General features: G+C 69.7%; 56 protein-coding genes (1 of these 56 cut by a window edge). 17 read left to right on the forward strand and 39 right to left on the reverse strand.

Going from position 1 to position 55,546, the window contains the following annotated elements:
* Positions 1-381: isocitrate lyase/phosphoenolpyruvate mutase family protein (locus IF188_RS17705; protein WP_191173133.1), on the reverse strand; the 381-nt coding region annotated here is incomplete at its 3' end.
* Positions 382-566: 185 nt separating this feature from the next.
* Between IF188_RS17705 and IF188_RS17710 the strand changes: the two genes are divergently transcribed.
* Both IF188_RS17710 and IF188_RS17715 read left to right on the forward strand, forming a co-directional pair.
* A complete protein-coding gene (locus IF188_RS17710; RefSeq protein WP_318152931.1) occupies positions 567-1,109 on the forward strand; it encodes a DUF2599 domain-containing protein in 543 nt (180 codons plus the stop codon).
* A gap of 30 nt (positions 1,110-1,139) precedes the next feature.
* On the forward strand, positions 1,140-1,403 hold the full coding sequence (locus IF188_RS17715; RefSeq protein ID WP_191173135.1) for a hypothetical protein: 264 nt from the start codon (positions 1,140-1,142) through the stop codon (positions 1,401-1,403).
* Between the two features lie 133 nt (positions 1,404-1,536).
* Here IF188_RS17715 and IF188_RS17720 read toward each other — a convergent pair whose 3' ends face one another.
* From IF188_RS17720 to IF188_RS17735, 4 genes are all read right to left on the reverse strand, one after another.
* Positions 1,537-2,466: a carbohydrate ABC transporter permease gene (locus tag IF188_RS17720; protein ID WP_191173136.1), complete on the reverse strand. Its 930-nt coding sequence runs from the start codon at positions 2,464-2,466 to the stop codon at positions 1,537-1,539.
* Positions 2,463-3,449 (reverse strand): carbohydrate ABC transporter permease, encoded by a 987-nt coding sequence (locus tag IF188_RS17725; RefSeq protein ID WP_191173137.1) that lies wholly within the window; start codon positions 3,447-3,449, stop codon positions 2,463-2,465. The genes IF188_RS17720 and IF188_RS17725 overlap by 4 nt, the downstream gene beginning before the upstream one ends.
* Positions 3,450-3,517: 68 nt before the next feature.
* The gene (locus tag IF188_RS17730) at positions 3,518-4,888 is read right to left on the reverse strand and encodes an ABC transporter substrate-binding protein (RefSeq protein WP_191173138.1); all 1,371 of its coding nucleotides are present in this window, start codon (positions 4,886-4,888) and stop codon (positions 3,518-3,520) included.
* A gap of 66 nt (positions 4,889-4,954) precedes the next feature.
* Positions 4,955-6,604: a glycoside hydrolase family 13 protein gene (locus IF188_RS17735; protein WP_318152932.1), complete on the reverse strand. Its 1,650-nt coding sequence runs from the start codon at positions 6,602-6,604 to the stop codon at positions 4,955-4,957.
* A gap of 134 nt (positions 6,605-6,738) precedes the next feature.
* Here IF188_RS17735 and IF188_RS17740 point away from each other — a divergent pair, with 134 nt between their 5' ends.
* Positions 6,739-7,566 carry a LacI family DNA-binding transcriptional regulator gene (locus IF188_RS17740; protein WP_191173140.1) on the forward strand — a complete coding sequence of 276 codons (828 nt, stop codon included), beginning with the start codon at positions 6,739-6,741 and terminating at the stop codon, positions 7,564-7,566.
* 29 nt (positions 7,567-7,595) lie between these two features.
* Here IF188_RS17740 and IF188_RS17745 read toward each other — a convergent pair whose 3' ends face one another.
* Positions 7,596-10,517 (reverse strand): glycosyl hydrolase family 28-related protein, encoded by a 2,922-nt coding sequence (locus tag IF188_RS17745; protein WP_191173141.1) that lies wholly within the window; start codon positions 10,515-10,517, stop codon positions 7,596-7,598.
* A gap of 110 nt (positions 10,518-10,627) precedes the next feature.
* Here IF188_RS17745 and IF188_RS17750 point away from each other — a divergent pair, with 110 nt between their 5' ends.
* A complete protein-coding gene (locus tag IF188_RS17750) occupies positions 10,628-11,641 on the forward strand; it encodes a LacI family DNA-binding transcriptional regulator (RefSeq protein ID WP_318152933.1) in 1,014 nt (337 codons plus the stop codon).
* A 6-nt stretch (positions 11,642-11,647) separates the two neighbouring features.
* Here the strand turns inward: IF188_RS17750 and IF188_RS17755 are convergent, their stop codons facing one another.
* Genes IF188_RS17755 through IF188_RS17765 form a run of 3 tightly spaced genes read right to left on the reverse strand, consistent with a single transcriptional unit; the run spans position 11,648 to position 12,655 of the window.
* Positions 11,648-11,974, reverse strand: coding sequence for a DUF1048 domain-containing protein (locus tag IF188_RS17755; RefSeq protein ID WP_191173143.1), 327 nt, complete (start codon positions 11,972-11,974; stop codon positions 11,648-11,650).
* Between the two features lies 1 nt (position 11,975).
* Positions 11,976-12,332: a DUF1048 domain-containing protein gene (locus IF188_RS17760; protein WP_191173144.1), complete on the reverse strand. Its 357-nt coding sequence runs from the start codon at positions 12,330-12,332 to the stop codon at positions 11,976-11,978.
* Positions 12,329-12,655 (reverse strand): PadR family transcriptional regulator, encoded by a 327-nt coding sequence (locus IF188_RS17765; RefSeq protein ID WP_191173145.1) that lies wholly within the window; start codon positions 12,653-12,655, stop codon positions 12,329-12,331. Before IF188_RS17765 ends, IF188_RS17760 begins: the two co-directional genes overlap by 4 nt.
* A 159-nt stretch (positions 12,656-12,814) precedes the next feature.
* Here IF188_RS17765 and IF188_RS17770 point away from each other — a divergent pair, with 159 nt between their 5' ends.
* Positions 12,815-13,933 carry a ring-opening amidohydrolase gene (locus tag IF188_RS17770; RefSeq protein WP_191173146.1) on the forward strand — a complete coding sequence of 373 codons (1,119 nt, stop codon included), beginning with the start codon at positions 12,815-12,817 and terminating at the stop codon, positions 13,931-13,933.
* 69 nt (positions 13,934-14,002) lie between these two features.
* Here IF188_RS17770 and IF188_RS17775 read toward each other — a convergent pair whose 3' ends face one another.
* The 3 genes from IF188_RS17775 to IF188_RS17785 are packed head-to-tail and all read right to left on the reverse strand — an operon-like array spanning position 14,003 to position 16,720.
* Positions 14,003-14,689, reverse strand: coding sequence for a glutamine amidotransferase-related protein (locus IF188_RS17775; RefSeq protein WP_191173147.1), 687 nt, complete (start codon positions 14,687-14,689; stop codon positions 14,003-14,005).
* A gap of 55 nt (positions 14,690-14,744) precedes the next feature.
* Entirely contained in the window at positions 14,745-15,914 is a 1,170-nt protein-coding gene (locus IF188_RS17780; RefSeq protein WP_191173148.1) for a Gfo/Idh/MocA family protein, read from the reverse strand.
* A complete protein-coding gene (locus tag IF188_RS17785) occupies positions 15,911-16,720 on the reverse strand; it encodes a ThuA domain-containing protein (RefSeq protein ID WP_191173149.1) in 810 nt (269 codons plus the stop codon). The genes IF188_RS17780 and IF188_RS17785 overlap by 4 nt, the downstream gene beginning before the upstream one ends.
* Positions 16,721-17,078: 358 nt before the next feature.
* On the opposite strand from IF188_RS17785, the gene IF188_RS17790 reads away from it, so the two are divergent.
* Positions 17,079-17,669 carry a hypothetical protein gene (locus IF188_RS17790; RefSeq protein WP_191173150.1) on the forward strand — a complete coding sequence of 197 codons (591 nt, stop codon included), beginning with the start codon at positions 17,079-17,081 and terminating at the stop codon, positions 17,667-17,669.
* Between the two features lie 61 nt (positions 17,670-17,730).
* Here the strand turns inward: IF188_RS17790 and IF188_RS17795 are convergent, their stop codons facing one another.
* Positions 17,731-18,489, reverse strand: a complete 759-nt coding sequence (locus IF188_RS17795; RefSeq protein WP_191173151.1) for a DUF72 domain-containing protein — start codon at positions 18,487-18,489, stop codon at positions 17,731-17,733.
* Between the two features lie 171 nt (positions 18,490-18,660).
* Between IF188_RS17795 and IF188_RS17800 the strand changes: the two genes are divergently transcribed.
* Complete coding sequence (locus IF188_RS17800; RefSeq protein WP_224752107.1) at positions 18,661-19,098, forward strand: flavodoxin family protein; 438 nt, start codon at positions 18,661-18,663, stop codon at positions 19,096-19,098.
* A gap of 59 nt (positions 19,099-19,157) precedes the next feature.
* Here the strand turns inward: IF188_RS17800 and IF188_RS17805 are convergent, their stop codons facing one another.
* Genes IF188_RS17805 through IF188_RS20630 form a run of 3 tightly spaced genes read right to left on the reverse strand, consistent with a single transcriptional unit; the run spans position 19,158 to position 21,525 of the window.
* Positions 19,158-19,550, reverse strand: a complete 393-nt coding sequence (locus IF188_RS17805; protein ID WP_191173152.1) for a group I truncated hemoglobin — start codon at positions 19,548-19,550, stop codon at positions 19,158-19,160.
* A 49-nt stretch (positions 19,551-19,599) separates the two neighbouring features.
* Complete coding sequence (locus IF188_RS17810; protein ID WP_191173153.1) at positions 19,600-20,307, reverse strand: DivIVA domain-containing protein; 708 nt, start codon at positions 20,305-20,307, stop codon at positions 19,600-19,602.
* 15 nt (positions 20,308-20,322) lie between these two features.
* Positions 20,323-21,525: a globin domain-containing protein gene (locus IF188_RS20630; RefSeq protein WP_191173154.1), complete on the reverse strand. Its 1,203-nt coding sequence runs from the start codon at positions 21,523-21,525 to the stop codon at positions 20,323-20,325.
* 148 nt (positions 21,526-21,673) lie between these two features.
* Between IF188_RS20630 and IF188_RS17820 the strand changes: the two genes are divergently transcribed.
* The 4 genes from IF188_RS17820 to IF188_RS17835 all read left to right on the forward strand — a co-directional run bounded on the left by IF188_RS17820 (position 21,674) and on the right by IF188_RS17835 (position 25,083).
* A complete protein-coding gene (locus IF188_RS17820; protein WP_191173155.1) occupies positions 21,674-22,111 on the forward strand; it encodes a helix-turn-helix domain-containing protein in 438 nt (145 codons plus the stop codon).
* Positions 22,112-22,137: 26 nt separating this feature from the next.
* Positions 22,138-22,602: a hypothetical protein gene (locus IF188_RS17825; RefSeq protein WP_191173156.1), complete on the forward strand. Its 465-nt coding sequence runs from the start codon at positions 22,138-22,140 to the stop codon at positions 22,600-22,602.
* Between the two features lie 247 nt (positions 22,603-22,849).
* Complete coding sequence (locus IF188_RS17830; RefSeq protein WP_191173157.1) at positions 22,850-24,595, forward strand: acyl-CoA dehydrogenase; 1,746 nt, start codon at positions 22,850-22,852, stop codon at positions 24,593-24,595.
* A 44-nt stretch (positions 24,596-24,639) separates the two neighbouring features.
* Positions 24,640-25,083, forward strand: a complete 444-nt coding sequence (locus tag IF188_RS17835; protein WP_191173158.1) for an SRPBCC family protein — start codon at positions 24,640-24,642, stop codon at positions 25,081-25,083.
* A 43-nt stretch (positions 25,084-25,126) separates the two neighbouring features.
* Here IF188_RS17835 and IF188_RS17840 read toward each other — a convergent pair whose 3' ends face one another.
* Positions 25,127-25,939, reverse strand: coding sequence for a phytanoyl-CoA dioxygenase family protein (locus tag IF188_RS17840; RefSeq protein ID WP_191173159.1), 813 nt, complete (start codon positions 25,937-25,939; stop codon positions 25,127-25,129).
* Positions 25,940-25,995: 56 nt separating this feature from the next.
* Here IF188_RS17840 and IF188_RS17845 point away from each other — a divergent pair, with 56 nt between their 5' ends.
* A complete protein-coding gene (locus tag IF188_RS17845) occupies positions 25,996-26,847 on the forward strand; it encodes a helix-turn-helix domain-containing protein (protein WP_191173160.1) in 852 nt (283 codons plus the stop codon).
* 8 nt (positions 26,848-26,855) lie between these two features.
* On the opposite strand, the gene IF188_RS17850 is transcribed toward IF188_RS17845, so the two are convergent.
* The 8 genes from IF188_RS17850 to IF188_RS17885 all read right to left on the reverse strand — a co-directional run bounded on the left by IF188_RS17850 (position 26,856) and on the right by IF188_RS17885 (position 36,476).
* Positions 26,856-28,433 (reverse strand): GMC oxidoreductase, encoded by a 1,578-nt coding sequence (locus IF188_RS17850; protein ID WP_191173161.1) that lies wholly within the window; start codon positions 28,431-28,433, stop codon positions 26,856-26,858.
* A 20-nt stretch (positions 28,434-28,453) separates the two neighbouring features.
* The gene (locus tag IF188_RS17855) at positions 28,454-29,947 is read right to left on the reverse strand and encodes an MFS transporter (protein WP_191173162.1); all 1,494 of its coding nucleotides are present in this window, start codon (positions 29,945-29,947) and stop codon (positions 28,454-28,456) included.
* A gap of 170 nt (positions 29,948-30,117) precedes the next feature.
* Positions 30,118-31,158 carry an amidohydrolase family protein gene (locus IF188_RS17860; protein WP_191173163.1) on the reverse strand — a complete coding sequence of 347 codons (1,041 nt, stop codon included), beginning with the start codon at positions 31,156-31,158 and terminating at the stop codon, positions 30,118-30,120.
* Complete coding sequence (locus IF188_RS17865; protein WP_191173164.1) at positions 31,155-32,303, reverse strand: FAD-dependent oxidoreductase; 1,149 nt, start codon at positions 32,301-32,303, stop codon at positions 31,155-31,157. The genes IF188_RS17860 and IF188_RS17865 overlap by 4 nt, the downstream gene beginning before the upstream one ends.
* 173 nt (positions 32,304-32,476) lie before the next feature.
* Positions 32,477-33,460: a fumarylacetoacetate hydrolase family protein gene (locus tag IF188_RS17870; RefSeq protein WP_191173165.1), complete on the reverse strand. Its 984-nt coding sequence runs from the start codon at positions 33,458-33,460 to the stop codon at positions 32,477-32,479.
* Positions 33,461-33,530: 70 nt separating this feature from the next.
* A complete protein-coding gene (locus IF188_RS17875) occupies positions 33,531-34,550 on the reverse strand; it encodes a VOC family protein (protein WP_191173166.1) in 1,020 nt (339 codons plus the stop codon).
* Between the two features lie 106 nt (positions 34,551-34,656).
* A complete protein-coding gene (locus IF188_RS17880; protein WP_191173167.1) occupies positions 34,657-35,442 on the reverse strand; it encodes a hypothetical protein in 786 nt (261 codons plus the stop codon).
* A complete protein-coding gene (locus tag IF188_RS17885) occupies positions 35,439-36,476 on the reverse strand; it encodes a Gfo/Idh/MocA family protein (RefSeq protein ID WP_191173168.1) in 1,038 nt (345 codons plus the stop codon). Before IF188_RS17885 ends, IF188_RS17880 begins: the two co-directional genes overlap by 4 nt.
* A 109-nt stretch (positions 36,477-36,585) precedes the next feature.
* Here IF188_RS17885 and IF188_RS17890 point away from each other — a divergent pair, with 109 nt between their 5' ends.
* The 4 genes from IF188_RS17890 to IF188_RS17905 all read left to right on the forward strand — a co-directional run bounded on the left by IF188_RS17890 (position 36,586) and on the right by IF188_RS17905 (position 41,409).
* On the forward strand, positions 36,586-37,851 hold the full coding sequence (locus IF188_RS17890) for an ROK family protein (protein ID WP_191173169.1): 1,266 nt from the start codon (positions 36,586-36,588) through the stop codon (positions 37,849-37,851).
* 76 nt (positions 37,852-37,927) lie between these two features.
* Entirely contained in the window at positions 37,928-39,379 is a 1,452-nt protein-coding gene (locus tag IF188_RS17895; protein WP_224752103.1) for a sugar phosphate isomerase/epimerase, read from the forward strand.
* Positions 39,380-39,439: 60 nt separating this feature from the next.
* Positions 39,440-40,411: a sugar phosphate isomerase/epimerase family protein gene (locus tag IF188_RS17900; protein WP_191173170.1), complete on the forward strand. Its 972-nt coding sequence runs from the start codon at positions 39,440-39,442 to the stop codon at positions 40,409-40,411.
* Complete coding sequence (locus tag IF188_RS17905) at positions 40,408-41,409, forward strand: sugar phosphate isomerase/epimerase family protein (RefSeq protein WP_191173171.1); 1,002 nt, start codon at positions 40,408-40,410, stop codon at positions 41,407-41,409. The genes IF188_RS17900 and IF188_RS17905 overlap by 4 nt, the downstream gene beginning before the upstream one ends.
* 69 nt (positions 41,410-41,478) lie before the next feature.
* Here IF188_RS17905 and IF188_RS17910 read toward each other — a convergent pair whose 3' ends face one another.
* The 13 genes from IF188_RS17910 to IF188_RS17970 form a co-directional block, all read right to left on the reverse strand.
* Positions 41,479-42,351, reverse strand: a complete 873-nt coding sequence (locus tag IF188_RS17910; protein WP_191173172.1) for a ThuA domain-containing protein — start codon at positions 42,349-42,351, stop codon at positions 41,479-41,481.
* Positions 42,352-42,421: 70 nt separating this feature from the next.
* Positions 42,422-43,429, reverse strand: coding sequence for a sugar phosphate isomerase/epimerase family protein (locus IF188_RS17915; RefSeq protein ID WP_191173173.1), 1,008 nt, complete (start codon positions 43,427-43,429; stop codon positions 42,422-42,424).
* A gap of 53 nt (positions 43,430-43,482) precedes the next feature.
* Positions 43,483-44,667: a Gfo/Idh/MocA family protein gene (locus IF188_RS17920; RefSeq protein WP_191173174.1), complete on the reverse strand. Its 1,185-nt coding sequence runs from the start codon at positions 44,665-44,667 to the stop codon at positions 43,483-43,485.
* Positions 44,664-45,080 (reverse strand): C-glycoside deglycosidase beta subunit domain-containing protein, encoded by a 417-nt coding sequence (locus IF188_RS17925; RefSeq protein WP_191173175.1) that lies wholly within the window; start codon positions 45,078-45,080, stop codon positions 44,664-44,666. Before IF188_RS17925 ends, IF188_RS17920 begins: the two co-directional genes overlap by 4 nt.
* Before the next feature lie 16 nt (positions 45,081-45,096).
* Complete coding sequence (locus tag IF188_RS17930) at positions 45,097-45,882, reverse strand: nuclear transport factor 2 family protein (protein ID WP_191173176.1); 786 nt, start codon at positions 45,880-45,882, stop codon at positions 45,097-45,099.
* Positions 45,875-46,927 (reverse strand): sugar phosphate isomerase/epimerase family protein, encoded by a 1,053-nt coding sequence (locus IF188_RS17935; protein ID WP_191173177.1) that lies wholly within the window; start codon positions 46,925-46,927, stop codon positions 45,875-45,877. The genes IF188_RS17930 and IF188_RS17935 overlap by 8 nt, the downstream gene beginning before the upstream one ends.
* Positions 46,924-48,030, reverse strand: a complete 1,107-nt coding sequence (locus IF188_RS17940) for a sugar phosphate isomerase/epimerase family protein (RefSeq protein ID WP_191173178.1) — start codon at positions 48,028-48,030, stop codon at positions 46,924-46,926. Before IF188_RS17940 ends, IF188_RS17935 begins: the two co-directional genes overlap by 4 nt.
* Positions 48,027-48,434: a C-glycoside deglycosidase beta subunit domain-containing protein gene (locus tag IF188_RS17945; RefSeq protein ID WP_191173179.1), complete on the reverse strand. Its 408-nt coding sequence runs from the start codon at positions 48,432-48,434 to the stop codon at positions 48,027-48,029. The genes IF188_RS17940 and IF188_RS17945 overlap by 4 nt, the downstream gene beginning before the upstream one ends.
* A 48-nt stretch (positions 48,435-48,482) precedes the next feature.
* Positions 48,483-50,003 (reverse strand): GMC oxidoreductase, encoded by a 1,521-nt coding sequence (locus IF188_RS17950; RefSeq protein WP_191173180.1) that lies wholly within the window; start codon positions 50,001-50,003, stop codon positions 48,483-48,485.
* Entirely contained in the window at positions 50,000-50,794 is a 795-nt protein-coding gene (locus IF188_RS17955) for a TIM barrel protein (protein ID WP_191173181.1), read from the reverse strand. Before IF188_RS17955 ends, IF188_RS17950 begins: the two co-directional genes overlap by 4 nt.
* A 37-nt stretch (positions 50,795-50,831) precedes the next feature.
* Complete coding sequence (locus tag IF188_RS17960; protein ID WP_191173182.1) at positions 50,832-51,668, reverse strand: carbohydrate ABC transporter permease; 837 nt, start codon at positions 51,666-51,668, stop codon at positions 50,832-50,834.
* A 1-nt stretch (position 51,669) separates the two neighbouring features.
* The gene (locus IF188_RS17965) at positions 51,670-52,629 is read right to left on the reverse strand and encodes a carbohydrate ABC transporter permease (protein WP_191173183.1); all 960 of its coding nucleotides are present in this window, start codon (positions 52,627-52,629) and stop codon (positions 51,670-51,672) included.
* A gap of 68 nt (positions 52,630-52,697) precedes the next feature.
* Complete coding sequence (locus IF188_RS17970; RefSeq protein ID WP_191173184.1) at positions 52,698-53,993, reverse strand: extracellular solute-binding protein; 1,296 nt, start codon at positions 53,991-53,993, stop codon at positions 52,698-52,700.
* A gap of 232 nt (positions 53,994-54,225) precedes the next feature.
* On the opposite strand from IF188_RS17970, the gene IF188_RS17975 reads away from it, so the two are divergent.
* Positions 54,226-55,167: a LysR family transcriptional regulator gene (locus tag IF188_RS17975; protein ID WP_191173185.1), complete on the forward strand. Its 942-nt coding sequence runs from the start codon at positions 54,226-54,228 to the stop codon at positions 55,165-55,167.
* 22 nt (positions 55,168-55,189) lie between these two features.
* Here IF188_RS17975 and IF188_RS17980 read toward each other — a convergent pair whose 3' ends face one another.
* Positions 55,190-55,546 carry the final stretch of a C-glycoside deglycosidase beta subunit domain-containing protein gene (locus IF188_RS17980; RefSeq protein WP_191173186.1) on the reverse strand. The gene runs 951 nt beyond the window's last position, so the window shows 357 of its 1,308 coding nt (coding positions 952-1,308); its start codon lies beyond the right edge, outside the window; the stop codon is at positions 55,190-55,192.

Consider the following 55,546-nt stretch of genomic DNA (forward strand, 5'->3'; position numbering starts at 1 on the left):
CTCCACGGCGAGCTCGACTACCGCCCGCCCATCGAGGTCGAGGACGCGTACTACGCTGACCTGGAATCCGCCCAGCCGGTGATCGCCGGACAGGGAACCCGATAGGAACGAAACCCAGGGCGATTCATCGAGATCGGCCGACACCGGCACCTCCACGGCCCCGACGATCTCGGCGACGCGCGCGAACATCGTGTCGCGGCTCAGCGCGCCGCCGTCGGGCACTCCGCACGACCACGCGATGCCGGCGCTGGTCGTGGCGATGGCCGGGAAGCCCACCTGCTCGAGGATGCGGGCGGTTCCGGCATCCCACGCGTTGGGGATGACGAAGCCGGCCCCGGCGTGCAGGGCACGCAGCGCCGCGGCGCGGTCGTTGTCGGTCACGTTCCGGATCGTACGCCGCCCCTCCGACAATCGCCCCCGACGCGGCCGTCAGGTCGACTGGTTTTCTGTCTGATCTGGCCCTTTTCTGTTCATGATGCTTGACCAGGCGGGTAACTCGCCCTACCGTGTCTGCCGGGGGTGAAACCAACAAGGCAACGGCGTAACGCGTTGCACAGGAGATGATGGTGAAGTTACTCAACCTCAAGCGATTGATCGGCGCGACCGTGGCTACCGCGATCAGTGCGAGCTTGTTGGCAGTCGCGAGCCCCCAGATCGCATCGGCTGCTGACGATACTGGCAACTCGGCCTCGACCGTAGCAATCGGGGAACCCGCGACCGTGACCGCCGACCAGCTCCCTCCTAGAGACGATCCCCAGGCAGTTGTTGCCTATCTCGCGGAGCTATCCGCGTTGAGGTCGACCGGAGTAACCGGTGCTGCAGCCAATATCTGCATCAACAGCGTCAGTCTCGAGGCTGTGTCGCTGGGGACGATCGTCCACGTGTACAAGAAGTCCTCGGCATCTGAAGTCATTTGCAACCGAGTGGCACAGTCCGTCTACGACAACGAATACAAGCCGCTCGTGGCAAGTCAGTACGAGGGCAACAAGTACCGGGATCAGCTCGTCTGCCACATCGGCTTTGCGTGGGGTAAGACGCCATGGAACCTCGACTCGTGGCGACCGGACGTCGGCTATCCCGCCACCGTCGCAGCCTCCTGCAACCCCTGACACTGACCGTTGCCAAAGGACGGGAGAGCCATGCGATCCACCAAGAAGCTCTGGACATCAGCGATCGTCGCCCTGATCTGTCTCGGGGGGATGGGAATACTCGCGGCCGTGTTCGGGGACCTCGTGGATGTGTCCGATTCCTCGCGCGGTGACCCCCTCGTGGGCGTCTCACTGCTTGTTGTCGGTGCCATACTCGTGGTCCTTGGTGTCGGAGCGCTGATCGTGTTCTTCACTACGGTGGCGGGGAAACGCGACGAAGTTCCACCGAGTCCAGCCAAACCTCCCACTGCCTGACGATGGGCCACGCCCATCGAGACCGGGGATCCGGTCGTCGAGCCAGGGGACTCCGTCCGAAATGCAGGGCCATGCCCTCGGTCTGAGCCCGAAGCCCCGGTCTCGGCAGAAGCACCGGGGCGCCGGCATCCAGTCAGCCCTTGACGGCGCCGCCCATCCCCGCGCCGTTCAGGAACAGCCGCTGGAAGAGGAGGAACAGCACGATCGGGATGACGGTGGCGATCGCGAGGGCGGCGAGGAACACGTCGAGCTCGATGAACTGCTGCAGCTGCGGCAACCGCACCGACAGCGGCTGGAGGTTCGGATCTTTGAGCACGAGCATCGGCCACAGGAAGTCCTTCCACGCGCCGATGACGGCGAACACCGACACCACGCCGATGATCGGCTTCGACATGGGCAGCACGATCGACCAGAACAGCCGGTACGGTCCGGCGCCGTCCATGCGGGCCGCCTCGAACACCTCGCGCGGGAGCGACTCGAAGAACCGCATGACCAGCAGCACGTTGAACGCGTTCGCACCGGCGGGCAGCCACACCGCCAAGAACGTGTTGATGAGGGATTGGCCGAGCAGAGGCGGCTGCACGATCGTGAGGTACAGCGGGACGAGCAGGACGATGCTCGGCACGAACATCGTCGCGAGCACCAGGGCCACGACGATCCGGCCGTAGCGGGGCCGCAGCACCGACAGCGCGTAGCCGGCGGTGGTCGCCACGAGGACCTGCACGAGCCACACGCCCGCGGCGAGGATGACCGTGTTGAGGAAGTACTTGTCGATCTCGACCCGCGTCCACGCCTCGGCGAGGTTCGCCCAGTCGATCCCGTTCGGCCACAGCGCCAGCGGCTGCCGCAGCGTGTCCTGCGTCGGGGTGACCGCCGATTTCGCGAGCCACAGGATCGGGCCGAGACCGACGAGGATCAGCGAGAGGAGCAGGATCGTGTGCGTGAGGCGCGTGGTGATCCGCACCGGTCGGCGTCGCAGATCGGAGACCGAGAGGATGCCGCGGTCGGCGTCCGCCGCCGGACGCGGGCGCCGTGCGGGACGTGCGCGGTCGATGGCGGTCATGTGGTGCTCCAGCTCTTGGTGATGCGGAAGTAGATGGCCGAGAAGACCGCTAGCACGAGGGCGAGCATGATGCTCAGCGCGGTGGCCGCGCCGTAGTCGCCGCCCATGCTGCTCTGGAACGCGTATCTGTAGATGAGCATGAGCACGGTCGTCGTCGAGTTAGCGGGGCCGCCGCCGGTGAGCAGGAATGGTTCGAGGAACACCTGCGCCGTGCCGATGATCTGCAGGATGAACGTCACCAGCAGCACGCCCCGCAGCTGCGGCATGGTGACATGCCACACCTTGCGCCACACCCCGGCGCCGTCGACCTCGGCGGCGTCGTAGAGTTCGGGCGCCACGCCCACCAGCGCCGCCAGATAGATGATCACGGTGCCGCCGGCGGCGGACCACGTGGCGAAGAGCACGATCGAGGGCATCGCCCAGTCCGGGTCCGAGAGCCACGGCACCGGGCCGAGCCCGACCCAGCCGAGCATCGTGTTGAACACGCCGTTCGGCGAGCCGTCGTAGAAGAACTTCCACAGCAGGGCGGCGACCACGGGCGGGACGACGACGGGCAGGTACGCGAGGGCGCTGAACAGCCCGCGCGCACGCCGCACCTCACTCAGGAGCACGGCCACGAACAGGGGGATCGGGTACCCCAGCAGCAGGGCGAGCACCGCGAAGTACAGCGTGTTGAGCACGGCCGTGCCCAGCAGCGGGTCCTGTAGCACGGTGGCGAAGTTGTCGAGCCCGACCCACTTCGGCGGCGCGACGAGATTCGTCTGCTGGAAGGCCATGACGGCGGCATCCACGATCGGTCGCCAGGAGAACAGCACGAAGCTGAACAGCAGCGGGATCAGGAACACCAGGATGTGGGGTCCGTCTCCGCGGAACCAGGCCATCGGCGCCGGCCGACGACGTGCTGCGCGCTTCTCGGCGAACTCGACTGTCGGAGCCGTCTCGGGTGCGGGCGGCCGCGCCGTGGTGGGGGTGATCTGTGTCATCGGGTTTCCGTTGCTCGGGGGCGTGGGTCCCCGGGGGCGCGCTCGGGTCGCGCCCCCGGGTCCACGGGTTACTTCGCCTTCGCGTACAGCGACTCGGCCTGCACCTGTGCGTCGGCCAGCAGCTGGTCGATGTCGGCGTTCTGGTCGGTCAGCACCGATTGCACGACCGCGTCGAGGAGCGCGTACACGTCCTGCGTCGCGGTGCGGGGCTCGGCGATGAGCGGCTGGTCGCCGCTGTTGTCGGTGTACGGCGCCATCTGGTCGAGCGGGACGTTCACGTACGGCGCGATCCACGACTGGTACTCGGCGAACTGGTCGGCGTTGAAGATCGGCAGTTCGGGTGCGCCCACGGGCTGATCGAGGGATGCCGCCAGCTTCGCAGTCTCGACGGCCACGTCCTCGTCGGTGATCTTGGCGAGGTAGTAGAAGTCGATCCACTTCACCGCGGCCGCCTGTGCCGCATCGTCGGCCTTGGGGCTCACGGCCGCGAGGGTGCCGCCGCCGAGAACGCCCGGGTCATCACCCTGCAGGGGCAGCACGGTGATGCCGTAATCGTCGGGGTTGAGGGCGTTCTGTGTGACGAGGTTGCCGTAGTTGCCGCCGCCCGAGACGTACATGCCGATCCGGCCCGAGGCGAAGTCCTGATTGATGGTGCCCCAGTCGTACAGGAAGTTCGCACCCATCGAGTTGTCGTACCAGCGCAGCTCGTGCAGGTACTGCAGCACCTCGGCCACGGCGGGGTCGGAGTCGATGGTCGGCTCGCTCGAGTCGGCGTTCTCGGTGCGCCCGCCGAAAGCGTTGACGAGCGTCGTGAGGATCCAGCCGCCGGTGTTGCTCGACGTCATCGTCGCGTAGCCCGCCTCGCCGGTGGCATCGGTGATCTTCTTCGCAGTCTCACGGACGCCGTCCCACGTGGTGGGCGGGTCGTCCGGGTCGAGCCCGGCGGCCTCGAACAGCGACCGGTTGTAGTGGAGCGCCTGCCCGTAGGCCGCGATGGGCACGGCCCACTGGCTGCCGTCCTCGGCCTGACCCGCTTGCGCGACGTTCGGGTTGAAGTCGGCGGCGTACGGGAGCTCGGCGACCAGATCGCTGATATCGGCGATCTGCTTGCCGGCGATGAGCCCCCGACCGTCGGTGAACGGGATCGTGAACACGTCGGGGAGGGTGCCGCCCGCGAGGTCGGCCGTGAAGGTGGTTGCCGTCCAGGTGTACTCCTGCGCCTTGACCGCGATGTCGGGGTTGGCCTTCTCGAACGCCTCGACGCGGGCGTCGAAGTTCGCGCGTGCCTCCTTCTCCAACCCCGCGTCGATGGCGACCGTGATGGTCGTCTTTCCGTCGGAGGAGTCGGAGCCGGAGCCGCTCGCGCAGCCGGCGAGCAGGGCGCCTGCCGTGACGAGGGCGAGTCCGGCGAACGTGCCTCGGGTGAGGGATGACCTCATTGTCTGGTCCTTTCGTGCTGTGTCAATTGTCAGCGCCAGGGCGGGCGCTCTCCGCGTGCGCGCGGCTCAGACGACGAGCCATGCGGTGGAGTCTGTGGGCAGCGCGCCGTCGTCGACGGGCGCGCTGGAGAGGAGCACCTCGCGGTGCGGGGGAAGGGCGATGGGTGCACCGAGATTCGTGATCGACACGAGGTGCGTGCCCCGGCGGAACGCGATGACGCCGGGGCCGTGATCCAACCACTCCAGTCCATCTGTGTGGAAGCCAGGCGTTCGCCGCCGGATCGCGAGGGCATTGCGGTAAAGCGAGAGCATCGATCCCGGGTCGGCCAACTGTGCCTCGACCGTGAGCGCGCCCCAACCGGCGGGCTGAGGCATCCAGGTCTCGGCTCCCGGCGCCGTGCCGAATCCGTACGGCGCGGCCGCGCCCGACCACGGCAGCGGCACCCGGCACCCGTCGCGTCCCGGATCGACCCCGCCGGAACGGAAGTGCATCGGGTCCTGCAGAACATGAGGCGGCAGCTCCACCTCGGGCAGACCGAGCTCGTCGCCCTGATAGATGTAGAGCGCGCCGGGCAGGGCGGCCGTGAGCAGAGCCGCGGCACGGGCGCGGCGGGTTCCGAGCGCGAGGTCGGTCGGGGTGCCGAAGCGCTTCCGGTCGAACGCGAAACCGGAGTCTGTGCGGCCGTAGCGGGTCACCGGACGGGTGACGTCGTGGTTCGACAGCACCCATGTCGCTGGTGCGCCGACGGGGGCATGTTCCCGCAGGGTGCGCTCGATGGATCCGCGCAGCTGCGACCCATCCCACGGGCGCGTCATGAAGTCGAAGTTGAAGGCGCTGTGCATCTCATCGGGCCGCAGGTACGCCGCGAAGCGCTGCGGGTCGTCGAGCCAGACCTCGCCGACGAGCACGCGGGGCTCGTCGTACGAGTCGGCGATGGCGCGCCAGGACCGGTAGATGTCGTGGAGGTCGTCGCGGTCCATGTGGGGGTGCTCCCCGGGGGCGGCCTGCACCGGAAGGGGCGGAAGGGCGGCATCCTTCACGAGGAACGCGGCGGAGTCGATCCGGATGCCGGCGACGCCGCGATCGAACCAGAACCGCAGCACGTCCTCGTGCTCGCGGCGGACGTCAGCGGCGTCCCAGTTGAGGTCCGGCTGCTCAGGGCTGAAGAGGTGCAGGTACCACTCGCCGGGTGCGCCATCGGCATCGATGGTGCGGGTCCAGGTGTCACCGCCGAAGCTCGAGACCCAGTCCGTGGGCTGCTGCTCGCCGTGCTCGCCGCGACCAGGCCGGAACCAGAACCGCTCACGCTCCGGGGATCCCGGCGATGCGGCGAGCGCCTGCTGGAACCATGCATGCTGATCCGAGACGTGGTTGGGGACGATGTCGACGATCGTGCGGATCCCGACCTCACGCGCCTCATGGATCAGAGCCTCCGCGTCGGCGAGGCTGCCGAAGGCGGGATCGATCGTGCGGTAGTCGGCCACGTCATAGCCGCCGTCCGCGAGGGGTGAGGCGTACCAGGGCGTGAACCACAGCGCGTCGACGCCGAGGTCTCGCAGGTATCCGAGCCGGCTGCGCACGCCGGCGAGGTCCCCCGTGCCGTCGCCGTCGCCGTCGGCGAAACTGCGGGGATAGATCTGGTAGATCACCGCGTCACGCCACCACGGAGCAGTGAGGACGAGGCGTCCGCCCTCACCTCCGTCGGCTCGCGCCACGGGTGTCTCTTGCAGATCTTGGGGACCCATTCGTCAGTGACCTCTCTGTCGGATGCGCTAGGTTTAGCGGTATATCTCGATGAGACAGTAGATGTCCGTCGGGGTGATGTCAACTCGCACCGAAGGAGGATCGGATGACCGATCCGCGACCGAGCATCGGCCTCATGTTCCCCGACGCGCAGCCCGAGTCACTCGCGCCGTGGGGGCACGACGGCGAGTACCTGGCGGCGCTCGACGGAGAAGCGCGGCGCCGCGGCATGCGGCTCGTGCTGTGCGGCACACGCCGCGCCGCCGACATCCCGCAGATCGCCGACGACCTCGATGGCGTCGTGCTCATGGGGTACCACGACGACGACCTCGAGACGCTCCCACGACTGACCGCGCCCGCGGTCGCGGTCGACGGCTACAGCGATCGGGACGACCTGATGATCGTGCGCTCGGACGACCACGACGGAGGGCGCCGTGCGGGCGCGCTGCTCACGTCGCGCGGGCACCGCGAGCTCGTGCTCGTCGGGCCGGACGCGCACGACAGCGGAGCGATGCGCGCCCGCGCGGCGGGCTTCGAACGCGCGGCCATGGACGGCGGCGCGCGCTCGATCCACCGCCAGGTGACGGCCGGCACGACCCTGCGGGAAGGCACGATGATCGGCAGGATGCTGCGAACCCGCTTCCCCGCCGCCACCGCCGTCTTCGCCACGACAGACACCCTCGCGGCGGGCATCGTCGAGGGGCTCGCACAGTCGGGCGCGCGCGTTCCGGAAGACCTCTCGATCGTCGGCTACGACAACCTGGCGCTGGCCGCACTCGTGACCCCGAAGCTCTCGACGGTGGCGCAGAACGTCGCCCGCAAGGCGCGCCTGACGGTCGACCTGCTCCTCGAGCCGGATCGGCGCACCGGTCCGCTCGTCACCGAGGTGGTGGTGCTCGAACGCGCGACGGTCGGACCGCCGGCATCGCGCTGACGAGAGCGCGATGCCGGCGGCATCCCGGATCAGCCGCCGCAGGCGACCCCGTCGAGCGTGAAGCCGGCCGGGGTGACCAGGCGCGGCCCGTTCACGGTGCCCGACACGACGAGGGTGCGACTGCCGCCCGGCCGCAGTTCGCTCACCTGCGGGTGGACCTCGACACGCGTGCCGGTCTGCACGACCTCCGCACCGGCGACGCTGAGCACGGCCTCACCGCTCGCGGCGTGCCACGCGAGCGAAGACACCGGCAGCACGACGGCGCCCGTGTTGCGCAGCGTCACCGTGGCGACGAACGCGCCGCTCGGGCTCGGGGTCGTCTTGACCGTGACGGCGCACGCCGCCGTCACCGCCGCGAGCAGTCCCGTGTTGCCGCCCTCGTCGATGAACGTGCCCCACAGGTGGTTGCGCCCGTCCGCCGGCTCGGTGACGCCCGAGACGACGACGTCGCGGAAGCGATGGTCGCCGCCGACGCGCGCCGCGACCGCGTACGAGCCCGTGCCCTCGATCGTCACGTCGCTGACGCGCAGGTCGTTGACCCAGTGGCTTCCGCTCACGAGGAGGCCTTCGTACGACGAGTCGACGATGCGGGTGTCCGAGATCACGACGGGTGTGGTGATGTGGCTGGTGTCGGCGAACACCCAGATGCCGCCGAACGACGTGCTCCAGTTCGGCTCCCACCCGCCGCTGCGGAAGATGTCGTTGCCCGACACGACCGTGGTGCCCGAGAACGGCACCGGATTGAACCGCGTGCTGACTGCGATGCCTGCCGGAGCAGTCAGGGTGTCGGCGATCACCGAGTCGGTCACACGGTTCGAGTCGCCGCCGTAGATCGCCGCACCGTTGCCGAGCAGCGGGCTCTGCACCGTCGCGTGGGTGAACACGGCGCGGGTCACCGCACCTCCCGACGACCACATCGCCATGGCGTCGTCCCCGGTGTTGCGCACGCTCGCGTGCGCAACGACCGCGTCGGTCACACCGCCGTGGAGGTGGATGCCGTCGGCGTAGGTATCGCGCACGCGCAGCCCGACCGCGAGGAGGCCGTCCGTGCCGGCATCCACCCACACCCCGGTCTTGGTGTGTGCGATCCAGACGTCCTGAACGAGCGACCCCTGCCCGAAGTCGCCCTCGAGCCCGGAATCGGAACGGGCATCGTCGCGATGGTCGGCGTCACCGTCGATCATGAGATCGGCGACCGTGACACCCGACCCCATCGCGTACAGGCCTCCCCTGCCTTCGCGCCCCTGCAGGACGGAGTACCAGGGTCCCGCACCGCGCACCGAGACGCCGACCAGGCGTACGCGGTCGGTGATGGTGAACCGGCCCTGCGGGATCCACACGCCCGTCGGCTGCTCCTGCGCGGCGGCCACGGCCGCGACGATCGCCGCGGTGTCGTCGGTGCCGTCGTCGGCGGTCGCGCCGAAGTCGCGCACGTCGAGGTATCCGTCTGGCTTCGGCAGCGCCACCGGAGCCGGTCCGGTCTCGATGAGGTCGACCGTGTAGGGCAGATCACCCGACTCGTTCACGAGCCGCAGCTTCGTGCCCGCCGGCACCTGCGGGAACGTGATCCGGCCGTCGTCGAAGTACCGCTGAGGCCCGCCCTGCGAGGGATCGTTGCCGTAGGGATACGCACCGTACACCCAGGAGTGCCGGCTGGTGACGGGCAGGTTGGCGATCTTCTTCGATCCCGCGTACACGGCGAGCATGCCGTCCTGGCCGGTTCCCTCGGCAGTGTCGGGGATCGACACACGGGCTTCGAGCGCACCTGCCGCGGCCGTCAGCGTCCAGGCCACCTCGTCACGCGCGCCGGCGAGGGTGACCGCCTGACGGCCGGATGCCTCTGCCGCCAGGTCGTGGAACGTCCGGCTCTCGGTCAGGATGACCCCGTCCGTGCGTCCGTGCTCGGCCTCGTAGACGGTGGTGCCCAGGTGCGCTCCTCGGCCGGCGGCATCCGTCCCGCGCTCGAGCCGCAGTGCGTCGACCACGACCCCGCCGTCCAGGGCGTCGCCCACGCGGCGGAGTTCGACCGTGCCGAGTCCCTCCCGCAGCGGAGTAGCAAAGGCTATGTCACGCCACGCCGACGAGGGCGGCAGCTCGAGCACACCGCGCGGCATCCCGTCGGTGCCGACGACGAGCCGCACCGACTCCGTCGCGGTGCTGCGGTAGCGCAGCGACACCGCCTGGGCCCGCGAGTCGGCCGCGAACGTCGTGACGACGAGCCGGGCACGCTCGGCAGAGAGGTCGACGCCCGACGGGCCCGCCTGCGTCACCACGGCACCGTTGGCCCGGAACGCATCCTCTGCCTCGGCCACCACTCCGCCGCGTGCGGGTGCGGCCGTCGGGAGCACCGTCGTGACGGCATCCCACCGCGTGTCGGGGCCCGTCCCCGGGATGTCGCCGGGGTCGGTGGCGCCGCCGCCCGGTGTCGACAGGTCGCCGACCGCGGTCAGGGCGATGGCGTCGAGGTTGACGTTGCCGGTGTCCTCGGCGTCGAACCGGAAGGCGATCCGCTGCGGCCCGGCGTCGAGCGTCACCGCCTCCTGGTGGATGAACCACTGACTCCACGATGCGCCGATCGCGGACGGCAGCACGATCTGACGATCCTCGTCGCCGATGACCTGCGAGAGGGTCATGTCGGAGCCCAGGCCGTTGGCGTACCGGAGGTTGAGTCCGTACTCGCCGGGGGCCGGCACGTCGACGTCGAACGTCACCGCGGCGGTGCCCGTGTGGTCGATCACGAAGCCGTCGACGAACCCGGATCCCGAGTAGCCGAGGTGATTCTGGTTGACACCGGCGCCGCCGGCGAGCGCGGCATCCTCGGCTTCATAGACGAGTGGCTCGGCGGCGTAGGCGGCCGGAACGCACGTGGCGCCGACCGCGATCACGACGGCGACGGCCGCGCATGCCGCGGCGATGCGGCCGCGGCGCCGACCAGGCAGGGGAATGGTCATATGTCTCCTTCGACAGTGTGCTCCCGCGATGATTTAGCGGTAAACTCGAGAGACGCTATTGCACACTGAGAGGGCCGTCAAGGGGCCATAGGATGTGCCCGGAGGATCAGGTGACCGTCAAACTCAGCGACATCGCGGCCGAAGCGGGCGTCAGCGTCATGACCGTTTCGAATGTGATGAACGGCAAGCGCGCACGGGTCGGGGCGGCGACGATCGACCGCGTGCGCGAGATCGCCGATCGCATGGGGTACGTCCCCAACATCCCGGCGCGCAGCCTCGCGGCATCCCGTTCTCACATCGTCGCGATGTTCGTCCCTGTCGGCGAGAACAACAGCCTGCTCGTGAGCCCGCACACGGTCGCCGTCATCGGCGGCGTCGAGCAGCAGCTGCGGCACCGCGGGTACCACGTGCTGCTACGCGGCATCGAGCACGAAGGCGACGTGGCGGAGGCGATCCGGGGCTGGTCGCTCGACGGCGCGATCCTCGTGGAGTTCACCGATGCCGAGATCGACCGCATCGCCGCGGACGGCGTCCCGCTCGTCGCGATCGACAGCTACTCGACGAACCCGCGGACGGTCGGCGTGCGCACCGACGACTACCGGGGCGGGCGCCTCGCGGCCGAGCATCTCCTCGCGGCGGGGCATCGGCGGCTGCTGTTCGCCGGTCCCCCGCACGAGGCGACCGGCGTCGTCGCCCAGCGGTGGGACGGCTTCCGCACCGCGTGCGCAGAAGCCGGGATCGCCGGTGAAGACATCGCGGTAGAAGAGGTGCTGACCTCGTTCGAGGACGGCAGAGAGCTGGGACTGCATCTGCGGGCCCGGCATCCCGACGTCACGGCCGTGTTCGCGACAGCCGATGTCCTCGCGGTCGGCCTGATGGCGGGGCTGCACGAATCCGGCGCTGCTGTGCCGGCCGACCTCTCGCTCGTCGGCTTCGACGACCTCGACATCAGCGCCTACACGACGCCCGGCCTGACGACGATCGCTCAGGACATGCCCGCGAAGGTCGCCGAGGCATCCCGCATCATCCTCGAGGAGATCGAGGGCGGCGAGGGTCCACGCGCCCCCGTCTCACTCGGCGTCGCGCTCGTGGAGCGCGGCTCGGTCGCCGCGCCCCGCGAGTGATCGACGCTAGCCGCCGCTGGAGTCCGCGCCGCTGCCGAGCGACGCGCGATACCGGTCGGCATAGGTCGGCGTGTCTGTGATCAGCTCGTCGGCGAAGGCCGCGACGTCGTCGCCGATGAGCGCGCGGACGCCCTTGCCGTCGGCCGCGCCCTGCTCGAAGAAGTCGACTATTCCCGACAGCAGCGTGCCGTCGTCGATGCCCACCGGCCCGACCTTGAAGTAGTACTTCTGGATCTCGTCGTAGACGATGCGATAGTCCGGCGGCAGCGCCTTCACGCGGGCGACATGCGCCCGCCACTGCTTCTTGCCGTCGACGATGTCTCGGATGCCCATGTCACTCTCCCAGCTGCGCGAGCTTGCGCGCCACGTTGCGGTTCAGCTGCCGGCGCCACTTGTCGCGGAAGTCGCCGGAACCCTCTTCACCGGCGAGCGCGGAGGCGAAGGCCGCGACGTCGCCGCCGAGCACGTCCTGGACGCTCAGCCCTTCGGCGGCGGATTCTTCGAGCAGCCCGAGCGCGCCGTCCATGATGGGCGTGAGGTTGCGCCCGGCGAAGTCGCCGTAGGGCATCATCCGCGTGGTGAGCTCGCGCCAGGCTGCACGGTAGTCGTCCGGCAGCGCCTGGGCGCGGGCGTCGAACTCCTTCCACTCGCGGGTCAGGTCGCTTCCGGTGATGGTCTCCCAGAAGTTCATCGTGCACCTTCCTTCAGTGTGTCGATGCGTGCGGACACGTACTCCCATTTCGCCCAGAACCGCGCGAGCTCGTCCCGGCCCGCGTCGTTGAGCGCATAGAACTTGCGGGGTGGACCGACCCCCGACGGGCGCTTGGTCACCTGCACCAGGCCGTTCCGCTCGAGCCGCAGGAGGATCGTGTAGACGGTTCCCTCGATGACATCGGCGAACCCGAGCTCGTTCAGCTGCCGCGTGATGGCGTAGCCGTAGGTCTCTTCGCTGCCGATGATCTGCAGCACGCATCCCTCGAGCGTGCCCTTGAGCATCTCGGTCAGGTCTTCCATCCGATCCCCATCCCCTCAGTACTCGGTATCACCGAGTACCACTATACGGTATCACCGAGTAGTGGGCCCGGCAAGCTCGGAAGAGTGGATGCCGGCGGCCCCGGCCTCGGGCGGGCCCCAGGTGCGATGATCGGGGGATCGAGACGAGAGGGGACGACGATGCCTCCTTCACCGGCCACCGCTGTGGACGCCTTCCGCGTGGTGACACGCACGACCGGCGACGTCTCGGGCCTCGCCTCCCTCGTCGCGGACGGGCGCCTGCACGCCGACGACGTGGTCGCGGTGACCGGCAAGATCGAGGGCTGGGAGCCGGGCGATACGACCCGCGCCGAGTCCGACCGGGCGATGCGGCGCTTTCTGCTGGAGCACGGCACGCGCACCGCCGCGCAGGTCGAACAGGTGCCGATGGCGTTCAGCGCGGGCGTGGGCACGATCCTCACGCCCCACCTCGTCGTGTATACGCGCACGCTCGCCGAGCCTGCGGCCGACGGCGCGCCGCGGCTCGCGATCGGCACCGCGCGGTCCGAGGTCATCCGCCCCGAGTGGGTGGGGACCCCGCGCGTGGTCGAGCTCAACGCGGACGCCGTCCGCGCGGCTGCGGCCGACGCCTGCCTGCGCCCCGAAGACGTCGAGTTCGTCGTCGGCAAGTCGTACTACCCGACGCCGGACGAGATGGCGGCGGCGCGGGCCGCGGGGCTCGCCGCGCCCGACGTCGACGACGAGACGATGTTCCGGCTCGGCTGCGGAAGCGCGGCGCTCGGCGTGGGCGTCGCCGCGGAGGGGATGCGGATGCCGCACGCCGATGAGATCGGACGCCCCGGCACCCTGTGGTCGGGGCGGGCCGCGATGTCGGTCAACCCATGGGAGGGCACCGGCGGTCCCGGTCCGCAGTCGCAGCTCACGGCGCTCGGGAACCTGGCCGGTGCCGGCGGTCGTCTGCGCGTCGGTCACGCGGTGTTCGACGACGTGCTCGACGTCGCTGCTGTCCCCCGCGCGCTCGCCCGCGCCGGCGTCGAGGTCGGGCCCGGGCCACTGACGCCCGAGCTGTCGTCGCGCATCGTCGCCGCGTACATCAAGTTCGACTGGCCGCTCAGCGGCGTCCTCCGCGGCCGCCCGCAGGTCGTCGCCGATCCCGCCTATCGCCGTACCTTCCGCAGCGTCGTCGCCGGCGCGTTCGCCGCAGCACTGCAGGACACCTTGATCTGGGTCTCGGCCGGCGCCGTCCAGCAGGGCCCGCCCGGAGGCGGCACCCTCGCGCTGGTCGTCGACGTGAGCTGAGCCCCCGAGCGGTCACCCCGCTCGGTGAGCGAGCGAGGCCCGAGCGAGACGAAACGTCGCACCCCGCCCTCAGCCGGTCGCCAGGGCCGCCGCGCTGAAGGCCCGGATCAGCGGGTGGATCGGGGCTCCCGCACGCGCACCGATGTGCGGTTGGAACATGCTCGTCACGAAGAATGTCTCGCTCGGGAACTCCAGGACTTCCGCTCCGGCGTCCGCGGCGCGTGCCCCGACCACGACGCCCGCGGACTGAAGGACCGCGATCGCTGCCGCAGTAGGGGCGTAGTTGCAGAAGTGCATCCCGCTGAACGGCTCGGAGCACCACGTACTGAACTGGGTTCCTGCGATGGGGACGACGGTGCGCACCTCCCCGTAGAGGGAGCACGCCAACGACGCCACTGCGTTGTCGTCTGCCTCGCCATCGGACTCGGCATGTGTCGCAGTGACACCGAGGACCTCGCGGAGGTACGAGACGACGGCATACTGCATGCCCCCGCACGTGCCGAGAAACGGGATCTCTTCCTCACGCACGATGCGGAGCGCGTCATAGACAGCATCGTCCGACTGGTACGGCGATCCGGGGGTGAGCCACACCCCGTCGAAATCAGTGACATCGAACGACGAATCGGTCGGCACCCACAACGCTCGCACCCCCAACTCGTCACGAAGCTGCGGCACGAGCGCGTTGAGCTCGCGATGGCTTGTGTGGCCTCGGTCATCACCGAGGAGCGCAATCGTGGGCAAGGGAGCAGAGTGCATGCTCGATGCTAGCCGTCGAGCCCGTCCCGGCCACCGGACGCCGGCTCGGACTGCACTATCCGGTCCTCGACGACAGCGCGTCGCGCACCGAACCCCACCCCGCCATCACGTCGCGGACCTCCAGGTCGCGTTCGGCGTCGAGCGCGGCCGCCAGCGACGCCTCGAGGATCTCGTCGATCGTCACCCGGCGCCCCTCGCGAGCGCTGAGCATCGCGGCCTCGACCATCGCAAGGCTCAGGATGTTCTCGTGCACACGCCCCATCGGCTCGACTCCGGTGCGCAAGGCCGCGGTGAACTCTCGCAGAGATCCCGCGATCCCGTCCCCCGGCGCCGGCGAGACCGGCGCCCCCGAACCCGCCGCAGCGGTGACCGCCGCCTCGCCGACCGGACGGTCGGCCCCGTCGCTGACGGCATCCACGATCGGGGCGTCGTCGCCGTCCCACAGCACGGTGCCGCCCTCGGCCGAGAGCCGCCAGGCGCCGTTCCATGAGGTCTCGGCGCCGGGGCTGCACCAGCTTCCGGCGAAGACGAACCGCGCGCCGCCCTCGAACGCGAACGCGGCAGTGGCCGCGGCGTCGCCGGCGTACCAGCTCCACGCAGGGTTGTACTCGTCGCACAGCACCGACACCGGGTCGGCATCGAGCAGGAACCGCGCCATGTCGAACTGGTGGATCGCCATGTCGAGCAGCAGCGGACTCGCCATCTCGTCGCGGAAGCCGCCGAAGCGCGGCGCCTTGAAGAAGTCGACCGACAGGATGCCGGCACGCCCGAGCCGCCGCGCGGCCGCGCGTGCGGCGTAGAGGTGGTCGTTGTAGCGGCGCGACTGGCTGACCATGAACAGCCGGCCGGTCAGCGTCGCGGCCGCAGCCAGCGACAGCGCCTCGGCGACCGTCGCCGCGGCAGGCTTCTCGCCGAGCACCGGGAGGCCCGCGCGCAGCGCAGCGAGCGTCACCGGGTGGTGTGCTGCGGGAACGGTGACGTCGACGATGGCGTGAGCGCCGGTGCGTCGGGCGAGCTCGACGCCGTCGGTTCCGGTCGGCAACCCGGCCAGGCCGATCTCGCGCGCCGCGTCCTCCGCCACGTGAACGGCGAGGTCCGCGATGCCGGCGAGCTCGATCGCGTCATCGGCGACGATGGTGTGCAGCCAGGCGCGTCCCATGGGACCGGCCCCGACGACGACGACCCTCACGCGTTCGACGTCGTCGGGCAGGAGGGCGAACGTCATGCGTCGGCCGCCTCGGCGGCGGCGCGTGCCTCGGCGATCTCGGGGGCCGCGTGCGCATAATCCGCACCCTGGAAGAACTCGCCCCTCTCGTAGCGCATCAGCGTCGGCAGCCCGCGCTCGGCCCGATCCCTGTGCGCCCACCGCACGCCGTTCGCGATCACGCGCCGGACGTCGCGGTGGTGGTAGACGGGGTACTCCTGGTCGCCGGGGCTGAAGTAGAAGATGCGACCGTGCCCGCGCCGGAACGTGCAGCCCGAGCGGAACACCTCTCCCCCGCTGAACGAGCTGACGAACACGAGCTCGTCGGGCGCGGGGATGTCGAAGAACTCGCCGTACATCTCCTGCTCGGGGATGTCGATCGGATGCGGCACGCCCTGCGCGATCGGATGCGTGGGGTCGACCGTCCACACCAGCTCGCGATCCCGGTCGGACCGCCACCGCAGCGTGCAGCTCGTGCCCATGAGCTTCACGAAGATCTTCGACCAGTGCCCCGAATGCAGCACGATGAGCCCCATGCCCGAGAGCACGTGCCGGTGCACGCGCTCGACGACCTCGTCGCTCACCTCGCCGTGGGCCGCGTGCCCCCACCACGTCAGCACGTCGGTCTCGGCCAGCACCTCCTCGGTGAGCCCGTGCTCGGGCTCGTCGAGCGTCGCCGTGCGCACGACGGCGCCGTCGCCGAGATTCTCACGGATGCCGTCGGCGATCGTGGTGTGCATGCCGTCCGGGTAGATCCGGGCGACGCTCTCGTCGTGCTGCTCGTGGCGGTTCTCGCCCCACACGGTGACTCTGATGGGTCTGGTCATGCGCCGATTCTTCCGCGCTGCTCCGGCGTCATGCGTGAGGCGCGGCGCTATTTCGCGGGCGCGCCGACAAATGGATGCCGGCGGCCTCGGCCGCCGGCATCTCCGGCTGCTTCTACCTGAGGGAACGACTGCTGAACGCGCCAGAACCGAGTGCAGACGAAGCTTCCCTCGCCGCGTCTTCTGCGCTACGTTCAGATCGGGATCTGACCCACAAAAGCGCCAACAACCTGGGGATAGTGTGCATTGGGCGATGGGGGACGCGGATGAGACCCCGCCACCGGGCACCGTCGATGTAACCCGGTGGCTGTGGAAGAGGAGGATGACAACAGCCCACGCCCGACTCGCGATAGTCGGCGTAATGATCGGTGTGGTCGGCGCGGTCGCAACCGTCTGGGCAGCATACGCAGTTGGACTGTACATGCCAGGGCGCATCTTCCGCGGCTGGATCGCAACCGTGGATTACGCCAACGCCCTGTTCATGATCCTTTGGGCATCGACGTTGATCGGCTTCGGCGCCAACGACGGTCGGCGCTATCACATCCGTTTCGGATCACGAATCCGCAGAACGAGCTACTCGGATGCTGTCGTCATCGCCTTGTTTGCAGCGACAGGCGCACTCTGGGGCGAACTGGTTCTGCGACCCGTCATGAACGGACGGGCCATCGACCCGGCGTACCTCCGTCACGTCCCGGCGGGAATGTCAGTCGACGCGTTGGCTTCAGGCGTCACCGTGGTGATTGTCACGTACTACGCAGCGCTGGGCCTTGTCTTCGCCGTCAACCTCCTCGGCATGAGGTTCAACCCCGTCGACCTTGATTACTACACGACGATCACGCGCCGCCCCATCCGGTTCGGTCGCCCGTCAGAACGCCCCACCACCTCAGAAGGTAAGGAACACTCATTAACAGAACCCGAAAGACAGCAACCATGGTCGTGTGCGCATTGGTAGCCGGGAGCTTCACTGAATCGGCCTGACTTCGCGGGCGCGCCGACAAATGGATGCCGGCGGCCTACCCGGTCACCAGCTCGCGCAGCCGCAGGGCATCGCGCACCGCGGCCCCACCGCCGTCGTTGTTGACATAGCAGAGCACTGCGAGACCCTCCGCACGCCATCCGTCGATGCGCTGCGCCCACCACGCGAGGGCCGCGTCGTCGTAGCTGCCGACGTAGAGTCGCTCCGGATCGGGACCGTGGAAGCGCACGTACACGAAGTCGGTCGTCGCCCTCGGCTGCAGCGGCATGTGCGCTCCGCTCATCACGCAGTAGGCGGCATCCCGATCCTGCAGCAGCGCGAAGACGTCATCGGCCACCCATGAGGCGTGCCGCAGCTCGACGGCGACGCGGCACCCGTCCGGCATGGCGTCCAGCGCGGCCGCCAGCCGCTCGTCATCGCGCTCCAGATCGGGTGGCAGCTGCAGCAGCAGCGGACCGCGCGCGTCGCCGAGGCCCGCACTCCCCTCGGACAGACGCCCCGACCATGCCTGGGCCGAGGCGAGCTTGCGCGCGTGGGTGAGTCCGCGCGGCGCCTTCACCGCCATCAGGAACCCCGCAGGCACCCGGCTCGCCCACGACTCGAAGGACGACCGCCGCGGCCAGTGGTAGAAGCTCGAGTTCAACTCGACGGTGTCGAACGACTGAGCGAAGACCTCCAGCCGGCGCGAGCCCGTGCCCCGCGGGTACAGCACGTCCCGCCAGTGGTCGTAGCTCCAGCCAGAAGTGCCGATCCGCACGTCTCCCGGGGCCAGTCGTAGGTTCGCGACGCCGTCCATCTGCCCCACCTTCCGCCCGCGGACGTCGGTTCGGCGAGGGGGTTGACGAATGGATGCCGCCGACCGAGCACACCGGTCTGTCAACCCCCTGCGGTCCGATGGCACTCCGCCTAGCGTCGTTCCCCTGAGACGAAGGAGGACTTCGACGTGCGCCCGGGAGTGAAGGCCGACATGGGGTCCGGCGACGCCTGGCCCGGCATCCGCCGCCGCATCCTCGCGGCCGACATCCTCGTGTTCGGCACGCCCACGTGGATGGGCCACATGTCGAGCGTCGCTCAGCGCGTCCTGGAGCGCCTCGACGCCGAGCTCTCCGAGACCGACGAACAGGGGCGTCCGATCCTGGCCGGAAAGGTCGCCGCGACCTGCGTCGTGGGCAACGAGGACGGCGCCCACAAGATCACCGCCGACCTGTATCAGGCGCTCACCGACGTCGGCTTCTCGATCGCGTCGCAGGCGGGCACGTACTGGAACGGCGAGGCCATGCACACCGTCGACTACAAGGACCTCGACGGCACACCCGACGAGGTGGCGAGCGCCACGGCGACGCTGGCGCGCAACACCGCGCACCTGGCCGCGCTGCTGTCAGAGCGCCCGTATCCGGCCCCGTGAAAGACAGATGGATGCCGGCGGCCCAGGCCGCCGGCATCCATCGTTTCTTCTGTCAGGCGTTACGCGGTCTGCTCGACGGCGACCTCGTTCGTGATGACCGGACGCAGCGGCAGCAGCGCACCGGCGACCTGGTTGATCGCGTCGGCGTCGACGCCCGCTTCCGCGAGCGCTGAGGCGGCGTGGCCGATGACGCGGTCGAAGTCCTCGCCCGAGATGCCGCGACCGGCGTGCGCGACGCCGAGGTCCTTGCCCTTGTAGCCGTCAGGGCCGCCCGCGGCGGCCGCGAGGAACAGCGCCATGTGACGCTTCTGGTCGACCATGCGGGTCTCGGTGAAGTACGGCGCGAGGGTCTCGTCGCCCAGGATGCGCGTGTACAGCCCGTCGACGACGGCGGCGATGCCGGCGCCCTCGCCGAGTCGCTGATACAGGGTCGCTTCGGTGGTGTCGGTCATGTGCGTGCTCCGATCGTGAAGGTGGGGGATGGATGCGTACAGAGAAGGATCAGTGGTCGGTGTCGCCGGTGCGCTGCCGGCCGTCGGCAGCGGGGGCGGCATCGGCGGACGGCGCCGGGGGTGCGGCAGGAGCGGGAGTCGCGCCGAGGCGTCCGAGCTCGCGCTCGATCGACTCGAGCAGCGAGTGCACCTGGGCCGTCGCCATCCGGGCGAACTGTCGTGCGCGGACCACGTCGTCGGGCGAGGCGGGGCCCGCGGCGGCGAGGTCGTCCGTCGCGAACGCGAAGGCCGGCGACCGGTCCGCCGCCCACGGCTGCGCCGCGGGGGCCGGGGCCAGGGCAGGGGCACCGACTGCCGGGGCGGCGGCCGATGCCGCGGCGACCTGGCCCGGGTGCGCGGCCGCCTGCTTCTCGATCGCGTGCGCGGCCTGCTGCGCCCGCTCGACGATCTCGCGGTATTGCTTGCGGGCGGTCTCGATGAGGTCCTTCGCATAGGCCTCGGCTTCGGCGACGGCGTCGTCGGCGATGCGCTGTGCGCTGCTGAGCAGCAGCACCGCACGGCTCGAGATCTCGCCCTCGTCGGCGCTGACGCCGTTCGCGGTGAGGGCGTCGTTGTCGCGCCACGCGAGTTCGAGGGCGTCGGCAGCCGCCGCGAGGAGCGTCTGCACCTCGTCGCGCGAGTACCCGTGGCGCTCTTCTGCGAACGAAGCGCTGCGCAGCAGTTCGGGAGTGATGGATGCGGATTGAGTCGCGGTCATATTCGTCTCTGCCCTCTACTGGACTGCCGTCCGACGCCCGGCCGGGACGAGTTCCGGGGGGTTCGCCTGAGCGCCGGACGCGCTGGGTTGCTGGGTGAACGGATCTTCGTACTTCTCGCTGCGGATGAGGTGCTCGTCGATGCCGGCCCCGCGCAGCACGGCGATCGAGTGATCGACCATGCGAGGCGAACCGCAGATCATCGCGAGGCGGTCCTCCCACGGCCCGTCGGCGGCGGCGAGATCGCCGATCAGGCCGCGATGGCCCGGGAAAGACGGGTCGTCCGACACCGCGTACGTCACCGTCAGCCACGAGGCGTCGGCGAAGCGCTCGAGCTCGGGCTTGGCGTAGAACCCCCAGGGATGCCGCACGCCGTGGTACAGCGCGACGCGCGGTCCGCTGCCGCGGGAGGCGTGGCGCGCGGCCACCTGATCGAGGATGGCGAGGAGCGGCGCGAGGCCGGTCCCGCCTGCGACGAGCAGGAGGTCGGGCCACTCGCTGTCGAAGGGAAGGGTGAGGAGCTCGCCGATGGGCGGCCCGAGCCGCACCCGGTCGCCGGCCTGCACGTCCCGCAGCAGCGCACCGCTGACCTGACCGCCGGCGACGAGCTGCACGTGGAAGGTGATCGAGCCGTCGGCGCGAGGCGCGTGCGTCGGCGAGTAGTAGCGCCACTGACGCGGCCGCTGCGGGATCTCGAGCGCGATGGACTGACCGGCCTGGTAACGGTAGCGGTCGTCGGGACGCACGGTGATCGTGCCGACGTCCATGCCGCGGCGCTCGGTCGACACGACCTCGCCCGACCACGTCGCCGGCTGCGACTCGACGGCCTCGGCCGCGGTGATCATGGTGGTGGCGATGAGCCCGTAGGCCTCTGCCCAGTCCGCGGCGAGCTCGGGCGTCCAGGCATCGCCGAGGAAGTGCTTGAGGGTCGCGAGCAGCGAACCGCCCACGGCCGGGTAGTGCCCCGCGACGGTGCCGAACTTCCGGTGGTCGCGCCCGAGGTCCTCGATGTAGGGGACGACCTCGCCGACGCGGTCGACGTTGCTGACCATGTGGCCGAGCGCCTTCACGAGGCGGTCGCGCTGGGCGGCCATCGCGACGGGGAACAGATCGCGCGTCTCGGGGTGGGCCAGGAACAGGTGGGCGTAGAAGTACCCGGGAACCGCGTCCCCGTGAGCCGCCACCTGTGCCCAGGTCCGCTTGAGCGCGTCCGCATCCACCTGATTCGTATCCCATCCGTCGGCGAGTCGGTAGGGGCGACGCTAGTACGTTCCAGTTGCATCTGCAAAGCCTTCAGATACAACTGGAAGGGCATATCATGGATGCCGCAAGCGCCCGCGTCCGGCGCGTCGCAGGCTGGGGGGCCTCATGACCGTGCTCTTGACGAACGGAACCGTCTTCGTCGACGACGATCTGCGTGCGCAGGCGGCGGATCTCGTTGCGCGGGCACATGAGCAGGGTGCGCACCGCCTCGCGCTGGTGCGCGACGGCGACGCCGAGGCGGCGCTCTCGCCCGACCTCAGCGAGCTGCTGATCCAGGTGCTGACCGGGCTCGCGCGGGGACCGGTGTCGGTCAGCGCTCTGCCCGAAGAACTCACCACGACTGTCGCCGCCGAACTCATCGGCGTCTCGCGGCCGACCCTTATGAAGATGGTGCGCGACGGCGTGCTCCCTGCTCATCAGGTCGGCAGCCACACGCGGCTGCGCACCGAGGACGTCTTGGCGCTGCGCAAGACCCGCGCGCGAGAACGGCGCGAGGCGTTCGAAGCCTTGCTGCGATTGGATGAGCAGTTCGGAGCCGACTGACAGGCTGGCGCGCGTAGTCTGGCTGTGTGCCGCATCCCCCCGTGCCGCAACGCTTCTTCGTCGACGCCGACGTGCTTGCCAGGCCCACCCCGTTCTGCTGGCTGGCGATGCTGCGCGACGAGACCGACGGCGCCTTCCGGCTGCACTCCTCGGACGACGCGCTGACCGCGGCGACCGCGGAGTGGCGGATGCGTCATCCGGATGCCGGTGGCGCTGCGCTCCGGCGCGAAGAACTGCTGCGCACCGTGCTCGACGACGTGACGAACGAGGGCGAGCCGGCCGCAGCGCCGACGCCCGACGAGTTTCTGTGCCTCGTCGACGACGACGACGCCAAGAGCGTGCGCGCCCTGACCGGTCGACGCCAGCACGACATCGAACGGCGCCTGGCCGCAGGCATCCCCTCCACTCCCCTCGCCGACGCACTCGTCGACGCCGGATGCCCCGCCTTCGCCGACCGCGTCGCCGCGCACGTGCGCGCCCTCGCGCACTGACCGCCCCTTCCGGGCGCCGGGCCCTGCCGAGCGTCCGCGCTCGCGCCCGCGCCGAGCTTTCGCGCTGCCGAGACCCGGGATCCTGGTCGGCGATCCAGGGGATTTCGCCCGAGACCGGGGGCGCTGCCCTTTGCCTCGGCCCAAACCGCCTGCCTCGGCGACGCCGCCGGCGAACTCAGGCAACTGACACTCAGTCTCGCGTACACTGAACCCCAGTTCCACGAATCTGACACGTCAGGAGTCCGTCATGGCTGACGCAAGCTCGTACACCGCCCCCGTCGACGACTACACCTTCCTCTTCGGCGAGGCGTTCGGCCTCGACCTGGTCGCCCGCGCGACCGGCGGCGAGCTGACGACCGAGGACGCCGGCGACATCATGGCCGGAGCCGGCGAGTTCGCGGCATCCGTCCTCGCCCCGCTCGAGACGGTCGGCGACCGGGTCGGCGCCCGATTCCAGAACGGCGAGGTGATCCTGCCCGAGGGGTTCGCCGAGGCGTTCCAGGCGTTCGTCGACGCCGGCTGGGTCACCGCCAGCGCACCCGTCTCGGCCGGCGGCGACGGCCTGCCCGGCGCGGTCCTGGCAGGACTCGGCGAGATCTGGAACGGCTCCAACGCGGCACTCGCGCTCTGCTGGCTGCTCACGGTCGGGCAGATCCACGCGCTCGATGCCGTGGCGTCCGACGAGATCCGCGAGACCTACCTCACCCGGCTCGTCTCCGGCGAGTGGACCGGCACCATGAACCTCACCGAGCCGGACGCCGGCACGGACCTCGGCGCGATCCGCACGACGGCCACGCAGCGCGAGGACGGCAGCTGGGGCATCCGCGGGCAGAAGATCTTCATCACGTGGGGCGACCACGACGCCGCCGAGAACATCGTGCACCTCGTGCTCGCGCGCACGCCCGGCGCCCCCGAGGGCGCGCGGGGCCTGTCGCTGTTCGTCGCGCCCAAGTTCCTCGTGAACGACGACGGCAGCCTCGGCGAGCGCAATGCCGTGACGACGGTGTCGATCGAGCACAAGCTCGGCATCCACGGCTCACCGACGTGCGTGCTGGCGTACGAGGACGCCACCGGCTATCTCGTCGGCGAACTCGGCGGGGGCCTCGCCGGCATGTTCGTGATGATGAACTCGGCGCGCGCCGGCATGGGCTTCCAGGCCACCGGCATCGCCGACCGTGCGTACCAGCAGGCGGCGGCCTACGCCGCCGACCGGGTGCAGGGCCGCGTGCTCGGACGCGACGGCCGGGCGCCGATCGCCGAGCACCCCGATGTGCGCCGCCTGCTGCTGTCGATGTCGAGCAAGATCTTCGCGATGCGCGCCCTCGGCGTCTACACGGCCGACCTGCTCGACAGAGCTGATCAGAAGCGGGGGGCGGAGAGCGACCCGTCACTCGCCGCCCTGGCAGAGTTCTTCGTGCCGATCCTCAAGGGGTGGACCACCGAGGACGCCGTGCAGACCACGAGCGAGGGCATCCAGGTCTACGGCGGCATGGGCTTCATCGAAGAGACCGGCGCCGCCCAGCACTACCGCGACATCCGCATCACGCCCATCTACGAGGGCACGACCGCGATCCAGTCGAACGACCTCGTCGGCCGCAAGCTGATCCGCGACGCCGGGGCGACCGCCGAGCAGCTGTTCACGCAGATCGACGCGACCGTCGCCGCTCTGCGCGCCTCTTCCGAGCCTGTGGCCGCGCGCACCGCGGACCGTCTCGAGCGGGCGGTCGCGGCATCCCGTCGCGCCACCGCCGACCTGCTCGGCTTCGCCGCCTCGCCCCGCGACGCGTACGCCGTCAGCGTGCCGTACCTGCTGCTGCTCGGCACGCTCGCGGGCGGCTGGATGCACGGACTCGCGGTCGCCGCGGTGGGTGCGCACGCGACGGAAGAGCCGATGGATGCCTCCCGCCTGACGTCGGCGGACTTCTACGGCGCGCACCACCTGTCGCGCGTGCACGCGCTGGCCGAGACCGTGGCGGCGGGCGAGATCGCCTGACGCGCACCTGCACCGTGTCGGCGACGGCCGGTACTGTGTGGCCCATGGTCGAACAGTCGCCGCCCGAGGTCGAGATCCTGCACAGGTTCCGCGCGCCGAGGGTCGCCGTCTGGAATGCCTGGACCGACCCTGAGGTCGTCGCCCGCTGGTGGGGGTCGGACCCGGACGGCGTCGTGACCGCGGCGACCCTCGACGTCAGGGTCGGCGGCCGCTTCGTCGTCTCGTTCCAGGACTCCACCGGTGAGACCCACACGTCGGAGGGCGTGTATCTACACGTGAAGCAGCCCGCCGAGCTGGGCTTCACATGGTCGTGGGTGAGCGAACCCGGCAACACCTCGCGCGTCAACGTGGAGCTCACCGCCGACGGCGGCGACACCGAGATGCGCTTCGTGCACAGCGAGCTGCGCGGCGCCTCAGCGCACGATTACGCCGCCGGCTGGCGTCGCACCTTCGCGAAGCTCGACCGCGCGCTGGCGGCCGGACGCTGACGCTGACTCGTGACCGTCCCGGGTCGGGACGGCCCGGGACGCCTCAGTGCGGGGCCGCCGGCATCCATCCGTCTCCGCACGCGCCGCCGTCGGCGGTCTCGGCGATCGCGACCTCGGTGCCGTCGAGACGGAGGAGCGGGTTGTAGAACTTCGAGATCTCGGTGCTGTCGACCGGGACATAGTGGAAGATGAGCGACCGGCGGAAGCGGTCCTGCGACCGGTTGGGCCCCGAACCGTGGACCATGCTGCCGTGGAAGAACAGCACGTCGCCCGCCGCGAGCTCGGTCTGCTGCGTCGAGAATCCGTCGGGCAGGGTGATCTCGGTGCTCGTGAACGACTCCTCGGGGTCGGCCTCGTCAGGGCACACGATCTCGTAGCGGTGCGACCCCGGCACGACCTTGAGGCCGCCGTTCTCGGCATCGCAGTCGTCGATGGCGACCCACGCCGCGATGCAGGTCTCGGGGTGGGCCTGCAAGAAGATGTTGTCCTGGTGCAGTGCCTGGCCGCGCGCGGTCGGCGGCTTGAAGTAGAACATCGACTGCGCGGCATGCACCGGTCCGACCATGTCGATGACAGGCCCGACGATGCGCGGGTCGAGCATCCAGCGGCGCGCGAGCCGTCCGATCGCGAGGTCGCTGCGGCGGTGCGGATGCACGAAGCGCGGGTAGCGGGCGAGCACGTCATCGTCGGGGATGCTGTCGTCATGACCGATGCTGCGGTCGCGGTCGACCTGCTCCATGAAGACATCGCGGATCTCGGCGACTTCGGCGGGGCTCAGGAGGGCCCGCAGCTGCACGACGCCGTGCTGCTCGTAGTCGGCCGCGAGACCGGGCTCGGAAGTGGTGATGATGGACATGGCGCCCACTCTGGTCTGTCGCTGCGGCCGGCGCCATGGGAGGATCGGCCGATGACATGGACGATCCTGCTGTGACCGCGTCCCTACCCGAGCCACGCGAGACACCGCATCCGCACGTCGTGCGGGTGGTCGCGGGCGAGTTCACCGGCGGCTGGGACTACTCCACGTGGCGTACCCACGGAACGACGGATTGGCTGCTCATCCAGACGATCGCGGGCTCAGGGCGCATCGGCGGCGCAGCCGGCGACGTCGTCACGCGCGCGGGCGACAGCATCCTGCTGCGACCCAGCACCCGCCACGATTACGCCACCGCGACCGATTCCGGCGGCGACCAGTGGTCGCTCGCGTTCGCACACTTCCACCCGCGCGCGGAGTGGACGCCGCTGCTGGACTGGCCGCAGCACGCCGGCGACGTCGGGCTCGTGCACGCGCCGGGCGGCATCCGGTCCCGGGTGGTCGCGGGCCTGCGCGCGGCGGCGCGGTCATCGGCGGGGGCGCTCCCGCGGTCCGAGCTGTTCGCGATGAACGCCCTCGAGTCGGCGCTGCTGTGGCTCGACACGCAGAACCCGCTGCGCGGGCGCATGGACGAGCGACTGCTGCGCGTCGTCGAGCACATCGGCGCCGACCTCGCCGCCGACCTCAGCGCGCCGGCGCTCGCCCGCATCGCGACGCTGTCGCCGTCACGGCTCACTCATCTGTTCACCGAGACCCTGGGGATGGCGCCGCAGCAGTACGTGGAGCGTGAACGCCTGACGCGCGCTGCTCAGCTGCTCGCGTCCACGGACCGAGCCGTGGGCGAGATCGCCCGGGACGTCGGCTGGGACGACCCGCTGTACTTCTCGCGGCGGTTCTCCAAGCTGCACGGGATGAGCCCGACCGCGTACCGCGCGTCACGGGCCGGGCGTTAGACCCCCTCTCATTCCTCCGCCCGCAGCCGCGCCGCCGCCGCCCGCGCACCGCGGACCGCGATGGCGACGCTCGTGAGGGTCGGGTTCATCGTGTTCGCGGTCGGGATGAGCGCATTGCCGCCGACGACGAGGTTGTCGAAGCTCCACACCCGCGACCAGGGATCGGCGACCGACGTGCCGTCGTCGACGGTGCCCATGCGCATCGTCCCCATGTAGTGCAGGCTCGAACCGTTCGGCAGCAGACGCGGCGGCGCCACGAACGCACCCAGCGCCGCGCCCGCCCGCCGCAGACGCGCTGTGGCCGCGCTGATCTCAGCGTTCTCAGCATCCGTCAGCTCGTATTCGATCGTGAAGTTCGGGAAGCCGCGGTAATCGACCTCTTCGTCGCTGAACGTGACGCCGTCCTCTACGCGCGGATGCTTGCGCACGCCGTAGCCCATGTTCACGTAGCCCCATCGGTTGCCGGCCTGCGGGTCGGACGGGTCGAGCTGGAACGGCGGGTTCTCGGCGTACATGACCTGCAGCGAGTACGGGTGATCGGGCTCCGAGAAGGGGATGCGATTGACCGCCGCGACCGGGTCGGCCGCGTGCAGCGAGCGCCGCGCCAGTTCGGACTCGAGCTGTTCGTCGGTCACGAGACCGCCCATGCGATCGGCGTCGAGGGCGATGGTGGTGATCACGACGTGATGCTCGGTGAGATAGCGACCGAGCGCGGCGGGACGGATGCCGGAAGCCCAGAGCAGCTGCGGCGACCGGAAGGCGTCCGCGGCGACGACCACGAGGTCGGCCGCGACGAACGACGTCTGACCGGTGCGCAGGTCTTCGACCGTCACGCCCGAGACGACGCCGCCCTCGTGCTCGATACGGCGCACGAGCGTCAGATCGCGCAGCTCGAAGCGCGACGCCTCGTCGGTGCCCGCCTCGATGAGCGGCCCCAGGACCATGTCGGCGCCGGCCCAGACCATCGACCCGTCGGGCTGCGGGTCGCCGGCCACCGGCAGCGTTCCGACACCGTACCCGTCAGGCAGCACGGCACCGAACTCTCTGTCGAGGAGGGTGCGGATGGCTCCGCCGATCGGCGAATCCGCGAAAGCCGCCGCCTGGTGGTGGAGCAGCCCTTCGGCGGCCTCCACGAGTTCTTCCCACTCGTCGTCGTCGATGAAGGGGATCTTCTCGCTGAACGCCGGGCGCGGGATCGCGCACGTCCAGTGCGCGCCCTGACCGCCGACGTTCGTGGCTGCGGCCGCGGCCGGGAACTGCGCCGCGTGAGCAGACCCCTCGCCACCGAAGTCCAGCAGATGCGTGCCCTGGCGCGCCGTGAACATCCCCTCGACGACGACACCCTCGGGGATGCCCAGCGACGCGCGCAGCGCGCCGCTCTGCGGCCCCTGCGATTTCTGGCGCGCGAGCGCCTTCGCCTCGGGATCCGCGATGTTGCGCACGCTCGCACCGGGGCGCGGTGTGAGCTGCGGGCCGGCTTCGAACATGACGACGCGGGCGTCGGGCAGTTCCTCCAGCAGCACGCGGGCATAGGCGGATCCGATCGGACCGCTGCCGACGACGGCGATGACGGGGTGTGCGGGCATGTGCTCCTCCTCGAGCGGATTCAGACGGGTTCGGCTTGCGGCTCGACGGCCGCGACAGGTGAGGGCTCGTCCGACAGGCGACCCTGAGGCAGCAGGACGGCGGCGAGGATGCCCACGGCGTACACGCACGCGAGCACCAGGAAGATCGGCGAGAACACGTCGTGGTACACCGCGGCGACCGCGGTCTGCACCTCGGCGGTCGAGCCATGGACGACCTGCGGCGTCAGGCCTGCGGCATCCACCCCCGCCGGAAGGGCCGCGGCGACACCGAAGCCGACGAGTCCGCCGATCATCGCAGTGCCCACCGTCGCACCCACCTGCCGGACGAGGTTGGTCGTGGCTGTGACGACGCCGAGCGATTCCCGGGGGGCGGCACTCTGCACGACCGCGAAGATCAGGTTCATGAACCCGCCCGTGCCGATGCCCACCACGGCCATGACCGCCATCGGCACCCACAGCGGCAGACCCGCCGGCAGGATCGCCATCGTCAGCAGTCCGGACGCCCCCAAGGCGGTGCCGGCGATCGGGTAGGGGCGGTACCGCCCGGTGCGCGCGACCAGGAATCCGGTGGCGAGGTTGCTCACCAGCATGCCGAGCACGGTGGCGATCGGCACGAGTCCCGACACCGTCGCGCTCGTGCGGTAGGCCATCTGGAAGTAGGTCGGAAGGTACGACGTGATGGCGAAGAGACCGACGCCGATGATGGCGGACAGGCCGAGGCACGCGGCGATCGTGCGGTTCGCGAACAGCGACGGCGGAATCATCGGCGCGGGCGACCGCAGCTCGATCACGAAGAAGGCGGCGATGCCGATGGCGGCGAACGCGAAGCATCCCAGTCCCGCCGTGGCGAGCCGCTCGTCCGTGATCCAAGTGACCCCGAGCACCAGCGCGACCAGCGAGACCGTGAAGACGATCGACCCCGCGACATCGAACCGCGGGTGCGCGCCGCCGGGAAGCTTCGGCACCGCGACGACGGCGAGCAGCAGAGCGACGAGGCCGACGGGGACGTTGACCCAGAACACCCACGGCCAGCCCCAGAAGTCCACGATCAGGCCGCCCAGCACGGGGCCCACCACGATCGCGATCGGGAACGCCGCGCCGATGATCGCCAGATAGCGGGGACGCTGACGCGGTGAGGTGACGCGCGCGACGATCGTCTGCGACATCAGCTGCAGTCCGGCGGAGCTGGCGCCCTGCACGACGCGCGCGGCCACCAGCCACCCCAGACCGGGCGCGAACCCACACACGAGCGAGGCTGCGAGGAACAGCACGAGCGACGTGAGGAACACCCGGCGCGGGCCGAGGATGTCGCCGAGCTTGCCGGCGATCGGCAGCATCACCGTCGCGGCGAGCGTGTAGCCCACCATGATCCAGCTGAGCTGTTCGAGGGCGCCCAGCGAACCCGCGATCGTCGCGATCGAGGTCGAGACGATGGTGTGGTCGAGGGCGCCCAGGAACGACACCGCAAGCAGTGAGGCGACGAGGAGGCGGAGCCGAAGAGGTGAGAGTGTCATGCGCGGGGCACCCGTACGACCGGGTGATCGACGCGACCGAGTGTGTCCGGATCGCATCGGTGCGACTCGGAACGGGCTCAACGGGAACCCCGACGTCCGTTCCATTCTAGCGCACTTTCGTAGCTTTTCAACCAAAGTTGCAGCGCGTGATCCTCACGCCCGCACCTTCGTCACGCCCGCACCTTCGTCCGCAGCAGCGCGTCGGCATTCTCCGACAGGATGCGTGCGGCGATCTCTTGGGGCAGATCGGCGGAGCGGATGAAGCCCACCGGATCGTCCAGGCCCATGTCGAACGGGAAGTCGCTGCCCAGCAGCACGCGCGACCCGCCGGCGACCTCGACGAGGTGGCGCAGGCCTGCAGGATCGTGCACGACGGTGTCGAACCACAGCCGCTTCAGGTAGCTCGACGGCTCGTGCGCACAGCGCTGCGCCTCGGGCCGCACCCGCCATGCGCGGTCAGAGCGACCGATCGCGAACGGCAGGTAGCCGCCGCCGTGCGCGGCGACGATCTTGAGGGCGGGATGCCGGTCCAGCACGCCCGCGAAGATCAGATGCGACAGCGCGACGGCGTTCTCGACGGGCTGGCCGACGGTGTTCGAGAGGTAGAAGCGGTCCAGCCGTTCGTCGAGGCTGCAGCCGAAGGGGTGCAGGAAGACGACGCAGCCGAGCTCGGCCGCACGAGCCCAGAACGGCTCGAGGCGCTCGTCGGAGAGCTCGACGTCGCCCGCGAACGACGAGATCTCGACGCCGGCGAGCCCGCGCCCGAGCACGGCGTCGTCGAGGTACTCCACGATCCGTTCGGGATGCTGCAGAGGCACCGCGCCGAGTCCGGTCAGCCGCTCCGGCGCCTGTGCGACGTGCTCGGCGATGAGCCGGTTGGTCTCGCCGGCGACCCACACCGCCAGCCCCTCGGGCGCCCACGGGTAGAAGTGGTTGGGCGAGACGCTCACCCACTGCCGGTCGACGCCCTGCTCGTCCATCGCGGCGAGCCGGGCGTTCACATCAGTGAGGAGAGGAATGCGGGCGCCGACCATGGCGCCCGAGACCTGCTGGCTCTCGCCGCCGTTGCGTCGCAGTTCGAGCGCCGCCGCCTCGGCGACGAGCTCGGGACCTCGGCGCTCCACCTCGGCGTGCAGCTGCGGCAGCAGCAGGTGGGCGTGGACGTCTACAACCGGCATCCGGGCGCCGCTGACCGGGATGGGCCCAGTCATGCCGGCTGCGCCATCTGCTGGGCGATGCCGAAGATCAGGCCGCCGGCATCCGCATCACGGTCGCCGTCGATCTGCCACTGACCGAGCTGGACGGATGCCTCGACCACCGCCTTGGCGCGCGGCAGACGCCGCGCGTGGAAGTCGTCCCACAGCCGCTGGTCGACGGCATCGCGGGAGGTCAGCAGCTCGGTGAGGACGAGGGCGTCTTCCAGGCCCTGCGCCGCGCCCTGGGCGATCGTCGGCGGACAGGTGTGGGCGGCGTCGCCGATCACGACCACGCGGTCACGGTTCCACGGCCCTTCGATGAGGTGCTGCGTGAACCACGTGTAGTTGGCGTGCGCACCGGCGGCGAGGTCGGCGCGGATGTCGTTCCACGGGCCGTCGTAGGCACGGGACTCGTCGAGCATGATCTGCGTGGCCTCTTCGTCCGAGACGCCGAAGCGGTCCTGCGCCTTCTCGACCAGGAACGCGTACATGCTGTCGTCCCCGGTCGGGGTGTAGCCGGCGATGTAGACCGGACCGCCGTAGTACAGCTCGCTGCGCTCCACCTCGGCGGGCCGCGACACGAAAGTGCGCCAGATGCCCATGCCGGTCGGCTCCGGCTTCGTGTCGATGCCGATGAGCCCGCGGACGGCCGAGTTCAGCCCGTCCGCGCCGATGAGCAGGTCGTACTCACCCGCGGACTCGCCGTTCACGAAGACCTCCACGGACTCGTCAGTACCCGGTCGCTGAGCCTGTCGAAGTGCGGTGACCGCGGCACCGAAGCGGACCTTCGCGCCGGCCGCGATCGCGTGCTCCAGCAGGATCCGGGCGAGCTCGGGACGCGGCATCCCCATCGCGGCCGGATAGTGGGGACCACCCGTCTTGACGTCGGGCAGGGCGGCGACCACCGGGGCGCCCGGGCCGGGAGCACGCAGATTCAGCCCCTCGAAGGGATAGCCGGCGGCCTTGATGTCGTCCCACGCGCCCAGCGCATCGAAGACCCGCAGCGCGTTGCCCTGCAGCGAGATGCCGGACCCGAGGGCGCTCGGCTCGGGCTTGGACTCGAAGACGTCCACCTCGACGCCCGCCTTCGCGAGCTGGATGGCGGCGGCGAGTCCCGTGACACCGCCTCCGGCGACGGCGACCTTGTTGACTGCGGTCATGTCAGAACCTCTCTGTTCTTGCGTTCGGGGGGTTGGAGAATCGCGACGGGGGTTGATCGGCGAGCCGATCGCGCCGGTGAGGGGAAGCGGCGGCGCCGACAGTTGGAAGTCCCATCTTCCCCGTGCCGCGGGGTCGCCGCGGTCGAGGTCGGCGGGATCCCCGCCGGCCCGGCTCATCCGGTCGCCTGCTCTGCGACGCAGCGCACGACCTGGGTCCCCAAGCCCTGAATGGTGCCGGTCATCACGTCGCCGTCGCGAAGGAAGCGCTTCCAGTGCTGGCCGTTTCCCGCGGGGCTGCCGGTGAGCAGGATGTCGCCGGGCAGCAGCGGCATGGTCTGCGACGCCCCCGACACGAGCGCCGGGATGTCGAACAGCAGATCGCTGGTCGAGGCATCCTGCATCACCTCTCCGTTCAGCTCGAGGCGCACGTTCAGGTCCGCCCCGTCGATGAACGGTGCGGGGACGAGGAAGGGCCCGGCCGGAAGGAACCCGGGCGCGTTCTTGGACCGGTACCAGTCCGTGCCGATCTCTTTCATGTCTTTGCGGAACACGAGGTCGCGCGTGGTGATGTCATTGACGATCGTGTACCCGGCGATATGGTCCCTCGCCTCGTCGCGGGACACCCGGAACGCCTCGCGGCCGATCACGACCGCGAGCTCGAGCTCCCAGTCGTGCACCTCGCTGTACGCGGGCAGGACGAGCGGCACGTCGTCGCCGACCACGCACGCCGGCAGGCCGATGAAGAAGTACGGCTCGCCGTTCGCCTTGCGGTCGTCCATCATGCGCGCCGCGAACTCGCGCGCCTCGTCGGGGGTGCGGTCGGAGTTCTGCGTGAGCCCGGCGGCGACCAGCTCGATGACGTGCTGCCGGTAGTTGGCGCCGGTCTGCAGCACCTGGCGCGGCTCGACCGGGGCGGTCAGGGTCACCTCGGCCAGAGGCATCCACCCTTCGACAGACCCAGGGACCGATGTCGCGAGGGCGGCCAGCCGGCCCCAATCGGGCGCGGCGAGAAAGCCGTTGAGCCCGCCCGGGCCGAGTTCGGCCTCACCGAGCGGGCGGATGCGGTCGCCGGCCACGAGACCGGGGCGCACCTCGTCGCCGATTCGAAAGCGGGCCAGCGCGTACGGGGCGGTGAGCCCCTGTGACGTCGTCGTCATGTGTCCTCCGGGTGCCGAACGCGAGTGGTGCGGGGAGGGGCGGGATCGGCGCCGCCCCTCCCCGGGTCTTTCAGCCCTGGCCGTGCTTGGCGTACGGGTTGAAGAGCGCTTCCTTGATCTCGTCCGGGACGCCCTCTTCGGTCGCGCTGGGACCGTCGGCGGGAGGGAACGACTCCGTCATCGACATCGGCATGACGCTGTTGCGGTAGAAGTTGTTCGACCCCTGCGACGGCTTCCAGGTGTTCGCCTGCCAGTCCGGCACGTAGTTGCGGTAGCCGCCGGTGTTCAGCTCGATGCGCAGCGACGACGGCTCGCGGTAGTACAGGAAGTTCTGCTCGCCGATGCCGTGGATCGACGGACCGTATTCGATCGGGTAGCCGTTCTCGCCGAGCAGGTCGGCCGCGATGAGCAGCTCCTCGCGGGTGTCGACCCAGAACGCGTAGTGGTTGACGCGGCCCGCACGGGTCGAGCCGTCGAGCACGACGCCGAGGTCGTGCGACTTCTCGTTCGTCGTCAGCACCGAGAACACCGAGATCGGGGCCTCGTCGAGCACCGTGCGCGCCATGAAGCGGAAGCCGAGCACGTCGACGTACCACTGCACGAACGCGTCGACGTCGCTGGTCGCGACCGTGACGTGGTCCAGCTGACGCGGCGCGCCGGCGACCTTGCTGCGGCGGGACGGGCGGTCGGGGTAGATCGACGCGGCTTCGCCTTCGGTGTCGTGGTGGCGCTCGACCTCCCAGTGCAGGGTCATCGGGTGCCCGAACGGGCCGACGAAGCGGTACGCCCGGCCGATCTTGAAGCCGTCGAACCATTCGCCCTGGATGCCGGCCGCCTCGATGCGCCGTGCAGCCTCTTCGAGCGCCTCGGGGCTCGACGTGCGCCACGCCATGGTCTCCAGCGAGGGCTCGTCACCGGGCGCGACGACGACGGAGTACGAGTAGTAGTCGCCCCAGCAGCGGAGGTAGACCCTGCCGTCTTCGCGGGCGACCTCGGTCAGGCCGACCTGGGTCTTGTAGAACTCCACCGACGCCTCGACGTCCGGCGACGTGATCGCGACGTACGAGAGGTGGGAGAGAAGCTTGATCATCTTCGATCCTTTCGAGAAGCCGGTGATCCTCGGCTCTTCTTCCACTATCCGACCTAAGTCGCGCATCAGGGAAGCGGATTACATCGATGCTTCGTATCCACGGTTGTTATGCGCTCGCGGCAGCCGCGAACGCCCCCGAGACACATGCATCCGACTCGAGGTCGCGGAGGTCCACCGGCGCTTCGTCGGCTTCCAGAGCATCGAGGGCACGGCGCAGCGCGACCCGCTGACGCCTCTCGAAGCGCGGCGGGAGCGACAGCCGCCCTGCGGCGCTCTCGGTCTCGATGGTCGCCGTCCCCGACGCCTCGTCGACGTGGACGCCGACGCGGCTCGCGCCGATCGCGACGACCTCCAGCGTGCCGCGTGCCGACGTCGTCGCGGTGATGGTGAGGCTCGCCGCGACCGCGACGCCGGCGGGGGAACGCCCCGCGACGATCACCGCCGCGCGACCGGCCGCGGCATGCTCGATCCGGACGGGTCCTCCTCCGAGCACCCGCAGCCACCCGCACAGATCACGCGCGACGCCCTGCTGCTCGTTCGGCGCGGCGAACGCGTCACCGCTGAGCAGCGCGACGTCGCCGCGGGCATTCGCCGCATCGGCGGCGACGTCCGGGCGCAGTCTCGGACGGTCGAGCACGACGGGCACGCCGCGCAGGGCGGCTGCTTCGCGCAGGCCGGCGATCTCATCGCGTCCGGCCGGGGCCGGATCGTCCACGACGATCGCACGGGCGCCGCGGGTGAGCAGCGCGCGTCCGCGTTCACACCACGCGCCGGCACCGCCCACGACGCAGACCGCGTCCGCAGTCCCCGGTGCGAGCAGGGTCGTCGCCGCGAGCTGCCCAGCGGCCGCCTGATACGCGACGAGGTCGGTGTGGATCGACACGCGCATCATGAGCCGCCTCCGGCGAGCACCGCGGAGGCGGCCGCCTCGGCCAGCTCGATCGCGAACACGGCGTCGGCAGCGATCTCGGAGTACTCGGTAGGCCGATCGCCGCGCAGCACGCCGACGAGTTCGCGCCATTCCTCCTCGTAGCCGTCACCCCGCTCGACCGGGTACCGGATGTCGCGCCCGGCCGCGTCGCGCACCCGCACATGCGCACTGCCCGCATGGACGAACGGCGGCGGGAACGCGATGTCGATGCGGTCATGGTCCGTGTGGATCGACATCCGCCACAGCGTGTCAGCCCCGGGTGGCAGCATCACCGCGGAGTGCCGGACCACCACACCGCTCGCGAGGTATCCGAGGTCGAAGCCGATCGGCGGCACGGCACGCGCGTACACCAGACGCTCCCGCTCCGGTGCGAGATCGCGGATGAGGGGAAGGTCGTGCACGCCGAGGCCGACGACGAGCTGACGCACGATGTCGGCCGCCTGATCGCGATCCGCCAGATCGACCGCGGGACGGACGGGAGGCGGACCGACCGGGACGTCGCTGACAAGCCGGTGATAGCGATCGTTGGGCGCCAGCGCGGCGGTGACCGAGATCGAGCGGACGTCCGCCGCCGCCGCGTCGAGATGGAGCTTCGCCCGCGTCCACGCCGGGTCGAACAGGTGGTTCGTCCCGACCACGAGCGCGACGCCTGCCTCAGCGCACGCCGTGACGACGGCCGCCGCGTCCGCCCGTGTGAGCGCGATCGGCTTCTCGCAGAAGATCGCGCGCTTGCCCGCCGCCACGGCCGCGAGGATCTGCCGCGCGTGCGCGGACGGCGGACTGCAGATGGCGACGATCTCGACGCGGGGGTCCGCCAGGATCTGCTCGTCGCCCGATGACGAGCGGGCGCCGAGGCGCTCCGCGAGCGCAGTCGCCCGGCCGCTGCCCGCGTCGGCGACGTGCACCACGTCGAGTTCGGCGCGCCAGGCCGCAAGGAGCGGCAGATGCAGCGCCGAGACCCCCGGCCCCGCACCGATGATGCCGACACCGCGCATTCTGAGCCTCCTCGCTACTTATGTTTGAACTATACATAAGTGGCGCGATTGTCGACATTGGGCACCAGAACATCCGCTGAAGCGGCACACGCTTGTGTCACAATCGAGCATGGCCACGGAATCCACCTTGCGTTTCGGCGCACAGACCGACGAAGTCACGAGCCTGCTGCGCATCGTGAACATGGTGCGCACCGGCGAGGCGACCACGCGCCCCGAGATCGGCCGCGTGACCGGGCTCGGACGCGGCGTCGTCGCCCAGCGCGTCGATCAGGCGATCGAGATGGGCTTCCTCGAAGACGGCGCGTTCGGCCCGTCGTCTGGGGGGCGCGCACCCCGGACCCTGAGGTTCCGCAGCGAGCAGGGGCTGATCGTGATCTGCGCGCTCGGCGCCCTTCACATCCACGTCGGCATCGCCGACCTCGACGGCGCCATCATCGATCAGTCGCATCGGGAATGGGCGATCGCGAACGGCCCCGCCGAGACCCTCGCCGCCGCGTTGGCGATGGCGGACGAGCTGCTCGCCAGAGGCGACGGCACGCCCGTGTGGGCGGTGGCCGTCGGCCTTCCCGGGCCGGTCGACTTCGCGACCGGCCGCCCGGTCGCGCCGCCGATCATGCCGGGCTGGAACGGGTTCGACGTCAGGCGGCGCTTCGAGCAGCACTTCGACGCACCGGTGTGGGTCGACAACGACGTCAACATCCTCGCGCTCGGCGAACGCGCGCGGCGCCGCGGCGAGCACGCGGATCTCATCTACTGCAAGATCGGATCCGGCATCGGCGCCGGCCTGCTCTCACACGGCCGTATCCATCGAGGCGCCAACGGGGCCGCAGGCGACATCGGCCACGTGCGGGTGGCGGGCTCCACATTGCAGTGCCGATGCGGCAAGGTGGGCTGCCTCGAGGCCGTGGCCGGCGGGTGGGCGCTCACTCGCGACGCTGAAGCTGCGATCGCGGAGGGCGCGACGGGGATGCTGGCCAGCCAGGCCCAGGCGGGCGATCCGCCGACCCCCGAACGCATCGCCCGCGCGGCCGAGGACGGCGACGCGCTCGCGATCTCGCTCATCCAGGGGTCCGCCCGCACGATGGGCGAATCGATCGCAGCCCTCGTCAACATGTTCAACCCCGGCGTCATCGTGATCGGCGGCGCCATCGTCTCTGCCGGCGAGGTGTTCCTGGCAGAGGTGCGCCAGCGCGTCTACGAGCTCTCGCTCCCCCTGGCCACCCGCGACCTCGCGATCGTCCAGTCGATCGACGACCCCGCAGAACCTCTGCGCGGCGCGGTCGAGATGGTGCAGGAGCAGCTGTTCGAGGTCACGTTCCCGCGGTGGTTCGCCGAGTCGCGACCCCATACCTGGCTGACATCGAGCACCGAGTAACTTCTTCCGGTTTCATACCAAAGCGTGTACTTTCGTGTCTAAAGCCTTCGGGCCCGACACGAAGGAGTGCCCGCGCATGCCGCTGCCGCTGCTGCTCGAGGACGCGCTGGTCCAGACCGACGACGGCTACGCCCTGCGGGTGAGCCTCCCCTGGATCCGGTCGATGCCGTTCGCGAGCATCGGCGCGCTCGACGTCGTGGTCGACGGTGAGCATGCCGACCTCGTCGCGCGTGTGGGCGGCCACGACGTCGCACCCGACCAGCTCGCCGCCGAGCCGGGGTGGTGGTTCATCCAGGACCGGCTCGAGCTGCGCAGCACCCGGCGGCTGGCGTCCGGCGTCCACCGCATCGGCGTGACATTCGTCCTGACGATCCCCTACCTCCCGGGCGGCCCCGCCGGTCCCCTCGTCCTGCCGTTCCACACCGATGACACCCTGCGGCTGCGCGACGCGGCATCCCCCCACCCTCCGACGCTCGCGCGCCCACGCGGACGCGTCCCGCAGCCCGTGCTCGCGGACGTCGCGGACGATCTCGCCGTGCCCGACGGATGGATGCTGTCGGCCAGTGCCTTCAACTGGACCCCCGAGGTGATCCGGGCCGAGCGCGATGCGGCCGACATCGCCGTCGGCATCGTCGCGGACGGCGTCGCCGACAGCATCGAGGTCGAGGCTGGTCAGGTGTGGCGGTCGTTCCCGACGCCGACGGACGCCGAGGTCGACGCGCTGCGCGAGCGGCTGCGCGAGGTCGGTGGTGTGGTGACCATCGTCGGCGGCAGCATCGACGACTGGGCGACGACGGCGCGACGACGCACCACCGACGAGCGCCTGGCCTTTCTCGCGCCCCAGCTGCGCGCGGCCTCGCGACTCGGCGCGCGCGGCGTGCGCGTGCCGTACGGCCAGGCGGGTGCCGAGCTGCTGCAGCAGGTGCAGCCGCTGCTGGCCGACCTCGGCATCGTGCTGTACGAAGAGATCCAGGGGCAGCAGACCCTCGACGTCGACGCCGTCCTCGCGAACCTGGAAGTGCTGCGGCGGCTCGACGATCCGCACGTGCGCGTGCTCGTCGACATCAGCATGCTCATGCCCTCGCTGCCGCCGAGCTACCTCGACGAGCTGCGCGCCGGCGGGGTCGACGCGCATCTTCTCGATCGGCTCGAGCACGAGTGGCTCGCTCCGGGCACGCATGACGCGGTGGTCGCGACCCTGCGCGAAGGCCGGGTTCCGGCCGCCGTGCACACCCTCTTCATGAACCTGCTGGTGCGCTTCGGACGCTCGTCGGTCGCCGACATCGAGCCGCTGCTGCCGCTCACCACGGGAGTGCATCTGAAGTTCTGGGACCTCGACGATGCCGACGGGCGGGTGTCGCAGCCCATCGCCGACATCGGCGCCGCACTGCGGCGCGTCGGCTTCACGGGCACCCTCACCAGCGAGTGGGGCGGGCACGAATGGCTCGACGCCGACGCTGCGGTGATGACCCGCGCACACCTGGACCTCGCCCGCACCGCCCTGGCCACGGCATCCGTCTCTGCCTGATCCGCGACCCGGCCCACCCGCCGGCGACACGACCGCACACCCACCACAAGGAGCACGATGATGTCCGCCCCACCAGAGGCACCCCGACGGATCAAATGGAGCTACATGGACCACTGGCGCGCGAACGGGCCCGCGGGGCCGTACGACCAGTGGCAGTCACGCCGGGCGATGACCCGGTTCCTGCGGCAGGTCGCCGCCGTCGGCTTCGACGCCATCGACACATTCGACTTCCGGATCTGGCAGATCTACGAGCAGTACGGCTCGGTCGCCAACTACCAGGAGTTCGTGCAGGAGCAGGGTCTCGAGCGCATCGTGAACACGTTCCACGGCGTGTACTACACCCCCGATCGCTACGCGCCCGAGGTGCCCGCCACCCACGCCACGATCCTCGACGACTTCGCGCGGACGATGGACATGTGGTCCGGCATCCAGCTCGACAACATCATCGTGATGCCGGGCTCGCGGTACTACGACGAGGCGGGAGTGCCCGACGACGGGCTCAAGCACGCCGCCGACATCTGGGGCAAGGTGGGCGAGCTCACCCAGCAGTACGGGGTCAACCTGACCTGCCACCACGAGTTCTACGCCGGCATCCGCACCCGCGACCAGATCGACCGGTTCTACTCGTACGCCGACCCGCAGTACGTGAAGTTCTTCGTCGACACCGCGCAGCACTGCATCGCCGACGTCGACCCCGTCGACGTCTACGAGAAGCACCACGAGCGCGTCACCGGCTTCCACTTCAAGGACACCCGGTTCAAGGACACGAACGAGGACTACCGGATGTTCCCCGACGCCGAGGTGTCGGCCAAGACGACCGAGAAGTGGTTCTACGAGATGGGCACCGACGAGGGACTCGTCGACTTCGAGTCGATGATGCGCTCGGTGCGCGACCACGGCTATTCCGGCTGGATCAGCGTCGAGCACGACAAGGCCGACAAGCTCGGGGGCGACTACGCCGAGAGCACCGCCATCGCGCGGTGGTATGCCAAGAACGTCCTCGACGGGATCTACCAGGAGCAGAGCGCATGACCGGGGTTCGATGGGCGTACGCGCTCAATCAGTGGGACACGAACATCGACGCCTTCGTGCGCAAGCGAGAGCACGAGCGCGCGTTCAAGACGGTCTCGATCAGCGGCTTCTCGGCGGTCGAACTGACCGCCGAGAGCTTCGGCGCGTGGGAGCCGCTGGGAACCCCGAAGCAGATCGCCGACCTTTACGGATCGCTGGAAGGCTTCCGCGAGGTGCTGCGCTCGTGCGCGCTCGACGGCGTCTCGAGCTACGTCTACGACCCGTTCATCGGGTTCGACGTCGAGATGGGGCGCGGGTACGACCCGCTCGAAGAGGCGAGCATCCCCCAGATCACCGCGACGGCGACCTGGTTCGCTTCGGCGCTCCAGGCGCTCGGCGGCGACGTCCTCGTGGTCCGCCCGGTGGGCTCGGCCTGGCAGACCGGCCCGCTCGGCGACGATCAGATCGCCGCGCTCGCGCGCTGCTGGAACGAGGTCGGACGCGCCGTGCAGGCCGAGGGCGTCGCGCTCGCGCTGCACTTCGACTTCCTGTCGGCGCTCCGTCTCGACGACGGCCTCGATCGGCTGCTCACGGCGACCGACCCGGACCTCGTCGGGCTCGCGCTCGATACCGCCGAGTTCGCCATCGCGGACATCGACCCCGTCGACTTCTACACGAGGCACGCGGCGCGGGTGCGCCACGTGCAGCTCAAAGACGCCAGGGCCGTGGTCGACGACGAAGAGGCGCGCGCACCGCACGCCGAGCACTTCGTGCGCACCGAAGGCGGCGCGCGGGGCATCCTGCGCTGGTTCTTCGAGCCGACCGACGAAGGCGGCCTCGTCGACTTCGTCGGGTTCGCCGAAGCGCTCGCCGCGCACGGCTACGAGGGCTGGATCGTGGTCGAGTCCGACCAGAGCCCGCACCCCGCCGAGAGCACGATGGTCAGCGGCTGGTACGTGCAGAAGGTGCTGGCGCCGATCGTCGAAGGCGCGGCCGCGGCGGTCTCGGCCGGAGCCTGAGCTCGAAAGAGCACGGCCCCCGATCGCTGCGATCGGGGGCCGTGCTCATGCTCGGGTTGCGCGGGGCGTTCAGCCCTCGTGGTTGTAGTACGGCCAGGGCAGGAACCGGCGCTCGCCCCGGCGGTCGGGGCCGTTGAAGGTCACCTCGCCGGTCGCGGCCCACTCGACGCCGCGCGGGAACAGGCGGATGAACTCGATGCGGCGGAACGTGTCGATGTCGTGCCCGATCGTGATGGTGAACGAGCGGCCCTCGCCGTACTCGTTGATCCACGCGATCGGCTGATCGGTGTTCATGCCGTTCAGCTCGGCGATGCCACCCTCGGGGATGTCGACCGGGTAGTGCGCCATCGGCCAGACAGGCGCCTGCTCGTAGGCCTCGAGGTCGTCGAAGGTCGTCAGCAGCACCTGCGCACCCTCGTAGAGGTCGACGCCCGTGAGGATGTCGTCGCCGGTCACCGTCCAGCGCGCACTGATGCCCTCGGTGATGGCGTGGCGCGGCTCGACCGTGTCGAGCTGCGCCTCGCCCCACGGGCGCGGGCGCAGGCCGGTCTCGTACGCGCTGAGCTTCGCGCCCCGCATGACGTTGTACTCCTCGGGGTAGCCCCAGCGGTCCTCCTGCGCGGCCGATCCGTGGAACCACACGATGCCCTTGCCGTCGTCGTGGACGAACTTCAGGATCGCGGCATCCGTCTCCGCCCCGAACCCGACGGCCGCGTCGAAGAATCCGTCGCGACCCTCGAACACGACGATCAGCACGTCGTATTTGTCGATGACCTCGGCACCGAGGCCGCGCGGGTCCTCGACGACCCGCACCCGGAACCGGCCGGTGTCTTCGAGAAGCGTGGTGATCCACTGGTTGTGCAGGCGGAAGCTCCGGTGCTCATTGTCGTGCTCGCGGGTCATGTGGCCCGACAGGATGAGCACGTTCAGCACATCGGTCATTTCGGGTTCCTCTCGGTGTGCGGGCACGCCGAACACCGGCCTCGTGGGGCCGGTGGTCGGGCGACCGCGGTCAGTCGGTCTTGGTCGAGAACGCCGCGTCGAAGGCGGCGGCGGGCGGAGTGATCGCGTTGAGCTTGCGGACGAAGGCGAGCGCCTCGGGGGCGCCGTCCAGCCGGTCCATGCCGGCGTCCTCCCACTCCACCGAGGTGGGGCCGTCGTAGCCGATCGCGTTCAGCGCGCGGAACAGCGGCTCCCACGGCACGGCGCCGTGGCCCGTCGACACGAACGTCCAGCCGCGGCGCGGGTTCGCCCACGGCAGGTGCGAGCCGAGCACGCCATTGCGGCCATCGAGGTTCGTGACCGACTCCTTCACGTGCACGTGGAAGATGTGGTCGGCGAAGTCGAGCACGAACGCGACGGGGTCGAGCTGCTGCCACATGAAGTGCGAGGGGTCGAAGTTCAGCCCGAACGACGCGCGGTGGCCGATGGCCTCGAGGGTGCGCTTGGCGGTCCAGTAGTCGTACGCGATCTCGGACGGGTGCACCTCGAGCGCGAAGCGCACGCCGACCTCTTCGAAGACGTCGAGGATCGGGTTCCACCGCTCGGCGAAGTCCCGGTAGCCCGCGTCGACCCACTCGTCCGACGCCGGCGGGAACATCGCGACGCCCTTCCAGATGGACGAGCCCGTGAAGCCGTTAACCGTCTTCACGCCGAGCTTCGCGGCGAAGCGGGCGGTGTTCTTCAGGTCCTCGGCGGCACGCTGTCGCACGCCCTCGGGGTCGCCGTCGCCCCACACGCGGTCCGACAGGATGTCGCGGTGGCGCTGGTCGATCGGGTCGTCGCAGACGGCCTGGCCGGTCAGGTGGTTCGAGATGGCGAAGACCTTCAGGCCGTTGCGCTCCAGGATGTCCTTCCGGGACTGCACATACGCCGCGTCGTCCCAGCGGGACACGTCGATGTGGTCGCCCCAGCAGGCGATCTCCAGACCGTCGTAGCCCCATTCGCCGGCGAGTCGGGCGACCTCCTCGAAGGGCAGGTCGGCCCACTGGCCCGTGAAAAGCGTGATCGGACGAGGCATCGCAGCTCCTTTGCTTTGTTGTTGAGTCAAACCTATCGACCGGCCCGACCGGATCACAGGGCCGGGAGGACGACGTCCGCGCCGGTTCGCACCCACGCCGAGTCGCGCGCCGCGCTCTCTTCGACGGCCGCGAGCACGCGCTGCACCGACAGCCCCGCCTCGAACGAGGGCTGCGGGTCGGTGCCGTCCACGATCGCCGTCACGAGGTCGACCACCTGGTGGCTGAAGCCGTGCTCGTATCCGAGCATGTGGCCGGCCGGCCACCATGCCGCCACATAGGGGTGCGTGGGCTCCGTGACCAGGATCCGGGCGAAGCCCTGAGTGGCCTCGGGCGCAGTGCGGTCGTAGAACCACAGCGTGTTGAGGTCTTCGAGGTCGAAGCGCAGCGCGCCCCGATCGCCCGAGACCTCGATCGACAGGTCGTTCTTGCGGCCGGTCGCGAAGCGCGACGCCTCGAACGACACCAGCGCCCCGGTCGACAGGCGCCCCGTGAAGATCGCCACATCGTCGACGGTGACCTCGCCGTACCCCGCGGCGGCTGTCCCCGAAAGGCCGGATCCGCTCCCCTGCAGCGGGCGCTCCTTCACGATGGTGTCGACCACGCCCGAGACGGCGGCCACCTCGAGACCGGTCACGAACTGTGTCATGTCGATGATGTGCGCGCCGATGTCGCCCAGCGCACCCGAGCCGGCGTGCTCCTTCTGCAACCGCCACGCCAGCGGCATCTCAGGATCGACGAGCCAGTCCTGCCGGTAGGCGGCCCGCACCTGCGCGATGCGGCCGACCGCACCCTGCGCGATCAGGTCGCGCAGAAGGGTCACTGCCGGAACGCGACGGTACGTGAAGCCGACCATCGACCGGACGCCGCAGGTGGCGGCGCGGGAAGCGGCCTGCGCCATCGCCTCCGCCTCGGCCACCGTGTTCGCCAACGGCTTCTCGCAGAGCACGTGTTTGCCCGCCTCGAGCGCCGCGATGGCGATCTCGGCGTGCGAGTCGCCCGGCGTGACGATGTCGACGATGTCGATGTCGTCGCGCGCGATCACCTCGCGCCAGTCGGTCGCCGATTCCTGCCAGCCCCATCGGGTGGCGGCATCCCCCACCGCCTCGGCGTTGCGGCCGACGATCACGGCCATCTCGACCTCGTCGGGCAGCGCGAACACCCGCGGCGCCTGACGCCAGCCGACAGAATGCGCGGCGCCCATGAAGCCGTAGCCGATCATGGCGACGCGGAGGGTCATGCGAGCACGACCTCGCGCTCGACCGGGACGCGGTTGGTGACGTAGCGGCCGGGCCCGCCGTCGACGCCCGGCGAGATCTGCATGTAGAGCAGACGCATCGTGAGGACGACCTCGACGGTGAGCTTCTCTCCCTCGGCAGGAACGTGGTCGAGCGGGATCACGACGTCGGGCCGGTCCGCGACGAACCAGAGCGTCTCGGACTGCTCGGGCAGCTCGGCGATCGTGTACGTGCGCCCCTCGAGCACGAAGCGCAGCTCTTCTTTGGGCACCTCGACGCCGTTGACGGATGCCGCGACGTCGTCGACGGCCGACAGCCAGAGGCTGCGGTACCAGGGCAGCTGGAGCGAGACGGCGATGCCGCCGTCGACGCGGCGGACGTCCTTGTCGGCGAAGAGTGAGTTGTGGGTGGCCATGACGAATCCTTCGGGTTCAGGCGAACGTGTCGGTGAAGGCGGCGTGCGGCACGGGTGGCACCGGCTCGAGCTTCTGCACCGTCTCGGGGCTGTAGGGGTGGTTGGTCGACGGCACGGGCTCGTCGGCCGGCGGCATGAAGACGGGCTTGCCGTCGTCGCCGAAGTACATGAGGTCGAGATCGAACGCGCCCTGGTTCTTCAGGCCGAAGCTGACCCAGTTCTCTTCGAACGGCGCGCGGGCCAGCTCGTAGCAGCGGAACTTCCAGAACTTCCACTCGCCGTCCTGCTTGAGGAAGTCGATCGCGTACTTGCACCACACCCAGTGCGCCCAGACCTTCTTGCCGAGCACCTCGTCGGGCGAGTACATGTCGGGGAACGCCTTCGCGACCTCGGGATCGGTGAGACCCGACTCGGTGCCGGCCATGAGCCAGACACCCTTGGCGGTCTTGCCGTCGGCGGCGACCTCGATGACCGGGGTCGTGGTGGCGTGCAGGATCAGCTTGCCGACCGGCGTCGGGCGGTCACGGTGGTACCGCGTGACGCTCTCCCACGTGGTGTACTGACCGGCGTTGGTGTAGCGCGCGCGGATGCCCTCCGTGCCCTCCTTCACCCAGAGCGGGATGATCTGCTCGTCCTGGAACGCGTTGTGCAGATGCATGTAGCGGTTGAAGAGGTTCTCGACCTGGCCCCGGTCCTCGGCGCGCTGCGCGAGGCGCTGGGCGTCGGCGACCTGCTCGCGGAGGCGCGCGACCTCGGCGGCGAGTTCGGCGACGGAGACGTCGGCGACGGATGCCTCAGGCACGGGCGCTCTCCTTCGACTTCGCGGCGACGGTCTCTTCGATGGCACGGCGCATGAGGGTGTGCTGCTTCTTCACGACGTCGATCGGGTCGACCACGCCGAGGTCGACGAAGGCGTGGCCCTCCCACTCGCTGGAGAGGTAGCCGCGGTAGCCGCCCTCGACGAACTGCTTCACGATGCGCGGGATGTCCATCGCTGGCTCGTCGCCGTTCTCGTCGATGTCGTAGAACTTCGCGTGCACGTGGAAGATCTGCGGCATGATGTCGAGCCACTCCTCCGGCGGCACGAGCCCGTGCATGTTGAACGCGAGTCGCGTGTGCGGCCCGAAGCCGACCGGGTCGACGCCCTCGCCGATCAGGTAGTCCTCGAACTTCTGGTTGCGCTCGTTCATCGGCATCGGCTCGTGCCAGATCTCATCCATCACCGCGAAGTGCTTCGGATCCATGCCCATCAGCTCGAGCTGGTCCAGCAGCAGCGGAGACAGGGAGTGCATGGTCGACGAGAAGTCCGCGGTGAAGCCGAGGCGCTCGGACTGCAGCTCGTCGTACATCTCGCGCATCTGGACGACGGCTGGATTGTTCGGCCCGGACGGCGCGTGGATCTCGTAGCCGAGGTACTGGTCGTACTTCTCGGCGAGCGGCAGCAGGCTGCGCAGCAGCTCCTTGCCGTGCGAGCGGATGACGACCTTCTTGAATCCGAGCATGTGCGCGGTCTTCAGCTGGCGTGCGAGGAAGTCGTGCTCTTCGTCGGGCGTCATGTCGCGGTCCTTGCGGCGGCCCATGTCGAGGTTCGTGCCGACGGCGCTGGCCTCGAGCCCGTACTTCTCCAGCGAGTCGAACCAGAGCTTCACGAACTCCTGGTCGACGTCGGGGTACGTGCGCAGCAGCTGCGCGATGTTGAACTCGACGCCGGGGCCGATGCCGTGCTCCGCGACGGCGGCGATGAGCGTCTCGGGGGTGTAGAGGCCGGCGGCGAATTCGCTCGTCAGCGAGTACAGCGTCGTGCCCAGCTTGATGCCGGTGCCGGCGATCCCGTCGTTGTCGGTCATGCGGATGCTCCTTCAGTGGTGGGCAGCCAGGCGGCGAGCTGAGCCCGCGCCTGAGCAAGGTCGGTGGTCATGCGCGAGCCGGCGGCTTCGGCGGCCGAGCGCTGCACAGCCTGCTCGTCGCGGATGATGTCGAACGGGGACTGCCAGTGGTTCCAGTGCCAGCCCTCGTACTCGCTCGAGATCGCGCCGTTGTAGCCGCTCTCGACGAGCAGGCGGACGAGGTCGCGCACCGGGACCGACGGCTCTTCGCCGTTGTCGTCGATGCCGAAGAACTTGCCGTGGACGTGCTTGATCCACGGGAAGATCTCGAGCCAGTCGTCCACCCGGGCGGGTCCGAACAGCCCGGTGCCGTTGATGCCGAAGTCGATGCCGAGGTCGGGCCGGCCGTTCTGCGCGCCGAGAGCGATGAAGCGGCCGAAGCGCTCGCCGTGCTCGGCCTGGTCGGCCGGCGGACCCTGCCGGTAGAACTCGTCCCAGAGACCCACGACCTGCGCGAGCAGGTCATCCGACGCGCCACGGCGCCGGTACGCCTCGATCAGCGAGGGCGCGAAGCCCGAGACGGTGGCGCCCCAGTCCATCGTGAAGCCGAGGAAGGGCGAGCCGACCTTCTCGTAGCGGTCGCGCAGCGCCAGGATGCGGGGATGCGACGCGTACTGGTCGGCATGAACCTCGAGGGCGAGCGTCACGCCGTACTCCTCGGCGATCGGCGCGAGCGCTTCCATCGAGTCCGGCGTGATCGAGATCTGCACGCGAGCGATCGGGAAGCCGAGCTTGGCCGCGGCCGCGATCTGGCGGCGCATGTATTCGAGCAGTTCGTCCTGAGTGAGCAGCCGGTCGCGGTGGATGCCGATGTCGGCGTTGACCGCGAGCGAGGTCGTGACCAGGCCGGTCTCGGCGACGAGGTCGCGGAACGAGCCCGCGAACCGGTCGTCGATCTCGGGGAAGCCGCGGAAGCTCGAGAACCCGATGATCTCCAGCCCGGGACCGTAGCCCTCCGCGGCGACCTTGCGGATCAGACCCTCGAGGTCATACTCGCGGCCGTGGAAGGCGCGGGTGAAGCTGTACAGCGTGACGCCCTGAATGGGCGATCCGAGGTTGGTCATGCGGTGACCGCCTTCCGGGCACGCATCGTCTTGGCGTCCTTCTCTTCGATGTGCAGCACCTCGTCGGCGCCGATGACGATGTAGGGGATGTAGAGCACGAGGCCGACCTCGACGGTGTGCTCGCCGTCGCCGTCCGGCACGGCGATGTCGCCCGAGAGGATGGCGGAGTCGGTGGGGAACCACCACTCCTCGATGTTCGGCACGAGCTCGGCGAACGTGAACGTGCGGCCGTTCATCTGCCACCGCAGCGATTCGGCGGGCGCTGCGACGCCGTCGATCGTGAGGCTGGCGCCGGCGATGCACGAGGCGGGCAGAGCCCGGTACCAGGGCAGCCGCACCTCGACCGCAGCGCGCGCGCCGTCGGACGTGAGCGTGCCCTGCTCGATGATGCGATCGGGGATCACGAATCCTCCTTGAGACTTAATCCGTATTTCTACACTCTAATGTCTAAATCAGACAGAAGCAAGAGCGCCAGCGATTCTGCGCGCTCCGCGGACGGCCAGCGCGACCGAAGTCAGAGTGGGGTTGCACGCGGTCGGCGTGGGGATCACGCCATTGCCCGCGACATACAGGCCGCGAACACCCCACACCTCGCTGTCGGGCCCGCAGACCGACCGTCCGTCGTCCGCCTCACCCATGCGCGTGGTGCCCTGGTAGTGCAGCGACGCGCCCAGCGGCATCGTGAACGGGCGCTCGCCGATCGGCTCGCCGACCGCCTTCGCAAGTGCGAGGATCTCGTCGCGCGCCCGGTCGAGCACGGCGTGATCCCGCTCCGTCAGCGTGTAGTGCAGCCGCATCGCGGGCATTCCGTACCAGTCCCGCTCGTCATCCGAGAACTCGACGTGGTCGTCCCACTGCAAGTCCTTCGCGCAGAACAGGCCGAGCCCGACGATCGATCCGGGAATCACCGGATCGTCCTCCGCAACGGGCACAGGCGAGGCATCCATCTGCATGATCTGCCCGTGGAACGGCAGCTCGTCGGTGAACGGCACCCAGCTCACGCCGCTCTGCTCGGCGAGGGCACCGGATGCCGCAACGGCATCCGCTGCGGGACGCTCGACGCCGCGCAGCCGGGCCGCGTAGACGACCTGCGTCTGGTCGTTGAGCGTCCGGCCCAGCGCGTCGGGACGGATGCCGGACGCCCAGAGCACCTGCGGTGTGCGCAGTGCGTCGGCGGCGACCACGACGTACCCCGCGCGCACCTCGTGCGCTTCGTCCGTCGTGAGGTCGCGCACGACGACGCCCGCCGCGCGCCCCTCTTCGACCAGCACCCTCGTCACGAGGGACTCGTCGAACAGCGAGAAGTTCGGATTGGCGCGGGTGATGTCGCCGAACACGACGTCGGAGCCCGACCACACGAGTCGGCCGTCCTCCCGACGGTGCACCGCGAGCGGCATGCGCTGCACGCGCGCCGCGGCGGGTCGTCCGTCGTCGACCACGGCGGCGAGCCTTTCGCGCACGAGCGCCGTGAACGGTGCGCCGTCGAAGGCGTCCGTCGTGACGCCCAGCAGGCGATCGCCCTCGTCGAGCAGCTCGTCGAGATCGGGAAGGAACGCGATGCGCTCGCTGCCGCCCGGTCGCGGGCACGCTCCCGTCCAGTGCGCCGACATGCCGCCGACGTTGCTCGAGAACGCGACCACCGGAAGACCGTCCTCGCCGTCGACACGGTAGCCCTCGTCGAGCAGATAGGTCCCCGGCCGGGCGCGGCGCTCCCCCGCCTTGACGGCGCCGGGGTTGTCGACAGTCGCCGCGCCGGCCCCCGGCCCCTCCGAGCGACGCTGCGCCGCAGCGCGCGCGATCGGGTCCTCGATGTTCTTGACGTGCGCGCCCGCCGGGTCCGACACCGTCGGGCCGACCTCGAACATCGCGATCGCGGCATCCGGAGCCTGCTCGCTCAGGATGCGCGCGTAGGCGGCGCCGGTCGGACCGCTGCCGACGATGGCGACGTCGACCCGGGCCGGGTAGCGGGTCACGCCGACGCCGCCACGTCGCGGATGAGAGCGACGGATGCCTCCGACGCCGTGGTCGGGTAGTACTCCAGGCCGATCGGACCGTCGTAACCGGCGGAGCGGAGGATGCCGAGCCGCTCGGCCCAGTCGAGCGCTCCGGTGCCCGGCTCACCGCGCCCCGGAGCATCCGCGAGCTGGACGTATTCGACGATCGAGCCTGCATTCTCCAGCTCGGCCGCCATGTCTTCGCCCTCGACCGCCGAGTGGTAGATGTCGTACAGCACGCCGAAGAAGGGCGAGTCGACGCCCCGCGCGACGTAGACGGCCTCGGCGGTGCGGTCCAGCAGCGAGCCGGGGTGGTCGACGCGCACATTGACCGGTTCGAGCACGAGCGTGATGCCCGAGCCCGCGATCTGCGCGATCGCCTTCTGGTAGATCTCGACGAGCTTGTCGAGCTGCACCTGGCGCTTCCAGCCGCCGAAGCCCGTGCCGCTGCCCACGACGATGCGGGGGCAGCCGAGGTCAGTGGCGATCGCGACGCCCTCGTCGAGCTTGCGGAAGAACTCGGAGTGGTCCCACGGCGGGATCATGAACTGGGTGCGCGGCTCCGAGAGCTGCGCGGTCAGCCGGGTGCCGGTCTCTTCGAGCGCCGCCTTGAGCGCGGGGAGGTCTTTGGGCTGCGCCGGCGCGTCGACGCCCGTCGGACCCCACATCTCCACGGCGTCGAAGCCGGCTACCGCCGCCGCGCGCACACGGTCGTGGTAGTCGCCGGCCTCGGTGAAGAGCAGTTCGATGTTGGGTGCGAGTTGATACATGGGAGCTCCTGGTCGGTTCGGGGAGGAAGGGGGTTCGTCAGCCCTTGAGGCCGCCGGCGAAGCCCTGGATGAAGCGCTTCTGCGCGAAGAGGTAGAAGGCGAGGATCGGGATCATCGAGACGATCACGATCGCGAAGATCTTGTTCCACGACGAGACCAGCGAGCCGATGTAGTAGTACATGGCGACCGGCAGCGTCTGGTTGGCCGATCCGCCGAGGAAGATCAGCGACGTGAAGAAGTCGTTCCACACGATGAGTCCCGCCAGGATCGCGACGGTCCCGGTCGCCGGCGACATCAGGGGCAGCACGACGCGGAAGAAGATCTGCGTGCGGCTCGCGCCGTCGATCGTCGCCGCCTCCTCGTACTCGGTGCCGAGGCCGCGGAAGAATCCGGCGTACAGGAAGATCGACAGGGGCAGCAGCATCCCCGTATAGAGGATGACCATGCCCCAGACCGAGCCGGTGAGCCCGACGGTCCGCGCGCCGATGTACAGCGGCACCGTGCCGAGCTGCGTCGGCAGCACGATGGCGATGAGGAACAGGTAGTACACCGCCCGGCTCCATCGCCGGGTGCTGCGCGCGATGACGTAGCCCGTGAGCGAACCGAGCAGCACCAGGAAGAAGATGCTGCCCGCCGTGATCAGCACGCTGTTGAAGAGCCCCAGCAGCACGTTCGAGTTGCCGCGGGCGGTGAGCACCTCGGCGAAGTTGCTGAAGTCGACGCTCGTGGGCGGTGCGAGGTTCGAGGTGGTGAGCACCTCTTCGTCGGACTTCAGCGCGGTCGTCACCAGGAAGTAGAACGGGGCGAGGAAGACGATCGCGAGCAGCCAGAACCCGACCTCGCGCAGCGCCGTGAGCTTCGTGTAGCGGAACATGTCATGCCTCCTGGGGGCGGCCCGAGGCCACCCGCTGCTGGACGATCGCGAAGACGAGGATGATGAGGGTGAGCACGAGCGCCAGAGCCGCGCCGTACCCGAAGTTTCCGAGCGCGAACGACTCCTTGTAGACCTGGGTGGCCAGCGTCTCGGTCGCCCCGGCGGGGCCGCCGCCGGTCAGCGCCATGATCTGGTCGAAGACCCGCAGCCCGTTGACGAGCCCCAGGGTGGTGGCGATGGCGACGGCCGGCCGGATGGCCGGAAGCGTGACGTGCCAGAAGCGCTGCCAGAGATTGGCCCCGTCGATCGCCGCGGCCTCCTCGATCTCGACGGGCACGGCGGCGAGCCCGGCCATGTAGATGACCATCGCGAAGCCGGTGTTCTGCCAGACGATGACGATCAGGACGGTCCAGATCGCCCAGGTCGGGTCGGCGACCCAGGCCTTCGCGAACTCTCCCAGCCCCGCCGCGCGCAGAAAGCCGTTGATGGGGCCGTTGTAGTCGAAGATGAACTTCCACACATACGACACTGCGAGCGGGCTGAGCACCACGGGCATGAAGAACAGCACGCGCAGCGCATAGCGGGACTTGAGCCCGCGGTTCAGGCCGAGACCGATCGCCAGTCCCGCGACATTGCTGAGGATCACCGACGCGAACGCGAGGAACAGCGTGTTGACCAGCGCGCCGATCTGGGTCGGATCGTTGAAGATCTTGACGAAGTTGTCGAGCCCGATCCAGTTGAACGTGCCGATGCCCGACCAGTCGGTGAAGGCGAAGAAGCCGCCGATCGAGGTTGCGACGTAGTGGATCGCGATGACGAGGAGGATGCCGGGCAGCGCCCACCACCAGTATCCGAACTTCAGCAGACCCGGGCGCCGGGGTGTCGCATCGCGGTGGCGTCCGCCGGACGTGCGCTTGGGGACGATCAGCGTCTCGGTCTCGGAGTACATGGTCCCAGTCATCGTGTTCCTCGTGTTCGTCATACGGGTGCGGTCGCCCGGGTCCGTGCGGACCCGGGCGACCGGCGCGCTCACTCGCCCCAAGCGGCGTCCATGTCGGACAGCACCTGGTCGATGGTATTCTGACCGGTGAGCAGGCCCTGGACGCCGACCTGCAGCGCCTCGTACACCGAGGGGTTGGGCCAGATGTTGGCGGGCAGCGGCGCGTACGCGTCATCCGCGAGCAGATCCACGACCGGCGAGTAGATGGTGTCGCTCAGGTCCATGTCCTTGTACGCCGAGATGGGCAGTTCACCCGAGAGCTCGTGGTACCGCTGCTGCGCCTGGTCCGATGCCATCCAATCGAGGAAGTCGTTCGCCGCGTCCTTCTGCTTCGACGCCGCGTTGATCGAGAGGGTGTAGTTGGAGCTGGCGAGGATGCCGGGCTTGCCGCCCACTGCCGGCGGGAACGGCTCTACCTTGAAGTTCGCCTCGGCGGGTGCCGCCTTCGCGATCTCGATGGCCGATCCCGACGGGATGAAGCCGCCCACCGAGGTGCCCTGAGCCAGACCGTTGGTGATCGCGTCGAACCCGCCGCCCTCGGCCCCCGGCTGGAAGCAGCCGCCGTCGTTCAGATCGATGATGGTCTGCAGCGTGTCCTTCCAGCCTTGGCTCTCGGCGAAGGTCGTCTTGCCGTCGGCGCGCTGCTCGTTCCAGTCGGGTTCCTCCGCGTAGACGCGCGTCGCCGAGATGGCCTGGGCCGTCAGACCGGCGTTGGGGCCGGCTGCGCCGGCGAGCGCGATGAGCGACTTGCCGCCGGCCGCGAGCTGCGTGCACACGTCGAAGAAGTCGGTCTCGGTGGAGGGGAACTCGTCGATCCCGTTCTGGTTCAGCGTGCCGATGCTGGCCACGATGGCGCCGATGGTGAAGTCCAGCGGCTGCCCATAGACCTTGCCGTCGATCTCGAAGATCGACTCGCTGCCGGCCGGCACCAGGTTCTTCGCGGTGTCGCCCAGCGGCTCCAGGAAGCCGGCCTCGGCGAGCGGAATGAGGCCGCGCGCGTCACCCGAACCGGGAGTGGTCTGGATCACGTCCGAGGCGTTGCCCGCCTGCAGCTGCGTGCGGATCGTCTCGCCATACTTGTCGTTGGGCGTCGGGTTCGTCGTGATGGTGACGTCGGGGTTCTCGTCCATGTACTCCTTGGCGAGCGTCTCGTACGGGCTCTCCAGGTTGTTGGAGGTCGCGAACGTGAACGAGAACTCGACCTTGCCCGAGTCGTCGCCGGAGTCGTCACTCGAACCGGAGCAGCCGGCGAGGAGCAGAGCCGCCACCACGGGGACCGCGATGACGGCGCCTCGGCGAGCGGCCGAGGAACGGTGCTGTGTCATGTCCAGCCTTTCTGACTTCGTTGTCGGCGACTCGCTCATCGAGTGGCCTGTGCTGTCCTCTCAGTATCGCGACCATGTGCCAGAAACACACATAAGTGTTCGCTATATCCGACATAAGCGCCCGGCGTGACGGCATCCCGGACCGTTCATTCCTGAAACGGATACTCTCCGGCCCGCGTATCGCCGTGATTGATACACTGAGCGAGGCCCGAACCCGAAGGATCACATTGTGGTGACCGATCATTCCCAGCTGTCCCGGTTGGATCTGAACCTGCTCGTCGCGCTCGACGCGCTGCTGACGGAGAAGAGCGTCACCCGCGCGGCAGAGCGCCTGCACCTGAGCCAGCCCGCGCTCAGCGCATCGCTGTCACGACTGCGCACCCACTTCGGCGACCAGATCCTGGCGCGCCGCGGAAACACCTATGACCTGACACCGTTCGCGCTGAGACTCACCGAGCACACCACCACGGCGCTCGAGGCGGCCCGGCGCGTGTTCGACAGCCAGGCGACCTGGAGTCCGACGGAGTCCACGCGCGAGTTCTCGATCTACGGGTCGGACTACGGCTTCGTGACGCTCGGCACCGTGGTGTCGAGGCTCGCGGCCGAGCGATCCCCCGGCGTGCGCTTCCGGTTCATGCTGCACAACCCGGCGATCGTGGAGGATGCCGCAACCAGGCTGCGTTCGGCCGACGGCATGGTGATCCCGCACGGGCCGGTGTCGGACCTGCCGTACCTCGATCTCTGGCACGACGGCTGGCTCGCGGTCGTCGACGAGTCGAACGAGGCCGTCGGCGACGTGCTCACGATGGACAACATGGCCGCGCTGCCATGGGTGATGACGTACCAGTCGCGGTCCGCGTTCACGTCGGCGGCACGACAGGTGCAGCAGCTCGGCATCGAGGCGCGGATCGAGGTGGTCCTCGAGAGCTTCCTGTCGGTCGGCCATTTCGTGAGCGGGACGCATCGCATCGGCCTGGTGCAGACCGCCCTGGCCCCGCAGATGCTCCGCATCGGGGGTCTGCGCGTCGTCCCGCTGCCGTTCGACGCCACGCCGATCGTCACGGCGCTGTGGTGGCACCCCGTTCACACGCGCGACCCCGAGCACGCGTGGATGCGGAGCCTCTTCGAGGAGGCGGGAAGGATCGTGCAGGCCAGCGCCCCGCTCGACGGCTGAGGCGCCGGCGGATCCTGTGCGATCAGCCGAGCGCCGCGACCGTCCGTCGCAGCAGGGAGTGCTGGCGGCGCACCTGCTCGATGGAGCGCCGGGGGGATCGCTCACCCTCGTACTCGCTCGAGAGGTATCCGGTGTACCCCGCATCCTTCAGCGCACGCAGCACAGGCGCCCAGGGGATCTGCTGATCCTCGAGGTTCTCGTCGATGTCGTGGAACTTGGCCTGGATGAACACGACGTACTCCGCAATGTCGGCGATGTCGGCCGGGTCCACCGCGATGCCGTCCAGGAACGCCGGACGCTGACCGGGAAGCTCCCCCGGGCGGAGCGGGATGGGGCGATCCTGGAAGATGCCCGTGTCGAGCAGCAGCCCGAAGTGCTT

The organism is Microbacterium helvum (assembly GCF_014779795.1).
Lineage (GTDB): Bacteria > Actinomycetota > Actinomycetes > Actinomycetales > Microbacteriaceae > Microbacterium > Microbacterium helvum.

Bases quoted from the DNA above. Each gene is read 5' to 3' on its own strand.
- IF188_RS17775 (WP_191173147.1), bottom strand. From the start codon at position 14,689: ATGCACTCTGCTCCCTTGCCCACGATTGCGCTCCTCGGTGATGACCGA.
- IF188_RS17940 (WP_191173178.1), bottom strand. From the start codon at position 48,030: ATGACCAACCTCGGATCGCCCATTCAGGGCGTCACGCTGTACAGCTTC.
- IF188_RS17895 (WP_224752103.1), top strand. From the start codon at position 37,928: ATGCCGCTGCCGCTGCTGCTCGAGGACGCGCTGGTCCAGACCGACGAC.
- IF188_RS17970 (WP_191173184.1), bottom strand. From the start codon at position 53,993: ATGACACAGCACCGTTCCTCGGCCGCTCGCCGAGGCGCCGTCATCGCG.
- IF188_RS17745 (WP_191173141.1), bottom strand. From the start codon at position 10,517: ATGACCATTCCCCTGCCTGGTCGGCGCCGCGGCCGCATCGCCGCGGCA.
- IF188_RS17920 (WP_191173174.1), bottom strand. From the start codon at position 44,667: ATGACCCTCCGCGTCGCCATGATCGGCTACGGCTTCATGGGCGCCGCG.
- IF188_RS17830 (WP_191173157.1), top strand. From the start codon at position 22,850: ATGGCTGACGCAAGCTCGTACACCGCCCCCGTCGACGACTACACCTTC.
- IF188_RS17720 (WP_191173136.1), bottom strand. From the start codon at position 2,466: ATGACCGCCATCGACCGCGCACGTCCCGCACGGCGCCCGCGTCCGGCG.
- IF188_RS17915 (WP_191173173.1), bottom strand. From the start codon at position 43,429: ATGCCTCGTCCGATCACGCTTTTCACGGGCCAGTGGGCCGACCTGCCC.
- IF188_RS17840 (WP_191173159.1), bottom strand. From the start codon at position 25,939: ATGTCCATCATCACCACTTCCGAGCCCGGTCTCGCGGCCGACTACGAG.
- IF188_RS17740 (WP_191173140.1), top strand. From the start codon at position 6,739: ATGACCGATCCGCGACCGAGCATCGGCCTCATGTTCCCCGACGCGCAG.
- IF188_RS17965 (WP_191173183.1), bottom strand. From the start codon at position 52,629: ATGACTGGGACCATGTACTCCGAGACCGAGACGCTGATCGTCCCCAAG.
- IF188_RS17900 (WP_191173170.1), top strand. From the start codon at position 39,440: ATGTCCGCCCCACCAGAGGCACCCCGACGGATCAAATGGAGCTACATG.
- IF188_RS17875 (WP_191173166.1), bottom strand. From the start codon at position 34,550: ATGATCAAGCTTCTCTCCCACCTCTCGTACGTCGCGATCACGTCGCCG.
- IF188_RS17960 (WP_191173182.1), bottom strand. From the start codon at position 51,668: ATGTTCCGCTACACGAAGCTCACGGCGCTGCGCGAGGTCGGGTTCTGG.
- IF188_RS17770 (WP_191173146.1), top strand. From the start codon at position 12,815: ATGCCTCCTTCACCGGCCACCGCTGTGGACGCCTTCCGCGTGGTGACA.
- IF188_RS17715 (WP_191173135.1), top strand. From the start codon at position 1,140: ATGCGATCCACCAAGAAGCTCTGGACATCAGCGATCGTCGCCCTGATC.
- IF188_RS17870 (WP_191173165.1), bottom strand. From the start codon at position 33,460: ATGACGACGACGTCACAGGGGCTCACCGCCCCGTACGCGCTGGCCCGC.
- IF188_RS17800 (WP_224752107.1), top strand. From the start codon at position 18,661: ATGGGGTCCGGCGACGCCTGGCCCGGCATCCGCCGCCGCATCCTCGCG.
- IF188_RS17725 (WP_191173137.1), bottom strand. From the start codon at position 3,449: ATGACACAGATCACCCCCACCACGGCGCGGCCGCCCGCACCCGAGACG.
- IF188_RS17785 (WP_191173149.1), bottom strand. From the start codon at position 16,720: ATGACCAGACCCATCAGAGTCACCGTGTGGGGCGAGAACCGCCACGAG.
- IF188_RS17890 (WP_191173169.1), top strand. From the start codon at position 36,586: ATGGCCACGGAATCCACCTTGCGTTTCGGCGCACAGACCGACGAAGTC.
- IF188_RS17910 (WP_191173172.1), bottom strand. From the start codon at position 42,351: ATGACCGATGTGCTGAACGTGCTCATCCTGTCGGGCCACATGACCCGC.
- IF188_RS17810 (WP_191173153.1), bottom strand. From the start codon at position 20,307: ATGACCGCGACTCAATCCGCATCCATCACTCCCGAACTGCTGCGCAGC.
- IF188_RS17820 (WP_191173155.1), top strand. From the start codon at position 21,674: ATGACCGTGCTCTTGACGAACGGAACCGTCTTCGTCGACGACGATCTG.
- IF188_RS17835 (WP_191173158.1), top strand. From the start codon at position 24,640: ATGGTCGAACAGTCGCCGCCCGAGGTCGAGATCCTGCACAGGTTCCGC.
- IF188_RS17760 (WP_191173144.1), bottom strand. From the start codon at position 12,332: ATGAACTTCTGGGAGACCATCACCGGAAGCGACCTGACCCGCGAGTGG.
- IF188_RS17845 (WP_191173160.1), top strand. From the start codon at position 25,996: ATGGACGATCCTGCTGTGACCGCGTCCCTACCCGAGCCACGCGAGACA.
- IF188_RS17935 (WP_191173177.1), bottom strand. From the start codon at position 46,927: ATGACCGACAACGACGGGATCGCCGGCACCGGCATCAAGCTGGGCACG.
- IF188_RS17885 (WP_191173168.1), bottom strand. From the start codon at position 36,476: ATGCGCGGTGTCGGCATCATCGGTGCGGGGCCGGGGGTCTCGGCGCTG.
- IF188_RS17795 (WP_191173151.1), bottom strand. From the start codon at position 18,489: ATGGACGGCGTCGCGAACCTACGACTGGCCCCGGGAGACGTGCGGATC.
- IF188_RS17805 (WP_191173152.1), bottom strand. From the start codon at position 19,550: ATGACCGACACCACCGAAGCGACCCTGTATCAGCGACTCGGCGAGGGC.
- IF188_RS17880 (WP_191173167.1), bottom strand. From the start codon at position 35,442: ATGATGCGCGTGTCGATCCACACCGACCTCGTCGCGTATCAGGCGGCC.
- IF188_RS17780 (WP_191173148.1), bottom strand. From the start codon at position 15,914: ATGACGTTCGCCCTCCTGCCCGACGACGTCGAACGCGTGAGGGTCGTC.
- IF188_RS17730 (WP_191173138.1), bottom strand. From the start codon at position 4,888: ATGAGGTCATCCCTCACCCGAGGCACGTTCGCCGGACTCGCCCTCGTC.
- IF188_RS17850 (WP_191173161.1), bottom strand. From the start codon at position 28,433: ATGCCCGCACACCCCGTCATCGCCGTCGTCGGCAGCGGTCCGATCGGA.
- IF188_RS17755 (WP_191173143.1), bottom strand. From the start codon at position 11,974: ATGGGCATCCGAGACATCGTCGACGGCAAGAAGCAGTGGCGGGCGCAT.
- IF188_RS17905 (WP_191173171.1), top strand. From the start codon at position 40,408: ATGACCGGGGTTCGATGGGCGTACGCGCTCAATCAGTGGGACACGAAC.
- IF188_RS17955 (WP_191173181.1), bottom strand. From the start codon at position 50,794: ATGTATCAACTCGCACCCAACATCGAACTGCTCTTCACCGAGGCCGGC.
- IF188_RS17765 (WP_191173145.1), bottom strand. From the start codon at position 12,655: ATGGAAGACCTGACCGAGATGCTCAAGGGCACGCTCGAGGGATGCGTG.
- IF188_RS17855 (WP_191173162.1), bottom strand. From the start codon at position 29,947: ATGACACTCTCACCTCTTCGGCTCCGCCTCCTCGTCGCCTCACTGCTT.
- IF188_RS17865 (WP_191173164.1), bottom strand. From the start codon at position 32,303: ATGACCGCAGTCAACAAGGTCGCCGTCGCCGGAGGCGGTGTCACGGGA.
- IF188_RS17790 (WP_191173150.1), top strand. From the start codon at position 17,079: ATGATCGGTGTGGTCGGCGCGGTCGCAACCGTCTGGGCAGCATACGCA.
- IF188_RS17925 (WP_191173175.1), bottom strand. From the start codon at position 45,080: ATGGCCACCCACAACTCACTCTTCGCCGACAAGGACGTCCGCCGCGTC.
- IF188_RS17860 (WP_191173163.1), bottom strand. From the start codon at position 31,158: ATGACTGGGCCCATCCCGGTCAGCGGCGCCCGGATGCCGGTTGTAGAC.